This is a genomic window from Pseudomonas sp. 478 (assembly GCF_003254125.1).
Lineage (GTDB): Bacteria > Pseudomonadota > Gammaproteobacteria > Pseudomonadales > Pseudomonadaceae > Aquipseudomonas.
Map to the genome: position 1 here is coordinate 1 of NZ_QKZG01000017.1, position 55996 is coordinate 55996.

The 55996-nt window shown below is 59.8% G+C and carries 55 protein-coding genes and 1 pseudogene; 27 read left to right on the top strand and 29 right to left on the bottom strand.

From position 1 onward, the window contains the following. Window positions 1-257: 257 nt before the first annotated feature. Entirely contained in the window at window positions 258-1163 is a 906-nt protein-coding gene (locus tag DFS28_RS26895; protein ID WP_111452190.1) for a LysR family transcriptional regulator, read from the top strand. Here the strand turns inward: DFS28_RS26895 and DFS28_RS26900 are convergent. The 4 genes from DFS28_RS26900 to DFS28_RS26915 form a co-directional block, all read right to left on the bottom strand. Then, window positions 1153-1929, bottom strand: a complete 777-nt coding sequence (locus tag DFS28_RS26900) for a substrate-binding domain-containing protein (protein ID WP_111452191.1) — start codon at window positions 1927-1929, stop codon at window positions 1153-1155. The two genes, DFS28_RS26895 and DFS28_RS26900, sit on opposite strands and share 11 nt — an antisense overlap. A 21-nt stretch (window positions 1930-1950) precedes the next feature. After that, a complete protein-coding gene (locus tag DFS28_RS26905) occupies window positions 1951-3255 on the bottom strand; it encodes an MFS transporter (protein WP_111452192.1) in 1305 nt (434 codons plus the stop codon). A gap of 186 nt (window positions 3256-3441) precedes the next feature. Further along, the gene (locus DFS28_RS26910; RefSeq protein ID WP_111452193.1) at window positions 3442-4515 is read right to left on the bottom strand and encodes a sensor domain-containing diguanylate cyclase; all 1074 of its coding nucleotides are present in this window, start codon (window positions 4513-4515) and stop codon (window positions 3442-3444) included. Between the two features lie 103 nt (window positions 4516-4618). Continuing rightward, window positions 4619-4942: a protealysin inhibitor emfourin gene (locus DFS28_RS26915; protein ID WP_111452194.1), complete on the bottom strand. Its 324-nt coding sequence runs from the start codon at window positions 4940-4942 to the stop codon at window positions 4619-4621. A gap of 247 nt (window positions 4943-5189) precedes the next feature. Between DFS28_RS26915 and DFS28_RS26920 the strand changes: the two genes are divergently transcribed. Then, window positions 5190-5528: an FKBP-type peptidyl-prolyl cis-trans isomerase gene (locus tag DFS28_RS26920; protein WP_074875989.1), complete on the top strand. Its 339-nt coding sequence runs from the start codon at window positions 5190-5192 to the stop codon at window positions 5526-5528. 77 nt (window positions 5529-5605) lie between these two features. On the opposite strand, the gene DFS28_RS26925 is transcribed toward DFS28_RS26920, so the two are convergent. Further along, window positions 5606-5941 (bottom strand): hypothetical protein, encoded by a 336-nt coding sequence (locus DFS28_RS26925; RefSeq protein ID WP_111452195.1) that lies wholly within the window; start codon window positions 5939-5941, stop codon window positions 5606-5608. Next, window positions 5938-7185 (bottom strand): S-type pyocin domain-containing protein, encoded by a 1248-nt coding sequence (locus tag DFS28_RS26930; protein WP_111452196.1) that lies wholly within the window; start codon window positions 7183-7185, stop codon window positions 5938-5940. The genes DFS28_RS26925 and DFS28_RS26930 overlap by 4 nt, the downstream gene beginning before the upstream one ends. 134 nt (window positions 7186-7319) lie before the next feature. Between DFS28_RS26930 and DFS28_RS26935 the strand changes: the two are divergent. After that, a pseudogene (locus tag DFS28_RS26935) lies at window positions 7320-7472 on the top strand (FKBP-type peptidyl-prolyl cis-trans isomerase); the annotation flags it as partial. Window positions 7473-7671: 199 nt separating this feature from the next. Here the strand turns inward: DFS28_RS26935 and DFS28_RS26940 are convergent. Beyond that, complete coding sequence (locus DFS28_RS26940; RefSeq protein WP_111452197.1) at window positions 7672-8286, bottom strand: FMN-dependent NADH-azoreductase; 615 nt, start codon at window positions 8284-8286, stop codon at window positions 7672-7674. 139 nt (window positions 8287-8425) lie between these two features. Here DFS28_RS26940 and DFS28_RS26945 point away from each other — a divergent pair, with 139 nt between their 5' ends. Further along, entirely contained in the window at window positions 8426-9325 is a 900-nt protein-coding gene (locus DFS28_RS26945; protein WP_111452198.1) for a LysR family transcriptional regulator, read from the top strand. Between the two features lie 19 nt (window positions 9326-9344). On the opposite strand, the gene DFS28_RS26950 is transcribed toward DFS28_RS26945, so the two are convergent. Continuing rightward, window positions 9345-10376, bottom strand: coding sequence for a D-cysteine desulfhydrase family protein (locus DFS28_RS26950; RefSeq protein WP_111452199.1), 1032 nt, complete (start codon window positions 10374-10376; stop codon window positions 9345-9347). 141 nt (window positions 10377-10517) lie between these two features. Here DFS28_RS26950 and DFS28_RS26955 point away from each other — a divergent pair, with 141 nt between their 5' ends. Further along, window positions 10518-11399, top strand: a complete 882-nt coding sequence (locus DFS28_RS26955; protein WP_111452200.1) for a LysR substrate-binding domain-containing protein — start codon at window positions 10518-10520, stop codon at window positions 11397-11399. 113 nt (window positions 11400-11512) lie between these two features. On the opposite strand, the gene DFS28_RS26960 is transcribed toward DFS28_RS26955, so the two are convergent. Then, on the bottom strand, window positions 11513-12634 hold the full coding sequence (locus DFS28_RS26960; protein WP_111452201.1) for a cytochrome P450: 1122 nt from the start codon (window positions 12632-12634) through the stop codon (window positions 11513-11515). Between the two features lie 82 nt (window positions 12635-12716). On the opposite strand from DFS28_RS26960, the gene DFS28_RS26965 reads away from it, so the two are divergent. Then, a complete protein-coding gene (locus DFS28_RS26965) occupies window positions 12717-13481 on the top strand; it encodes a helix-turn-helix transcriptional regulator (RefSeq protein ID WP_111452202.1) in 765 nt (254 codons plus the stop codon). On the opposite strand, the gene DFS28_RS26970 is transcribed toward DFS28_RS26965, so the two are convergent. Continuing rightward, a complete protein-coding gene (locus DFS28_RS26970; RefSeq protein ID WP_111452203.1) occupies window positions 13478-14086 on the bottom strand; it encodes a LysE family translocator in 609 nt (202 codons plus the stop codon). The genes DFS28_RS26965 and DFS28_RS26970 overlap by 4 nt on opposite strands. 105 nt (window positions 14087-14191) lie before the next feature. Between DFS28_RS26970 and DFS28_RS26975 the strand changes: the two genes are divergently transcribed. Next, window positions 14192-15109, top strand: coding sequence for a LysR substrate-binding domain-containing protein (locus DFS28_RS26975; protein ID WP_111452204.1), 918 nt, complete (start codon window positions 14192-14194; stop codon window positions 15107-15109). Here DFS28_RS26975 and DFS28_RS26980 read toward each other — a convergent pair. The 6 genes from DFS28_RS26980 to DFS28_RS27005 all read right to left on the bottom strand — a co-directional run bounded on the left by DFS28_RS26980 (window position 15094) and on the right by DFS28_RS27005 (window position 22045). After that, complete coding sequence (locus DFS28_RS26980) at window positions 15094-15621, bottom strand: serine acetyltransferase (protein ID WP_111452313.1); 528 nt, start codon at window positions 15619-15621, stop codon at window positions 15094-15096. The two genes, DFS28_RS26975 and DFS28_RS26980, sit on opposite strands and share 16 nt — an antisense overlap. Window positions 15622-15783: 162 nt before the next feature. Then, window positions 15784-16803, bottom strand: a complete 1020-nt coding sequence (locus DFS28_RS26985; RefSeq protein ID WP_111452205.1) for a branched-chain amino acid aminotransferase — start codon at window positions 16801-16803, stop codon at window positions 15784-15786. 288 nt (window positions 16804-17091) lie between these two features. Continuing rightward, window positions 17092-18474, bottom strand: coding sequence for a dihydrolipoyl dehydrogenase (gene lpdA, locus DFS28_RS26990; RefSeq protein WP_111452206.1), 1383 nt, complete (start codon window positions 18472-18474; stop codon window positions 17092-17094). Between the two features lie 3 nt (window positions 18475-18477). Further along, complete coding sequence (locus tag DFS28_RS26995; protein ID WP_111452207.1) at window positions 18478-19749, bottom strand: dihydrolipoamide acetyltransferase family protein; 1272 nt, start codon at window positions 19747-19749, stop codon at window positions 18478-18480. After that, on the bottom strand, window positions 19750-20808 hold the full coding sequence (locus DFS28_RS27000; protein WP_008149725.1) for an alpha-ketoacid dehydrogenase subunit beta: 1059 nt from the start codon (window positions 20806-20808) through the stop codon (window positions 19750-19752). Between the two features lies 1 nt (window position 20809). Beyond that, entirely contained in the window at window positions 20810-22045 is a 1236-nt protein-coding gene (locus DFS28_RS27005; protein WP_008149726.1) for a 3-methyl-2-oxobutanoate dehydrogenase (2-methylpropanoyl-transferring) subunit alpha, read from the bottom strand. Between the two features lie 185 nt (window positions 22046-22230). Between DFS28_RS27005 and bkdR the strand changes: the two genes are divergently transcribed. Beyond that, the gene (gene bkdR, locus DFS28_RS27010) at window positions 22231-22719 is read left to right on the top strand and encodes a Bkd operon transcriptional regulator BkdR (RefSeq protein ID WP_008005367.1); all 489 of its coding nucleotides are present in this window, start codon (window positions 22231-22233) and stop codon (window positions 22717-22719) included. 55 nt (window positions 22720-22774) lie between these two features. Here bkdR and DFS28_RS27015 read toward each other — a convergent pair whose 3' ends face one another. Further along, window positions 22775-23638 carry an MBL fold metallo-hydrolase gene (locus DFS28_RS27015; RefSeq protein WP_111452208.1) on the bottom strand — a complete coding sequence of 288 codons (864 nt, stop codon included), beginning with the start codon at window positions 23636-23638 and terminating at the stop codon, window positions 22775-22777. 160 nt (window positions 23639-23798) lie between these two features. Between DFS28_RS27015 and DFS28_RS27020 the strand changes: the two genes are divergently transcribed. From DFS28_RS27020 to nahK, 4 genes are all read left to right on the top strand, one after another. After that, on the top strand, window positions 23799-24605 hold the full coding sequence (locus DFS28_RS27020) for a sulfite exporter TauE/SafE family protein (protein ID WP_111452209.1): 807 nt from the start codon (window positions 23799-23801) through the stop codon (window positions 24603-24605). Window positions 24606-24814: 209 nt separating this feature from the next. Continuing rightward, window positions 24815-25999 carry a porin gene (locus DFS28_RS27025; protein WP_111452210.1) on the top strand — a complete coding sequence of 395 codons (1185 nt, stop codon included), beginning with the start codon at window positions 24815-24817 and terminating at the stop codon, window positions 25997-25999. Between the two features lie 270 nt (window positions 26000-26269). Beyond that, window positions 26270-27433: a nitric oxide-sensing protein NosP gene (gene nosP / locus DFS28_RS27035; protein ID WP_111452212.1), complete on the top strand. Its 1164-nt coding sequence runs from the start codon at window positions 26270-26272 to the stop codon at window positions 27431-27433. After that, window positions 27402-29996: a hybrid sensor histidine kinase/response regulator NahK/ErcS' gene (gene nahK, locus DFS28_RS27040; RefSeq protein ID WP_111452213.1), complete on the top strand. Its 2595-nt coding sequence runs from the start codon at window positions 27402-27404 to the stop codon at window positions 29994-29996. Before nosP ends, nahK begins: the two co-directional genes overlap by 32 nt. A 113-nt stretch (window positions 29997-30109) precedes the next feature. Here nahK and DFS28_RS27045 read toward each other — a convergent pair whose 3' ends face one another. The 6 genes from DFS28_RS27045 to DFS28_RS27075 form a co-directional block, all read right to left on the bottom strand. Then, window positions 30110-30772: a response regulator transcription factor gene (locus tag DFS28_RS27045; RefSeq protein WP_008149733.1), complete on the bottom strand. Its 663-nt coding sequence runs from the start codon at window positions 30770-30772 to the stop codon at window positions 30110-30112. 56 nt (window positions 30773-30828) lie between these two features. Further along, a complete protein-coding gene (locus DFS28_RS27050; protein ID WP_095128176.1) occupies window positions 30829-31386 on the bottom strand; it encodes a PQQ-dependent catabolism-associated CXXCW motif protein in 558 nt (185 codons plus the stop codon). Window positions 31387-31684: 298 nt separating this feature from the next. Then, window positions 31685-32476, bottom strand: a complete 792-nt coding sequence (locus DFS28_RS27060) for an ABC transporter permease (protein ID WP_111452215.1) — start codon at window positions 32474-32476, stop codon at window positions 31685-31687. Then, window positions 32473-33204 carry an ABC transporter ATP-binding protein gene (locus tag DFS28_RS27065; RefSeq protein ID WP_111452216.1) on the bottom strand — a complete coding sequence of 244 codons (732 nt, stop codon included), beginning with the start codon at window positions 33202-33204 and terminating at the stop codon, window positions 32473-32475. Before DFS28_RS27065 ends, DFS28_RS27060 begins: the two co-directional genes overlap by 4 nt. After that, the gene (locus DFS28_RS27070; protein WP_111452217.1) at window positions 33201-34175 is read right to left on the bottom strand and encodes a YVTN family beta-propeller repeat protein; all 975 of its coding nucleotides are present in this window, start codon (window positions 34173-34175) and stop codon (window positions 33201-33203) included. The genes DFS28_RS27065 and DFS28_RS27070 overlap by 4 nt, the downstream gene beginning before the upstream one ends. Before the next feature lie 30 nt (window positions 34176-34205). Next, window positions 34206-35390 (bottom strand): ABC transporter substrate-binding protein, encoded by a 1185-nt coding sequence (locus DFS28_RS27075; protein WP_111452218.1) that lies wholly within the window; start codon window positions 35388-35390, stop codon window positions 34206-34208. Window positions 35391-35548: 158 nt separating this feature from the next. Here DFS28_RS27075 and DFS28_RS30980 point away from each other — a divergent pair, with 158 nt between their 5' ends. The 14 genes from DFS28_RS30980 (at window position 35549) to DFS28_RS27160 (ending at window position 49554) form a co-directional block, all read left to right on the top strand. Continuing rightward, complete coding sequence (locus DFS28_RS30980; protein ID WP_256365221.1) at window positions 35549-35671, top strand: hypothetical protein; 123 nt, start codon at window positions 35549-35551, stop codon at window positions 35669-35671. A gap of 347 nt (window positions 35672-36018) precedes the next feature. Beyond that, window positions 36019-36480, top strand: coding sequence for a cytochrome c-550 PedF (gene pedF, locus DFS28_RS27085; protein ID WP_111452220.1), 462 nt, complete (start codon window positions 36019-36021; stop codon window positions 36478-36480). A gap of 3 nt (window positions 36481-36483) precedes the next feature. Beyond that, window positions 36484-37362, top strand: a complete 879-nt coding sequence (locus DFS28_RS27090) for an ABC transporter substrate-binding protein (RefSeq protein WP_111452221.1) — start codon at window positions 36484-36486, stop codon at window positions 37360-37362. Beyond that, the gene (locus DFS28_RS27095) at window positions 37359-38120 is read left to right on the top strand and encodes a quinoprotein dehydrogenase-associated SoxYZ-like carrier (RefSeq protein WP_111452222.1); all 762 of its coding nucleotides are present in this window, start codon (window positions 37359-37361) and stop codon (window positions 38118-38120) included. Before DFS28_RS27090 ends, DFS28_RS27095 begins: the two co-directional genes overlap by 4 nt. A 16-nt stretch (window positions 38121-38136) precedes the next feature. Then, the gene (locus tag DFS28_RS27100; RefSeq protein WP_111452223.1) at window positions 38137-39075 is read left to right on the top strand and encodes a quinoprotein relay system zinc metallohydrolase 1; all 939 of its coding nucleotides are present in this window, start codon (window positions 38137-38139) and stop codon (window positions 39073-39075) included. A 272-nt stretch (window positions 39076-39347) separates the two neighbouring features. Further along, window positions 39348-41123, top strand: coding sequence for a PQQ-dependent methanol/ethanol family dehydrogenase (locus DFS28_RS27110; protein ID WP_111452224.1), 1776 nt, complete (start codon window positions 39348-39350; stop codon window positions 41121-41123). 247 nt (window positions 41124-41370) lie between these two features. Then, window positions 41371-42891 (top strand): aldehyde dehydrogenase family protein, encoded by a 1521-nt coding sequence (locus DFS28_RS27120; RefSeq protein ID WP_008149755.1) that lies wholly within the window; start codon window positions 41371-41373, stop codon window positions 42889-42891. A 253-nt stretch (window positions 42892-43144) separates the two neighbouring features. Further along, on the top strand, window positions 43145-43216 hold the full coding sequence (pqqA, locus tag DFS28_RS27125; RefSeq protein WP_003253598.1) for a pyrroloquinoline quinone precursor peptide PqqA: 72 nt from the start codon (window positions 43145-43147) through the stop codon (window positions 43214-43216). A 55-nt stretch (window positions 43217-43271) separates the two neighbouring features. After that, complete coding sequence (gene pqqB / locus DFS28_RS27130; RefSeq protein WP_111452226.1) at window positions 43272-44186, top strand: pyrroloquinoline quinone biosynthesis protein PqqB; 915 nt, start codon at window positions 43272-43274, stop codon at window positions 44184-44186. A 127-nt stretch (window positions 44187-44313) separates the two neighbouring features. Further along, the gene (gene pqqC, locus DFS28_RS27135) at window positions 44314-45066 is read left to right on the top strand and encodes a pyrroloquinoline-quinone synthase PqqC (RefSeq protein WP_111452227.1); all 753 of its coding nucleotides are present in this window, start codon (window positions 44314-44316) and stop codon (window positions 45064-45066) included. Next, on the top strand, window positions 45063-45335 hold the full coding sequence (gene pqqD, locus DFS28_RS27140; RefSeq protein ID WP_111452228.1) for a pyrroloquinoline quinone biosynthesis peptide chaperone PqqD: 273 nt from the start codon (window positions 45063-45065) through the stop codon (window positions 45333-45335). Before pqqC ends, pqqD begins: the two co-directional genes overlap by 4 nt. Then, a complete protein-coding gene (gene pqqE, locus DFS28_RS27145) occupies window positions 45313-46455 on the top strand; it encodes a pyrroloquinoline quinone biosynthesis protein PqqE (protein ID WP_111452229.1) in 1143 nt (380 codons plus the stop codon). The genes pqqD and pqqE overlap by 23 nt, the downstream gene beginning before the upstream one ends. A gap of 224 nt (window positions 46456-46679) precedes the next feature. Next, window positions 46680-47843 carry an alcohol dehydrogenase-like regulatory protein ErcA gene (ercA, locus tag DFS28_RS27155; RefSeq protein WP_074876193.1) on the top strand — a complete coding sequence of 388 codons (1164 nt, stop codon included), beginning with the start codon at window positions 46680-46682 and terminating at the stop codon, window positions 47841-47843. Beyond that, on the top strand, window positions 47827-49554 hold the full coding sequence (locus tag DFS28_RS27160) for a NahK/ErcS family hybrid sensor histidine kinase/response regulator (RefSeq protein WP_111452231.1): 1728 nt from the start codon (window positions 47827-47829) through the stop codon (window positions 49552-49554). Before ercA ends, DFS28_RS27160 begins: the two co-directional genes overlap by 17 nt. Here the strand turns inward: DFS28_RS27160 and DFS28_RS27165 are convergent. The 6 genes from DFS28_RS27165 to copC form a co-directional block, all read right to left on the bottom strand. Next, complete coding sequence (locus DFS28_RS27165) at window positions 49539-50414, bottom strand: aldose 1-epimerase (protein WP_111452232.1); 876 nt, start codon at window positions 50412-50414, stop codon at window positions 49539-49541. The genes DFS28_RS27160 and DFS28_RS27165 overlap by 16 nt on opposite strands. Before the next feature lie 94 nt (window positions 50415-50508). After that, window positions 50509-51396 (bottom strand): SMP-30/gluconolactonase/LRE family protein, encoded by an 888-nt coding sequence (locus DFS28_RS27170; protein ID WP_111452233.1) that lies wholly within the window; start codon window positions 51394-51396, stop codon window positions 50509-50511. A 53-nt stretch (window positions 51397-51449) separates the two neighbouring features. Further along, window positions 51450-52274 (bottom strand): NAD(P)-dependent oxidoreductase, encoded by an 825-nt coding sequence (locus DFS28_RS27175; protein ID WP_111452234.1) that lies wholly within the window; start codon window positions 52272-52274, stop codon window positions 51450-51452. A gap of 180 nt (window positions 52275-52454) precedes the next feature. Beyond that, window positions 52455-53753, bottom strand: coding sequence for an OprD family porin (locus DFS28_RS27180; RefSeq protein WP_111452235.1), 1299 nt, complete (start codon window positions 53751-53753; stop codon window positions 52455-52457). Between the two features lie 248 nt (window positions 53754-54001). Continuing rightward, window positions 54002-54862 carry a copper homeostasis membrane protein CopD gene (gene copD, locus DFS28_RS27190; protein ID WP_111452236.1) on the bottom strand — a complete coding sequence of 287 codons (861 nt, stop codon included), beginning with the start codon at window positions 54860-54862 and terminating at the stop codon, window positions 54002-54004. A 3-nt stretch (window positions 54863-54865) separates the two neighbouring features. After that, window positions 54866-55231, bottom strand: coding sequence for a copper homeostasis periplasmic binding protein CopC (gene copC, locus DFS28_RS27195; protein WP_111452237.1), 366 nt, complete (start codon window positions 55229-55231; stop codon window positions 54866-54868). A 140-nt stretch (window positions 55232-55371) separates the two neighbouring features. Between copC and DFS28_RS27200 the strand changes: the two genes are divergently transcribed. Further along, window positions 55372-55992, top strand: a complete 621-nt coding sequence (locus DFS28_RS27200; protein WP_111452238.1) for a TetR/AcrR family transcriptional regulator — start codon at window positions 55372-55374, stop codon at window positions 55990-55992. Window positions 55993-55996: the final 4 nt, after the last annotated feature.

Genomic DNA, 55996 nt, shown 5'->3' on the forward strand with positions numbered 1-55996 from the left:
TCGGGTGGTATTCGCCTTGCTGAAAGGTCAAAGCGAATATCAGCCAAAAGCCAGTTGAGGGCTTTCCCTCAACCATAGAATCTCCCACATTTGTTTGTGGCGTGCAGAGATACTGCGTCCACCGCAGATCCATTGTGGGAGCGGGCTTGCTCGCGAAGGCGGCCTGAAGGGCGACGAAAATATAGTTACATGTTGCATTAATTAGTTACATTTATGCGATAGGCTGATCAATCTGTCCCGCTTCCCGAGTGCGCATCATGGCCATCAACTTCGACCTTAACGACTTGCAAGCCTTTCGCGCCGTGGTGGAGCAGGGCAGCTTTCGCAAGGCCGCCGACGCGGTGCGCATCTCCCAACCGGCGCTGAGCCGGCGCATTGAAAAGCTCGAAGACGCCCTCGGTGTGAGGTTGTTCGAGCGCACCACGCGCAAGGTCAGCCTGACCCAGGCCGGACGCGGTTTTATGCCGAGCGTCGAGCGTCTGTTGGACGACCTGGACGTGGCGCTACTGGGCATCAGCGAAGTCGCCTCGACCCGCCTCGGTCACGTCACCGTCGCCTGCGTGCCTTCAGCGGCTTACTACTTCATGCCGCGAGTGATCGCGCACTACCACCGGCAATTTCCACGGATCAAGGTCAAGGTCCTCGATTCCAGCGCCCACGAAGTGCTGAGTGCGGTGGTCAACGGCGAGGCGGATTTCGGCCTGAGTTTCATGGGCACCCTGGAGGCGGAAGTGGAGTTCGAGCCGCTGATACAGGAAGGTTATGTGGTGGCGTGCCGGCGCGATCATCCGTTGGCCGCACGCGCCAGCGTGACGTGGGATGAGTTTTATCAGCAGGACTACATCTCGCTGGACAAGACGTCCGGCAATCGCTTTCTGCTGGATCAGGCGCTCACGGGCATCGTGCCGCAGCGGTCGAGCATCTGCGAAACCCGGCATGTGACGACGATGATCGGTTTGGTCGAAGCGGGGTTGGGCGTGGCAGCGGTGCCGTTGATGGCGATGCCGGCGGCGGATCACCCGATCCTGACACGGGTGCCGCTGACCGATCCGCAGGTGATGCGCAGTGTCGGTTTGATCAAGCGCCGGGGTCGCACCTTGACCCCGGCGGCACTGGAACTGGAACGGCTGGTGGTGGAAATGAAAGTCCAGGTCAGCGGCTGACTGAGTCCAACCCGGTGGCTTTCACATCCGGTTGCGCGGCGGTGGAGGACAGGTAATCCAGCAATGCCTTGGCTTGCGCCGGGTGTTGCGCCCCCACCGGAATGCCGGCGGCGAAACGCGTGACCGATTGCACCGACTCTGGAATCTTCGCCACAAAACTCACCCCCGGCACCGGCAGCAACTCGCTGACCTGCTGAAAGCCCAGTTGATAGTCACCGGTGGCAACCACCGAACCCACCGGGATTTTCGGGACCATCGTCGACTTGGGTTTGAGTTGGTCTTCAATGCCCAGCCGTTTGAACAATTGCTCCTCGATGTATACGCCACTGGCGCTGTCGGAATAGGCCACGGACTTCGCGTCGAGCAAGGTCTTTTTCAGGCCGTCGACAGAGCTGATGTCCGGTTTCGGCGCGCCTTCACGTACCACCAGGCCGATCCGCGAGTCCGCCAGCTCGACCCGTGAGGCGGGATCGACTTTGCCTTGCTTGATCAGGTCATCGAGGGCGTAGCCGACCATGATCACTACGTCGGCCTTTTCACCGCGAGCCAGACGATTGGGGATCGCTTCCGGCGCCTTGCCCATCGAAGGGCCAAGGGCGGTGTCCAGTGTGTTACCCGTGGAGGCGGCGAATTTCGGGCCGAGGATTTTGTAGGCCGCGGTGAAACCGCCAGAGGTCATCACGCGGATCTCTTCGGCCTGGGCGACGGTGCTCAGCCCCAGGCTGACCAGCAACGTCAGGGCAGCAAAATTGAATAGCTTCTTCATGGTCATGTGCTCTGGAAGGATTCAGGACATCGCCGATTGCAGGCGACCGGTCGAACGGCGATAGAGATACAGCGTCGCGCACAGGGCACAGAGCGCGGCAAAACTCATCCAGTAACCGGGAGCAGCCTTGTCGCCGGTGTACTGGATGAGGAAGGTCGATATCGCCGGGGTGAAACCACCGAATACCGCCGTGGCCAGGCTATAAGCCAGGGAGAAACCGGCAACCCGAACCTCAACCGGCATGATTTCTGTCAGCGCGGCAATCATCGCGCCGTTGTACAAACCGTAAATGAACGACAACCACAGCAGCACCAACAGCATGTTGATGAAGCTCGGCGCCTGCACCAGATACGTCAGTGCCGGATACGCCGTGGCCAAGGTCAGCAGGGCCATGGCAATCAGCACCGGACGACGACCGATGCGGTCGGACAGTGCGCCACCCACCGGCAGCCAGAAGAAGTTCGAAACGCCCACCAGCAAGGTCACCAGCAACGCATCAGCCGTGCTCAGGTGCAGCACGGTCTTGCCGAAGGTCGGTGCGTACACGGTGATCAGGTAAAACGCGGTGGTGGTCAGGGCGACCATCATCATCCCGGCGAACACGATCACCCAGTTCTGCGCCAACGTGCGGAACACATCGCCCATGCTCGGGCGGTGTTTACGGGCGGCGAACGCTTCGGTTTCCTCAAGGTTGCGGCGCAGGAAAAAAATGAACGGCACGATCATGCAACCGACGAAAAACGGAATTCGCCAGCCCCAGTCGGCAATCATCGCTGGCGCCATCCATTGGTTCAGGCCATAGCCCAACGCCGCCGCGACAATGATCGCCACTTGCTGGCTGGCCGACTGCCAACTGGTGAAGAAGCCTTTGTTGCCGGGCGTGGCGATCTCCGAGAGGTACACCGAGACGCCACCCATTTCTGCGCCAGCCGAGAAGCCTTGCAGCAAGCGACCGATCAACACGATGGCCGGGGCGAACAATCCGATGGTTTCATAGCCCGGCACCAGCACAATCAAAATCGTGCCGCTGGCCATGATCGACAAAGTGACGATCAACCCTTTGCGCCGACCCACATCATCGATGTAGGCGCCCAGTACCACGGCGCCCAACGGTCGCATCAGAAAGCCTGCGCCGAACACCGCGAAGGTCATCATCAGCGAGGCGAACTCGCTGCTGGCCGGGAAGAACACGGCAGCGATCTGCGTGGCGTAAAAGCCGAACAGGAAGAAGTCGAATTGTTCGAGGAAGTTGCCCGAGGTGACCCGGAAAATCGCACTGGCCCGGGAGCGACCGGAAGTCGCGGGCCGTTGGGTTGATGCTGTCATAGACGTGTACTCCACCGCTTTTATGACGTGCACCGCCTGGACGCAGCGCACGGTTCTTATTGAGGCGGATAGTGGAGCAGGGTGATCGATATGTTAATTGCATTGTTGGCATGCATTGATGTGTGAAACGGATCAATGCACTCCATAAGGAATGATTCGCCGGTGGAGCGTTAAACCGTCGAAGGGCTATTCGCTGTGAGCGCGTGCGGGGGTTTCAGTGCCCAACCGATACTGATTATTCCCACTGCGCTTCGCTTCATACATCGCCAGGTCCGCAATATGAATCAACCGGTCCATGCTCGGCGCATGGTCCGGGAACACCGCGACCCCAAGGCTAGTGCCGATGTGTCGTTGATCATTACCGATGGTCACCGGTGGTGACAGTTCGACGAAGATTTTCTGGCAGATGCTGCGAGCTTCGTCTTGCAGGCTGTTGCCCTGGGGCAGGCCTTGAAGGATGACTACAAACTCGTCGCCACCGATCCGGGCGACGGTATCGGTTGAACGCAGGATTTTCTTCAGTCGGGTGGCGGTGGTGATCAGTACCCGGTCGCCGGCGGCATGGCCGTAATGGTCGTTGATGGCCTTGAAACCATTGAGGTCGACAAACACCAGCGCAACCCTTGTAGCGCTGATGCGCGCCTGTTCCAGTGCTTCGGACAGACGCTCCTCGAGCACCAGACGATTGGGCAGACCGGTCAGCGGGTCGAAGTGGGCCAGGTGTTGCAGGTAGCTGGCGGAGGCTTTTTCCTCGGTGATATCGCGTACCACGCCCATCATCTTGATCGTTGCATCGTGGTCGTTCTTGACCACATTCCCGGTTTCCCGAAGCCAGCGGATCGTGCCGTCGGGCCAGACCACCCGATATTCCTCGTCATGGTTGTCGCCGGTTGCCAGGCAACGCAATTCCCCGGCCCGGACCCTGGCCCGGTCGTCCGGGTGAACACATGAGCAAAACAGCGCGTAGGAAGGCGTTACTTCGTCGATCTTGAAGCCGAACATGCCGTAGATCGCGTCCGACCAGTAGAGCTTGTCGGTGTCAACGTCCCAGTCCCACGTGCCGATACGGGCGAAGTACTGGCTGCGCTTGAAGCGTTCGGCGTCACCGTCCTGATGGATATTTTGTCCATCAGTCAGGCTGGTGATCAGCACGCGATACTCGGCCAGCTGCTTTTGCAGCGAGCGCTCGCGACCGATCAACGCGACGATCAGGGCTAGCATCACTGAGCCGAGGGCGGCGCTGGTCCAGACCAGATTCATTCAGGTTTCGCCATCGTGGCGTATCAGCCGTATCGGGAGAGGTGTGCCTATGTTAGTTCACACGGCCCTCGATCATCAGCCTCTATTGCGAGGGGCGCCCAACTTATAGCAGTTCACCTTTGTCCCACAGATGCACCAATTCCCCAGGCGCCTGATCTTCAGGCACCTTCATCACCATCCGGTCGTCCTGTTCGCCGCTGCGGTAGCGCACTTCGATTTGATAGAAGCGCTGATCGCCCCGGCTGGCGGATGAACTCGTCATCAGCAGGCAACCCTCGAGCAACGAACAAATGCGGGTACGTTGGTCGGCATCGCATTGGGCGAATTCGATCTCTCGGGGGCGGGTCAAGGTGTGGATTGCCGCTAAGCCGCCCTGGCGGGAGACGCAGACCACCGCGTTATCGTCCAGTGTTGGCAAGGTTTTCATTGTGCCTCCGGCGTCAGGTCGACGCCCACTTCAGACCAGCCGTGTGGCAATTCGGTTGAGGATGTAGGGGTGAAACTATACGGCGGTGATGAGTCGGTCATCAGAGCATCCTTTCCTGAATACGAAGTCGTTATTCATGTGAGCCGGATGACGGTCTTTCGGTTCCGTGGATTGCCTTGCGCGCCGGTTTCTGCGAAAACCTCCGTCCGCGCCCCAATCACTGGGCGACAGTGACCGAGTAGGAATCATGAACGACGAGTTGCAAATCATTGACCTTGAGCCAGGCGACGGCAAAGCCGCCGTCAAAGGCGCGCTGATTACCACCCAATACCGCGGCTGGCTGGAAGACGGGACTGAATTCGATTCTTCTTACAGCCGGGGTAAACCTTTCCAGTGCGTGATTGGCACGGGGCGGGTGATCAAGGGTTGGGATCAAGGGATTATGGGCATGCAGGTCGGCGGCAAGCGCAAGTTGTTGGTGCCGGCGCATCTGGCCTACGGTGAACGGACAATGGGCAAGATCACGCCGAATTCGAACCTGATTTTCGAGATTGAATTGCTGGAAGTGCTGACGCGGGATGATTGATGCGTGAGTTGAAACCAGCTTTATGACGAGGACAGCCCCCTCGTCATAATGTTCGTGCGTTCGAGGTCCCCGGCGGATCAGGTGAATGCGTCAATATCGTCAAGCGTGTCCGCAATAATTCCTTCAAGGGAAGGGAATTTGTTTTTCACCTTTTCGAGTTTCGCCAGCACCCTTTTCTTATCCAGTTCGCCATGACGGCGAGCGAGATGACCAAGAGCCGTGATGGCGGATGCTGCAACTGATTCGGTCTCACTTGCGAGGTATTTAAGGCAAGTGTTCTGAGCCCAGGTGCTGTCAGCTTCATTCAGACCGATGGAAATCAACGCTGCAGTAATATTCGTATCCACGCCGCTTGCAAGAAGCGTCGCTGCTTCATCATGGCTCATTGATGGATCTTGATAGAGAAGGCTCACTTTTTAACTCCCAGAATATTGCCCTTGTTGTCTACTTTCCTGGCTTTGATCAGAGCATTTTTCATATCTTGGTGGAGTTTATCCCATGGCCTGACGTGGCCGTGGTAGACATCCCCTCCCGTACGGTCAAAGACAACAAGCTCATTTGTGTCTGGATCGACGCCGATTCTGCGTGGTGACGTAGGTTTCACCTGCACTGAGTTCTCCAATGCTTCTTGTCCATTGGTGGGGCCCTTACTTTTGACTGGTGTATCCGTTTTACCATGGTAACTGGCTGCATCGAACTCCAGTGCCAAGACAATATAGAGAGGTTTGATACCGGAACCAGCCGGGAAAACAAGGATGAAGTCCTTGTACTCAGGCGGGTAGATCGGGTTGACGATAATGTTATCTGCCTGGTCGGTAGGCGGATAAATCCAGATGTGGGGGGCTTGTGGGGCACCTTCTAGCGGTGGGATTCCCGAAGTGCGGGACGGGGCAACGGCTGGCGTCCATATCAACGTTGTCCCGTTGCCGAAGTCAGCCACTTGCTGAGCGCCTTGAGTTACGAACTGCACTACAGGAATCATTTCCCAATCGCTGCGCTTCTGGGTGTTGTATCCGTATCCCTTCAAGGTGCCATCGGCCTGTTGTTCGACATGCAGTCGGACACGTGTACGGCCTTCCTTGATCGACTTGAGCTGTTCTTCGGTGTACAGGGAACTGTCACCCAGATTCGACGGCCAGAGTAGTGCAACTATTCCCGCCAATGCGCCTGCAGCAACACCTCCCGTTACTACGCCTGCACCACCAACAGCACTTGTGCCGGTGCCAGCAGCATTAACCCCAACCCCACCTAAGAAAAGCGTTCCCAATGCAGCAGGTAACGCGTTACCACTGATTTTTTTGAGAGGGATGTTTCCCGCCGCATCCCTTTCGCGACCACCCAGCAGGGAGAATTTCCCGTAATCGGCCAGTTTCTCGGTAGGGACAAACCCGGCTGAGTTGTCGTGATTGATTACGCCGTCCGGGAGGTTGCAGCTTTTGGCGAACACGCACCCGCTGGAGCCGGGAGGGTCCTGTTGTTGAGGTTGTCTGACGAAACGGTCTTCATACGCCTGTTGTCGAGCCAACATGTCGTCGTAGGATTTTTGTCTGGCGTCCCGCTCTGCCAATTCGGTGGTGGTCATGTAGCGGCTGGTTATGTGGTGTCCGTCCCCTGACGGTGGGTTTTGCACCCGCGGTATGTCTTTATGGCGAGCCATGAGCGTCCTTTCAAGTTCCAGCGGAGGCTGGGGCAACGGACATTACAGAGGGGCTCCAACGCTGGCTGTAGGACATGTCCTAATTGCCATGTTCCAGTTTCCTCTGACTATGTCATTGCCGAAATACCAGGGGGCAGGGAGTTATGGGCATGCAGGTCGGCGGTAAGCGCAAGTTACTGGTGCCGGCGCATCTGGCCTACGGTGAACGGACCATGGGCAAGATCACGCCGAATTCGAACCTGATTTTCGAGATTGAATTGCTGGAAGTGCTGACGCGGGATGATTGATGGCTGCGTGGGCTGAAATGAGTTTTTGTGGCAAGGAGGCTTGCCCTAATACCGATAAATTAAGCTAACTGCGCCGCGCTCTCTGTAGCAGCCTTCGGCAGCTGCTATGAATAGTGTTACGGCTTAATTTACCGGCATTGGCGCTTGTCCCCTCGCCATGATTCATCAGCTAAGGCAGCTGATCGATGTTATCCAGCGCCTAAACCAGCGACTTTTGAATTTGATGATCAAATGTATCCAGAAAATCGTGCATGCCGATTTCTCCGAGATCTACAGCTTTAGCGCCGCCGGCTGCAATAAAGGTGACGTCGGTGATACCCAGGACGTTCAGGATCAGCTTCAAATATTGGGTCGCAATGTCACGGTCTCTAATTGGGGAGTCGTTGGTGTATACACCTCCCGAGGCGAGCAGCACCGTTGCCTTTTTACCGGTCACCAGCCCTTTACCATCAAAGCCCAAGGTCAGGCCTTTACGTACCACGTGATCCACCCACGCCTTGAGCGCCGCAGGGACGTTGTAGTTGTAGACCGGCGTTGAAATCACCACGTGATCGGTTTCCAGCAATTCAGCCACAAGCTCATCGGATAGCTGCAGCACGGCTTTCATTTCAGACGAGTGTTGGGTTTCTGGGGTGAAGTAAGCCTGTAACCAGGGGGCTGTCACGAACGTAAGCGGAGTGTCCGCTAGGTCCCGTACTTTGATGGCGCCCCGAGGGTGTGCAGCTTCCCACGCGGCCAAAAATCGGCGAGTGAGCTGCCGGGAGATTGAAGCATCCCCACGTGGGCTGGTTTCAATGGTGAGAAGCCTGGACATGAAAGTAACTCCTGCGCGGTGACGCGGCGGTAGGTTTTGCGTTGTCGCTTTAGGCGATGTGCGACACACTCTATCGAATGCGATCTATAAGCAGGAGTGATGTAAATATGATTGAGTCAATCTGTTTAAGTGATTGGTCATGATCGGAAATCTCGGCCTGGATCAGTTGCTGATCCTTGTAACCATTGCTGATACGGGCAGTTTCTCGGCGACGGGACGTCACCTGCGGCGTGCTCAATCTGCCATTAGCCAGTCGATTGCCACACTTGAGTCAGTTCAAGGTGTGAGGCTGTTTGATCGGAGCGGCCATCGCCCAACGCTCACTGAGGTAGGTAGAGTGCTCGTGGTTCAAGCGCGCGCCGTGCTGGCAAGCGCTGCCCAGTTTGAAGCAATGGCCGCAAGTACGGCAGCCGGGGTTGAGCCGGAGTTGGCTCTCGCCATAGACCCTCTAGTCCCTAGCGCACCGCTCATCGAAAGCCTGCGCGCTATCCGTGAGGCTTTTCCGCATCTGGCAGTGAGTTTTTCTACGGAAGGCTTAGGCGGCGCAGAGCGCCGATTGCGCAACGGCGATGCGGCACTGGCGCTTTGCACATTGATTCCGACAGTGCCCGACGATATCAACGCACTGCCGCTGTTCAGCGTCGACTTGAGGCCCGTAGTAGCCAGTGGGCATCCCCTGGCTATGTTAGGCCGTCGGGCAACAAGTGCAGACCTCAAGCCTTATGTGCAACTGGTACTTTCCGATCCGGTTTCTCCCGACAGCCCTAGCTATGGGGTGACGGGCAGTTACCAGTGGCGGTTTGTAGATTTGGCACGGCGGCTGGATTTTTTGCTCGCCGGGTTCGGTTGGTGTCGAATGCCAGAGCATCTGATTGCGGATCATCTGGCTTCAGGACGCCTAATACCGCTTGAGCTAACCGCCGAACTTCAGCGCACACCAGACACACTTACGATCTACGCAGCGCACCTGCAAAATCGCTCTTTAGGGAAAGCAGGCCGATGGCTTCTGAATGATCTGACCCGTCGTCTGTGCATGTGATGATACGGAGACGACTAACCTAAGACTGAAAGATGTCCCTGTAGGCATAAAGGCCCGGTGTTCCGCCGGTCATCACAAACAGCACGTTGTCCCCGGAACGGTAACGTCCGTGCCTGAGATCAGCCAACAGTCCAGCGAACGCTTTGCCGGAGTACACCGGGTCGATCAACAGGCCTTCGGCGCGAGCCATCAGGCGCACTGCTTCCTGCATGGCTGGCGTTGGCAGACCGTAACCGTCGCCCAATTGACTGCCGTCAATGTCGATCTCTTCAGCCTGCACAACGGCGCTACTGCCCAACAGCGTCAGTGCGTCCTCGGTCAATTGCCGGGTTCTGGTCGCTGACGTGTCTCGATCGGACAATACCGAATAGGACTTGACGATCGAGGTGCCTCGGCCCAGCAACTGGAAGCCGGCCGCGAGCCCGGCGTGGGTGCCGGCGCTGCCGTTGGGCACCACGACCTGATTGAAGCTGAGGCCGAGTTCCGTCTCTTGTTGTGCGATCTCCGCTGCGCAGCGCGCATACCCGAGACTGCCCAGCGGCGTTGAGCCACCCGTAGGAATCACCAGCACGTTGCGCCCTGAATCCCGAAGTTGCGTGGCCCGTGTTTCGGCCACGGCGAGTGAGTTGCTGCCCCCGGCAAGCACCTGCAACTGAGCGCCGAACAACTGATCGAGCAGAACATTGCCGTTGAGTTCGTAATCCACATCGTTTTTGGGTACCGCGCGGGTCAGGATCAGTTCACAGGCAAGGCCCAGGCGAGCACACACCGCGGCGGTCAGGCGCGCATGGTTGGACTGAATGCCGCCCACGGTGATCACCGTGTCGACTCCGGCCGCCAGCGCTGCGCCGATGTGGAACTCGAGTTTGCGCAGTTTGTTACCGCCACCGCCAATCAGCATATGATCGTCGCGCTTGAGAAACAGGCCGATTCCCTGTTGCTTCAAGCCCAGCAGGTGTTCGAGGCGTTCGGCGCGCTGAATGGGCGTGGGCCCTTGCAGGAGGTCGGCCCGCGCAAAAGAACTCAGTGACGTGTCCAGTAGGGTTTGCATCAATGTGGCCTCGTTGTTCACCTTTAATCATGTGACTCTAGGGAGAACGGCCCTCGTGATAAACGCATTGCCGGTTATTACTCCTTTAACCTGATGTATTTAATCAAGCGTTCCGTTTCCTCCCCTTCACAAGGCATGGTCATGAGCAAACTCAGGCAAATGGAAGTTTTCGTCGCCGTGGTCGAGGCGGGCAGCTTTGCCGATGCGGCCAGTGACATCGGAATGTCGGCAGTCATGGTTGGACGGCATATCCAGAGCCTGGAGAAAACTCTCAACACCCAGCTCATTCAACGCACCACCCGGCGGCAATCCATCACCGGGGAAGGGCGGTTGTTTTATGAAGAAGCCAAACGGGCGCTGGAGCAGGTGAAGTACGCATTCAGCCGGGTGGAGGCGTCGAACCCGGAGCCCAGTGGCTTGTTGCGAATCACCGCACCGATGACCCTCGGCGTGTCTTTGGTCGGTCCTCTGGTGTCGGCGTTCATGCAGTGTTATCCGCAGATCCAGGTCGAGCTGATTCTGAGCAACGAAGTGGTAGACCTGTACGAGACCTCATTCGATCTGGCGTTCAGGATCTCCGAACTGATCGGCGTGAATCTGCTGGCCAAGCCATTGCCACCGTATCAAATGGTGATCTGCGCATCGCCCCGGTACCTGGAGAAATGGCAGGAACCTCAGTCCCCGGAAGACCTGCACCGACACCGAATCCTCACCCACACGTCCTGGAACAATCGATTTGCCTGGCCTTTGCAAAACGGCGCCAACGAGGTTCCCTGGCCCGAAGGAGCGGTGCTGAAAAGCAATGACGGCCAAGTGCTGCTGCAGGCGGCTGTGGCCGGAGAGGGGATTTTGATGCAGCCCGATTTCCTGGTGTCGGCGGCGTTGGCCAAAGGCGAACTCGTGCGGATCCTGGACGCCTATGCGCCGCCACCCAAGCCGGTACAGATGGTGTATCCACGCTCGCGAAAATCACTGCCGAAGTTGAAAGCCTTTATCGATTTTGTTGCGCAGCGACTGGCGTGACCGTTGCGGAGGCGGATTTTTCAGGCGGGTTTCGATAGGTTACGGCGCATCAAAAACCAACGCCTTTGCGTGGGAGGGTGCGCAGAGCGTGGGAACAATCAGTTGACACGGACTTACGGCAAATCGCTAAACAGCGGAATACGCCCGTTTAGCGAAGGCCGGTAATCCCAGGTCAGGTGATCCAAAGCAGGCTTCATCGTCAGAATCTCCTTCAATGTAGCGTTGGCAATACTCAACGCCAACAACTGCCCCGGACATTGATGCCGCCCAGCCCCAAAGGTGAAACTACGCCGGTCAGGACGATCCAGAAGAAAGACGTCGGGATGGTCATTGAGCTGCGGATCACGATTGGCCGAAGCCAGCAGCACCAGAATCACGTCGCCGGGGTTCAGGCTTACCCCTTCGATTTCACAAGGCGCAGCGACAAACCGGCGGGTGTTCTGCACCGAGGGGTCGAAGCGCTGAACTTCAGCGATCAAGTCGTCAACCGGTGTCGATTCGCTGTGCAGCGACGGGTTTCGAATCAACGCCAACAACGCATTGCCGATCAGCCCGGCGGTGGCTTCATAGGTCTGGGAAAACAGCCCGATCAGGTTGGCGATCAACGTTTCAGCGTCGCCAGAGGTTGCCGCGAAGCGCTGGCGGACCCCGGCGAGCAGGGTGCTCTGATTGTTCGGGTCATCCAGCAACTCAACGAAATAGCCGCTCAAGTGTTCCGCCGCAACGTGCGCCGCATCCCGTTGTGCCTGATCGCCTAGGGGCGACAGGCATGCGACGAAGACCCCGGTCAGCTCGCTGATAGCTCGGCCCTGAGCAGGAGAGAACCCCAGCAATGCAGCCACCACGCACACCGGCCCGCGAAACATCGCCTTGTACAACCCATCAGCGCCCGCAGTGATCAGGCGAGCGCCAACCAGCGCATTGACTTCATCGGCATCAATCGACGCCAACCCTGGCTGAATCGCCGACCTCGGGCAGCGCTGCCGTTCGCCCTCATTCATCCGCATCAACTGACCGAAGACCTTGCCGGCCATCCCGCCAACAATCGCCTTGGGCACCGGTTCCTGTGACGGCCGAACATGGCAGTCAGGATGCGCCAGCACGGCAGCAACGGCTCGGGCGCTACTCGCCACCCACACGTTCAGTCCTTGGTGAAAAACCAACCCGCCCTCCGAACGCAGTTGCGCGTAATAGGGATAAGGATCGGCATGAGTCGCAGCGATGATCGGGTCCATGGGTCGCAGCCTTGTTTGTGGTTGGAAAAGTGTTGCTACTATCTCCCGTTCGAAATGGCCTTGATTCGTCCGGGAGCGAAATATGAACGTAGAACAGCACGACATCGGCGTTTCTCACGTGGCCGCGGCCATCGCGGAACCGGCCCGGACGAAAATCCTCTGTTCGCTGATGGACGGCCACGCCCGCACCAGCACCGAGTTGGCGGCGATTGCCGAAGTCAGCGCCTCCACCGCCAGCGCGCACCTGGCCAAACTCAAGGAGTTGGCGCTGGTGCGGCTGCACGTACAGGGCCGACATCGCTATTACAGCCTGACGGACAAGCGCGTCGCCCAGGCGCTGGAAGCGTTGATGGTGATCGGCCAGAACGCTGCGCCGACCTTCAATTCACGCACCCCAGATCGCCTGCAATTCGCCCGCACGTGCTACGACCACATGGCCGGCACGTTGGCGGTGCTGCTGCATGACCGGATGATCGAAGCGGGGTGGCTGCTGGAAACCGATGAACAGGTCTATCAGCTGAGCGACAGCGGTGAGGTGTTGTTTGAAGGGTTGGGTATCGAGGTCAAGGATTTAACCGCGATGCGCCGCCGTTTTGCCTGCCCGTGCCTGGACTGGAGCATGCGCCGCCCGCATCTGGGTGGTTCGTTGGGGGCGGCGGTGTTGAAAACGGCGATCACGCGCAAATGGGTGACTCAAGACCTGGACAGCCGCGCGCTGACGTTGACGGCGACGGGGCGCAAGGAACTCAGCATCCGGTTCGCTGTTGAACTGCCGATTCAGGTATCGACAGCACAACCCGCATTCACCGAGCCCCGGCGTCGCGCGAACGCCAGTTCTGCGCCTTAGCGACTGGCTGAGGCCATCAGCACGCCGAAACCGGCGAAGGTCACACCCGAGACCTTCGCCGCCAACCAGGAACCCTTCGGACTCGACAACCAGCCTTTGGCGGCATTGGCGAGCAAGGCATAGCTGCCATGCACGAGGATCACCAGTACGCCATAGGAAGCGACCAGTTTGAAAAACTGGGTGGAGAAGTGCGCTGAGGTGTCGATGAATTGCGGGAATACCGCCAGAAAGAAAAACACGGCCTTGGGGTTCAAAAACTGGATCGAAGCCGCTTCGAGGAAGCGGTAGCCCGGGCTTGAGGGGCGCGTTTCAAGCAGCGTGTTGATACCCGCCGAGCGCCAGCTCTTGTAACCCAGGTACAACAAATAGGCGGCCCCTGCATATTTCAACGCGGTAAAGGCGTTGGCGGAGGTGCTGAGGATCAGGCCGACACTGGTGGCGCTGATGGCGGCGACGATAAACGCACCCGACGCGATCCCCAGAATGCCCGGCACGGCCCCGGTCCAGCCGTGGCGCACCGCGTTGGACAGAGTCAGAACCACGCCAGGCCCAGGACTCAAAATGGTCAGGGTGGCAAACAATAGAAAGAGTCCGTAGCTGTTCATGTCTTGCTCCGTCAGGTGGCGCTGGCTGCGTGCGAGCAGATTGGCGTGACGACGTGGGCGTGACAAACGCTTTAATTGCGCCGCATATGTGACTAAATTAGACACATGATCAATCCACTACCGCCGCTTAATGCTGTTCGCGCCTTCGCCGTTGCTGCTCGCCATCAAAGTTTCAGCCTGGCGGCCGAGGAGCTGCATGTCAGTCACAGTGCCGTCAGCCGACACATCAAATTGCTTGAGGAGCACCTGGGTGTGCTGCTGTTTGAGCGGCGTGTCCGTCAATCGGTGTTGACGCCGGCCGGGCAGCGCTTTTATGAGCAGGTCAGTGCCGGGTTGACGCAGATCGCCAACGCCGCAGCTGCGCTTAAGCAACATGCGTCGCTGCCGACCGTGAAGATCAATGTCCGCCCATCCTTTGCGATGCTTTGGCTAGCGCCCAGACTGGAAGATTTCATTGCGCAGCACCCGGACATCAAACCGCAAGTGATGACCCAAACCCAGGCACCCGATCATGCGCGCGACGGGTTCGACATCGTCATTCGCCGTGGTCGTGACGATTGGGCGCCGGCGATTGAGGCGCGAGTCCTCTTCGAAGACGAACTGTTGCTGGTCGCAGCACCCTCGCTGATCGAGCGCCTGGCTCTTGAAGACCTCACGTCCCTGAGCCGGCACACGTTACTGACCGCCAAGGCGCGTCGCGAAGATTGGCACAACTGGGCCCTGCATTTTGGTCAAGGTCAGTCAGCCACTCAGGTCACCCGGCAGTTTGACCACATGCACCTCGTGCTTGAGGCTGCCGTGGAAGGTCAGGGCATTGCCTTGTGCCCGACCTCTTTGCTGGGCACCCACCTCTCGAGCGGTCGCCTGATTTGCCCGTTGCCCGAATTGCGAATGCCGTTGCCGCGTTATTACTACGGTGTCGCGCCGGACGTGACGGCGCAGACTCGGGTGTTTGTGGAGTGGTTGTTTGCTCAGATAGACCGGGATGCCCTCCAGCGACCTCACGATTATCGGGCGTTATAAAAAGTAGCGCCTGCGGGAATGCTTTTATTGACGAAGGACATGGCCCCGATAGTAACGTCATCACCAATTGAGAGGGTGTCTGCGATGATGCAACTATTTGCCCCAATACTTACGTTATCGCCGATCTTGAGATCATATTCGGGTAACCCCATGGTTTTTATGCCAATGGTGGTGTTTTGACGGATAAAGAAATTTCGGCCGATCTGAACATGGCCAGTGATGACGATCCCAGGCAAATGGCCGATACGAAAGCCGGGCCCTATTTGGGCATCAATGTTTATGTCAACCCCGTACTTTAGATTGCTCTTTCTTTCCAGTCGTTTCGCATAAACGCGGAACAAACCATTTCGAGCATTCAAATACTGCGCAAGTCTAAATATAAACAAGTACCTAAGCGTGTTGTTCTTTCTAATTCGTTTAAGAATATTGGTGATCAGGCCGATGCGACTTCCTGGTTTTTTCTTGTTTGAAACTTCCGATTTCCAATGCATCGTCAAAGTTTCTAAATTCACGGCGCAGTCCCTAGCCTTCGGCTCTGAAAAATGGGCTAGTTTAACAAGTGAGCTATGGAATGGGTACGGACTCTGAGTTGCCATCCCTTGTGCAATAAAAAACCCACCCATCGCGAAAGCGATGGATGGGTTATGTGCCGCTGGGGAACAGGCCCCGTCAAATCAAACCTTGACGATCCAGCCCGCTGGCGCTTCGATGTCGCCGGTCTGAACGCCCGTCAGCTCTTTGTAGAGCTTCTGGGTAACCGGGCCGACTTCGGTTTCGCTGTGGAACACGTGCAGTTTGTCTTTGTAGCTGATGCCGCCGATCGGGGTGATCACCGCAGCAGTACCGCAAGCACCGGCTTCCTTGAAGTCGGACAGCTTGTCGATGAACACGTCGCCTTCGACCACTTCCAGGCCCAGACGCGTTTTGGCCAGCTCGATCAACGACAGACGGGTGATGCCCGGCAGGACCGACGGCGAGTTCGGGGTGACGAACTTGTTGTCGTGGGTGATCCCGAAGAAGTTGGCCGAGCCGACTTCTTCGATTTTCGTGTGGGTCATCGGGTCCAGATAAATGCAGTCGGCGAAGTGGGCTTTCTTGGCCTGGGAACCTGGCATCAGGCTGGCCGCGTAGTTACCACCGACCTTGGCGGCACCGGTGCCTTGTGGGGCGGCGCGGTCGTAGCTGGAGATCAGGAAGTTGTGCGGGGTCAGGCCGCCCTTGAAGTAGGCACCGACCGGAATGGCGAAGATCGAGAAGATGAACTCGGGCGCGGTACGCACGCCGATGTTGTCACCCACGCCGATCACGAACGGACGCAGGTACAGCGCGCCGCCGGTGCCGTAAGGCGGGATGAAACGCTCGTTGGCGCGGACCACTTCCTTGCAGGCTTCGACGAACTGCTCGGTGGACACGTGTGGCATCAGCAGGCGCGCGCAGCTGCGTTGCATGCGGGCGGCGTTCTGGTCCGGGCGGAACAGGTTGATCGAACCGTCCTTGCAACGATAGGCCTTCAGCCCTTCGAAGCACTGCTGGCCATAGTGAAGGGCAGTGGAACCTTCGCTGATGTGCAGCACATTGTCTTCGGTCAGGGTGCCTTTGTCCCACTCGCCATTACGCCAGTGCGACAGATAGCGCTTGTCTGTCTTGATGTAGTCAAAACCCAACTTGTCCCAATTGATGCTTTCGTTACCCATGACACCCTCTATCGCTTAACAACCGCCGAAACGGTTCAAGGCTTCTGACGTTTTTCTGGATGGGGACAACAATACTTCATTCCGAGACCATTTCGCAGCCCGGACTATCGGCTCGCTCATTAAATTTGCCGCCGATTACTTATCGTTCGAAATCCTGTGGCGAGGGAGCTTGCTCCCGCTCGGCTGCGAAGCAGTCGTAAATCCAGACAACACGGTGTGTCTGGAAGTCAGCAGGGGGCCGCTTCGCAGCCCAGCGGGAGCAAGCTCCCTCGCCACAGTTGACCGCGGTTACAGGTGCAGCGCGTGACCAAGAGCTCGCAACGCCGCTTCCTGTACCGCTTCGCCGAGCGTCGGATGCGCGTGGATGGTGCCGGCAATGTCTTCCAGCCGGGCGCCCATTTCCAGGCTTTGACCGAACGCCGTCGACAATTCCGACACGCCCACACCGACCGCCTGCCAGCCGACAATCACATGATTGTCACGTCGTGCCACGACCCGTACGAAACCGCTTTTCGATTCCAGCGTCATCGCCCGACCATTGGCCGCAAACGGGAAGCTGGAAACGATGCAGTCCAGACCCGCCGCCTTGACGTCGTCCGGGGTCTTGCCGACCACCACCAGTTCCGGGTCGGTAAAGCACACGGCGGCGATGGCGGTCGGGTTGAACTCGCGGGATTTACCGCTGATCAGTTCGGCCACCATCTCGCCCTGAGCCATGGCCCGGTGCGCGAGCATCGGTTCGCCGCTCACGTCGCCAATGGCATACACGTTGCGCATGCTGGTCTGGCAGCGGTTGTCGATCTTGATCGCCGAGCCGTTCATGTCCAGGTTCAAACCTTCGAGGTTCCAGCCCTGGGTGTTCGGTTTGCGGCCGACGGCCACCAGTACCTGATCGGTTTCCAGGTTCAAGGTGTCGCCATTCGGGTCAAGAACTTGAAGTGTATTGCTAACAGAATCAAAGCCTTGGACGCTATGCTTCAAGTAAAGCTTCATGCCTAATTTTTTCAGCTCGTCATGTACGGGCTGCGTCAGTTCGGCGTCGTAGGCCGGCAGGATGCGATCCTGAGCCTCGACCACGCTGACCTCGGCGCCGAGCTTGCGATAGGCAATCCCCAGCTCCAGTCCGATGTAACCGCCCCCGACCACGATCAGCCGTTTCGGCACGGATGTCGGCGCCAGGGCTTCGGTGGAGGAGATGATCGGGCCGCCAATCGGCAGCATCGGCAGGTTCACGCTTTTCGAGCCGGTGGCCAGCACCAGGTGCTCGCATTGAATGCGCGTGTCGCCGACTTCTACGGTTTTACCATCAATGACTTTCGCAAAACCTTGAATAACCTGGATTTTGTTCTTTTTCAGCAACGCCGAAACGCCCGTGGTCAAGCGATCAACGATGCCGTCCTTCCACTCGACACTCTTGCGGATATCGAGGGTCGGCGCCGACACGTTGATGCCCAACGCCGAATGTTGGCTGTGATGCTGGGTCTGGTGAAACTGTTCGGCGACGTGGATCAACGCCTTGGACGGAATGCAGCCGATGTTCAGGCACGTGCCGCCCAGGGATTCGCCTTCCACCAGAATGGTCGAGATGCCCAGTTGACCGGCACGAATCGCCGTCACATAACCGCCAGGGCCGCCGCCGATGATCAGCAGCGTGGTGTTCAAATTCTGCATGTCTTACTCCACAAACAAGGTTGCGGGTTGTTCGAGCAAGCCACGGATGGCCTGGATGAATTGCGCCGCGTCCATGCCATCGACCACGCGGTGATCGAAGGAGCTGGAGAGGTTCATCATCTTGCGAATCACGATCTGGCCTTTGACGACCATCGGGCGTTCGACGATTTTGTTGACGCCCACGATCGCCACTTCCGGCAGGTTCAGCACCGGGGTGCTGACGATACCGCCCAAGGCGCCGAGGCTGGTCAGGGTGATGGTCGAACCGGACAATTCATCGCGGCTGGCCTTGCCATTGCGGGCAGCGGTAGCGAGGCGAGAAATTTCCTGAGCGCTGTCCCACAAGCTGCGGGTTTCGGCGTGACGGACCACCGGCACCATCAAACCGATCTCGGCTTGGGTGGCGATGCCCACGTGCACGGCGCCGAGGCGGGTGATGACCTGGGCTTCGTCGTCGTAACGGGCGTTGATCTGCGGGAAGTCGCGCAGGGCAACAACCAGGGCGCGGACCAGGAACGGCAGCAAGGTCAGCTTGCCGCGGGTCGCGCCGTGTTTTTCGTTCAGATGAGCGCGCAGTTCTTCCACGGCGGTGACGTCGATTTCTTCGACGTAACTGAAGTGAGCGGCGCGCTGAGTGGCGTCCTGCATGCGCTGGGCGATCTTGCGGCGCATGCCGATGACCGGGATTTGCTCTTCGTCGTTACGCTGGGCGTAGGCGGCGACAGCGGTGGATTGCGGCTGCTGACCCTGGGCCAGATAAGACTCGAGGTCTTCGTGCAACACCCGGCCGGCGGGGCCGGTGCCACGCACCAGACGCAACTGGATGCCGAGGTCCAGCGCATGTTTGCGCACAGCCGGGGAGGCCAGCGGACGCTCATCAGCTTCGCGAGCGACCATTGGGCCTTGGCATATGGCGGCTCGCGGCGCTGCAGCGGCGACCGGTTTGCTTTCAACAGTAGCGGCAACTATCGGTGTCGCCACCGGCGCTTCTCTTACAGGTGCAGACTGAGCCGACTCTTTAACGTTGCCCGCGCCTTCGACTTCAATGCTGATCAGGATGCTGCCAACCGCCATGACTTCGCCAGGCTGTCCGCCCAGCGCAATCACCTTGCCGTTCACCGGCGACGGGATGTCGACCATCGCCTTGTCGGTCATGACATCGGCCAGTACCTGATCTTCGACGACCATGTCGCCGACTTTGACGTGCCACTGAGACAGTTCAACTTCTGCAATGCCTTCACCAATGTCCGGCATTTTAATAACGTGCGTGCCCATTCAGACCTCCATAACCCGATGCAAAGCCGCGCCCACTCGGGACGGACCAGGGAAATACGCCCACTCTTGTGCGTGCGGGTAAGGAGTGTCCCAACCGGTGACGCGCTCGATAGGCGCTTCCAGGTAGTGGAAGCAGTGCTCTTGCACCAGGGCGACCAGTTCGGCGCCGAAACCGCAGGTGCGGGTCGCTTCGTGAACGATTACGCAGCGGCCGGTCTTCTTCACCGACTTGACGATGGTCTCCAGGTCCAGCGGCCACAAGCTGCGCAGGTCGATGACTTCAGCGTCGATGCCGGTTTCTTCAGCCGCCACTTGCGACACATAAACCGTGGTGCCGTACGTCAGGATGGTCACGTCCTTGCCCGGACGGGTGATCGCGGCGACGTCCAGTGGCACGGTGTAGTAACCGTCCGGCACTTGCGCGGCCGGGTGTTTCGACCACGGGGTAACCGGGCGTTCGTGGTGACCGTCGAACGGGCCGTTGTACAGGCGTTTTGGCTCGAGGAAGATCACCGGGTCATCGTTTTCGATGGAGGCGATCAACAAACCTTTGGCGTCGTAAGGGTTGGACGGCATGACCGTGCGCAAACCGCAGACCTGGGTGAACATCGCCTCAATACTTTGGCTGTGGGTCTGGCCGCCGTAGATGCCGCCGCCGCAAGGCATGCGCAGGGTCATCGGTGCGGTGAACTCGCCGGCCGAGCGATAGCGCAGGCGGGCGGCTTCGGAAATGATCTGGTCCGACGCCGGGTAAACGTAATCAGCGAACTGAATCTCGGCCACCGGCCGCAGACCGTAAGCACCCATGCCGACGGCGACGCCGACGATGCCGCTTTCGGAGATCGGCGCATCGAACACCCGGGAGGTGCCGTACTTGTTCTGCAGGCCTTCGGTGCAACGGAACACGCCGCCGAAGTAGCCCACGTCCTGACCGAACACCACGACATTGTCGTCACGCTCAAGCATCACATCCATGGCCGAGCGCAGGGCCTGGATCATGGTCATGGTGGTCGTGGTCATGGCGGTTTCCAACTCGATTTTGTTGTTGTGATCGTTCATGTCAGATCCCCAACTCTTGACGCTGGCGCTTCAAGTGCTCCGGCATCTCTTTGTAGACGTCTTCGAACATGGTTGCGGCGCTCGGAATCTGGCCGCCGGCGAGGGTGCCGTACTGCTCGGCTTCTTTCTGCGCGGCGATCACTTCGGCTTCCAGTTCGGCGCTGACGGCGACGTGTTCCTCTTCGGACCACTGACCGATTTTCACCAGGTGCTGCTTCAGACGCGCAATCGGGTCGCCCAACGGGAAGTAGCTCCAGTCGTCGGCAGGACGGTATTTGGACGGATCATCAGAAGTCGAGTGCGGACCGGCGCGGTAGGTGACCCATTCGATCATGGTCGGGCCGAGGTTGCGGCGGGCGCGTTCGGCGGCCCAGGCAGAGGCGGCGTAGACCGCGACGAAATCGTTGCCATCGACCCGCAGGGAGGCAATGCCGCAACCGACGCCACGGCCGGCAAACGTAGTGGCTTCACCGCCGGCAATCGCCTGGAACGTGGAGATTGCCCACTGGTTGTTGACTACGTTGAGGATCACTGGCGCACGGTAAACGTGGGCGAAGGTGAGGGCGGTGTGGAAGTCGGATTCAGCGGTGGCGCCGTCGCCGATCCAGGCCGAGGCAATTTTGGTGTCGCCCTTGATTGCCGAGGCCATGCCCCAGCCCACACCTTGCACGAACTGGGTGGCGAGGTTGCCGGAAATCGTGAAGAAGCCGAAGTCTTTGACTGAATACATGATCGGCAGCTGACGTCCCTTGAGCGGGTCACGCTCGTTGGACAGCAGTTGGCAGATCAGGTCCACCAGCGGCACTTCGCGCGCCATCAGGATGCTTTGCTGGCGGTACGTCGGGAAGCACATGTCATCGACGTTCAACGCTAGGGCCTGGCCGCTGCCGATGGCTTCTTCGCCAAGGCTCTGCATGTAGAACGACATTTTTTTCTGACGCTGGGCGACCACCATGCGGTTGTCATAAATCCGCGTCTTGAGCATGGCGCGCATGCCTTTACGCAGGATCTCGGACGGTACGCCTTCAGCCCATGGACCGAGGGCATTGCCCTCGTCATCGAGCACGCGAATCAGGCCCTTGGCCAGATCAGCGGTGTCGGCCGGTTCAACGTCGATTGGGGGTTTGCGCACCGTGCCGGCGTCGGTCAGACGCAGGTAGGAGAAGTCGGTTTTGCAGCCAGGACGGCCCGATGGTTCGGGAACGTGCAGATGCAGCGGTTCGTACGCTTGGTTCATGGCTTCTACGCTCGATCTTGTGAATTTTTTGTAGTGAGCTGACCGTCATTCTTCGGTGAAAGAATTTTTGTCCTACAACAATCATAGGCCGGGCCAAGAAGAATATTTCTCTGTGTTTCGTTGCGTTGGCGATCATTTGAGGATAAAAAATCTGCATAAACATAAAAAACAGGTGGTTTTGTCTCATGCGCAAACTGGACCGTACCGATATCGGCATTTTGAACAGCCTTCAGGAGAACGCGCGCATCACCAACGCCGACCTCGCACGCTCGGTCAACCTGTCGCCAACCCCGTGTTTCAACCGGGTCAAGGCGATGGAAGAATTGGGCTTGATTCGCGAGCAGGTGACGCTGCTGGATGCCGATTTGCTGGGGCTGCACGTGAATGTGTTCATTCATGTGAGCCTGGAAAAACAGGTGGAGGAGGCGTTGCAGCATTTCGAGGAGGCGATCTCGGATCGCCCGGAAGTCATGGAGTGCTATTTGATGGCCGGCGACCCGGACTATTTGATCCGGGTGCTGGTGCCAACCATTCAGTCGCTGGAGCGTTTCATGATGGACTTCCTCACCAAAGTCCCCGGCGTCGCCAACATCCGCTCGAGCTTTGCGCTCAAGCAGGTGCGCTATAAAACCGCGCTGCCGTTGCCGGCCAACGGATTGACCCTCAACAACTAAACGCAAATCCCCTCGCCACAACGACAGCTGCTACGGAGCGGGGGAACGATCGAACTCAGAGTTTATTCAGGGGGATCTTCAAGTAAGTAACGCCATTGCCCTCGGCCGGCGGCAAATTCCCCGCTCGCACATTCACCTGGATCGCCGGCAGCAACAGCGTCGGCATGCCCAACCCCGCATCTCGCCGGGTGCGCATGGCGACGAACGCGGTTTCGTCGATGCCGTCATGAATGTGAATGTTGCTTTTGCGCTGCTCGCCCACCGTGCTCATGCACTGCGGTTTACGACCCTCGGGCGGGTAGTCGTGGCAGACATACAGTCGAACGCCGGCAGGGAAGGCCAGCAGTTTGCGAATCGAAGCAAACATCTGGTTGGCGTTGCCGCCGGGAAAGTCGCAGCGCGCGGTGCCCACGTCTGGCATGAACAGCGTATCGCCCACCAGAATCACATCGATGTCGATCAGATAAGCCATGTCCGCTGGCGTGTGGCCGGGAACATGCAGGGCCGTGGCCTTGAGATTGCCGATCCTGAACGATTCATCCGGCGCGAACAGGTGATCGAACTGCGAACCATCGATACAGAACTCCGGCTCAAGATTGAACAGGGTCTTGAACACGCCCTGAACCTTGCTGATCGACTGACCAATCGCAATCTTTCCGCCCAGTTCCCGCCGCAGATAAGGCGCAGCGGACAGGTGATCGGCATGGGCGTGGGTTTCCAGCAGCCATTGCACCTGCAGCTGATGTTGGCGAACGAAGGCGATGATCTTGTCGGCCTGGGTGGTGGCGGTTCGCCCGGCGGCGGGGTCGTAGTCGAGCACCGGGTCGACGATGGCGCAGTGCCCGCCATCGTGCTCGTAGATGACGTAGCTGTAGGTCGACGAGGCAGGGTCTAAAAAAGCTTCAATCAAGGCGGGCATGGTGGCCGTTTTCTTTTAGGACAAGCCATGAGGGTAGTTTCATTTTCCCTGCGCTGACCAGCCCGCATCCATTCAATTAATGAAAAAAACTGCGCGGGCTCTATCCTGTCAGTCATCGATACCGGGCGTTCCCGGCTTTTTCGCAGATCACGAGTGTTTTATGTTGCTGGCGAGTTTTTTTGGCGTGGTGATGGGGTTGGTACTCGGTTTGACCGGGGCCGGTGGCGGCATTCTTGCGGTGCCGGCGCTGGTATTGGGGTTGGGCTGGACCATGACGCAAGCCGCGCCGGTCGCATTGTTCGCGGTGGGCAGTGCGGCGGCTGTCGGCGCCATTGACGGGTTACGCCATGGCCTGGTGCGCTACCGCGCCGCGCTGCTGATCGCCCTGCTGGGGGCGATTTTTTCGCCGATCGGCATCTACTTCGCCCATCAGTTGCCGGAAAAAATCCTGATGATCCTGTTCAGCCTGCTGATGGTCATGGTGGCCTGGCGGATGCTGCGTCGTGAGCGCCAGGATGAAGGTCCAAGCGACCACGGCCATGCCAACTGGGGCCAGAAGAACTGCATGCTCGACCAGCAGACCGGGCGCTTTTCCTGGACCGCCAAGTGCACCGCGACCCTCGCGGCATTGGGCGCGGTGACCGGTGTGGTCTCCGGGCTGCTCGGGGTCGGTGGCGGCTTCCTGATCGTCCCGGCGTTCAAGCAGCTGACCGATGTGCAGATGCGTGGAATCGTCGCCACTTCGTTGATGGTGATCAGCCTGATTTCCGCCATCGGCGTGATCGGTGCGTTTCAGGCCGGGGTGCGAATCGACGGTTTGGGCGTGGCGTTTATCGTCTCGAGCATCGTCGGCATGATCATTGGCCGCAGACTTTGCGCGCGAGTACCGGCCCGGGGATTGCAGATCGGCTTCGCCAGTATCTGTGTCGTGGTCGCCGCTTACATGCTGTTTAGAGCGGGCGTCTAGCCAGTACCGGTTCCTGTGGACGCCAGTCCGTTCCACAGGCGTACGCCTTAAGTTCCGGGCCTCGTCGACGGACGGTCTTACACCGAACTTGTCGCGCATCACCGGCCACTCCAAAGCATTTCAAAACCGCCTCCAAGGCAGCGTATGACGCCGCCGGTCAGCTTTCGATAATCGCCTCCGACATCCAGTCCCCCGCTGCGGAGCGCGTCATGCACAACAATAAGAACATCAAGCATCGTTTCTTGCCTGCCTTCATCGCCAGCCTTTCGACCCTCGGTTTGAGCTCGATGGCCCAAGCCGAGATCGTGCTGTACGACAAGGACCAGACCACGTTTTCCACCGACGGCTACATCAACGCCTTCTATGTGAACAGCAAAGTGGACCGTGCCGGCGACCAGTTCGACCGGCGACAGGCGCGGGTGAAGATGGGGTTTCTGCCCAACTATCTGGGCTTCAACATGAGCAAGCAGGTCGACGACCTCAAGCTCGGCGCCCGGTCCTCCTTCTGGGTGACCATCAACGACAGCGAAACCAACGGCACTGATACCGCCATCGATGTGCGGCAGTTCTACGGCACCGTGGCCAACCCGGAGTGGGGCGAAGTGCTGATCGGCAAGGACTTTGGCCTGTTCGCCCGTTCCAACATTCTGCTGGATGAAATGCTCGCCGGTTATGGCCAGGTCAGCGATACCCTGGGGCTGGTGGACGGTGGCGGGGTGTCGTTCGGCAACATCGGCACGGGTTATCCGTACCCGTTCCCGACGTCACAGATCACCTACCGCACGCCGGTGATGGAGGGTTTGCGGGTGGCCGTGGGAATCATGGACCCGGTGGACACCAACGACAGCAGCCCGACAGGCAAGGCTTACCAGGAGAACCCGCGGACCGAGAGCGAGATCACCTATCAGTTCGACCTCGCCGGGGCGAAGATTTACAGCTGGGTCAACGGCAGCTACCAGACGTCGGACAATACCGATTCCACCGTCCAGTCCGTCACCTCCAAAGGCGTCGGCTATGGCGTGCAGGCGAAAATGGGCGGCTTGTCCCTCACCGGCTCCGGCTTCCAGGCCAAGGGCATCAACCCGTTCTTTACCAACAACGCCGGCGAGCCGGTTCTGCGCAACGTCGACAGTGACGGTTACCTGCTGCAGGGCTCCTACAAACTGGGCAAGAACCGCTTGGCCTTGTCTTATGGCAAGACCAACGATGACGGCAATGGCGTGGTCGGCAGCGGCGCGGACTACGAGACCCGCGGCATTGCGCTGTTCCATGACGTCAACGACAACCTCAAGCTGGTGGCCGAGTACAACCAGTTCGCAATCAACGGCCACGACACCAATGCCCAGGACGAAGACACCGACACCTTTGCGGTGGGGGCGGTGCTGACCTGGTAACCCTGTAGCGACGCCGCTCACCTGTGGCGAGGGGACTTGTCCCCGTTGGGTCGCGAAGCGGCCCCGATGTTGGTCGCGCATCGACCGATGGGGCCTGCTGCGCAGTCCAACGGGGACAAGTCCCCTCGCCACAAAGCGTCAGCCATCAGGCAGTCAATCTGCCGACTCTCATCCCATCGAAGCGCCTGACCGCTACCCAAGTAGCATACGTCGCAGCTCACAGGCTTCGTACACTCGAACCTCATACATGCGCACCTGCGGGAGGCGAAGATGCAGCAGGTCCAGAGTGAAGGTGTGGTCAGTGCAATGTCCCAGGCTACCGATGCCCAGCAAGTGGCGCAGGAGCTGGCGCGACAACTGTTGCATCCGCACCTGGGTTTCGTGCTGTTCTTCTGTTCCGCCGAGTACGACTTGCAGGCGCTGGGCCAGGCCTTGCAACAAAGCTTCGGCGGCATTCGCCTGGTGGGTTGCACCAGCGCCGGGGAAATCACGCCTTTGGGCTACGGCCGCAACTGCGTGACCGCGGTCGGTTTCGACCACCGGCATTTTTCCATCGACGCTGAACTGATCTGCGAGATGGAGCGCTTCAGCCTGATCGACGCCCAGCAAATGGTCGAGCGCCTGGTCAGTGGCTGTCGCAGTAACACCCTGGCGCCGATCAAGGGCAACAGCTTTGCGCTGACCCTGCTTGATGGCTTGTCCAGCCGTGAAGAAATGGTCCTCGCGGCCCTGAGTGCAGCGTTGGGCGACATCCCGCATTTCGGCGGTTCGGCCGGCGACGATAATTACCTGACCCACACCCACGTCTATTTCAATGGCGAGTTCCACAGCGGCGCGGCCGTGGTGGTGCTGGTCAACACCTGGCTCGACTTTGAAGTCTTCACCACCCACCACATCCTGCCTCGAGCAGAAAAACTGGTGGTCACCGGGGCCGACAGTGCCTCACGCAGGGTCTTTGAACTGAATGCCGAGCCGGCCGCCGAGGAGTACGCCCGGCACATCGGTGTGCCGGTGGCGGAGCTCGATCACCGGATCTTCGCTGCGCACCCCTTGGCCGTACGGATCAACGATCAGTATTACGTGCGGGCGATCCAGCAGGTTCACCCGGACCTGAGCCTGAGTTTCTACTGCGCGGTGGAAAACGGCATCGTCCTCACCGTCATGACGCCCGGCCCAATGCTGCCGAATCTGCAAACCCTGTTCGAAGGCTTGCAGGAGCGCCTCGGCGATCTGTTGCTGACCATCGGCTGCGACTGCTTTCTCAGGCGTCTGGAACTGGAAGACGGCGGCCGTCTGGAGCAGATCGGAACGTTTTTGCGTGACCAACGGGTGATGGGTTTCAACACCTACGGAGAACAGTTCAATGGCATGCACATCAACCAGACCTTCACCGGGGTTGCCATTGCCCGAGGCCGGTCCCCTGGACACCGTTGAGCTTCAGGCGCAGATCGCCAGCCTGCAGCGCGACAACCACAAACTGCAGCGCATCAATGGCGCGCTGATCGAGCGGATCGAGTCCGGTATCACCCGCGGCAATGACCCGTACGCGGCGTTCCAGCATTCGGTGGTGCTGGCCGAGCAGGTGCGTGAGCGCACCGACGCCTTGAACCAGGCCATGGCTGAACTCAAGTCGGGCAATCACTTGCTCAGCGAAGCACGCCTGCGGGCGGAAACCGCGCATCAGCATTTGATCGATGCGATCGAGAGCATTTCCGATGCGTTTGTGCTGTTCGATGCGGACCAGCGGATCGTGCTGTTCAACAGCCGTTTCAAGGCGTTTTGGGGCAACAGCCGGGTGCGGATCAACGCCGGCATGCGCCTGGCCGAGGTCAAACGGTTGATGTCCGCCACCGGGCTGTTCACTGAAGAGCCGCGCGGGCATGCCGACGAAAACCTGCTCTATCGCCTGCAGGACGGTCGCTGGTTGCAAGTCAGCGAACGCCCCACCCAGGAAGGCGGGCGGGTGATCCTGTTCACCGACATTACCGACGTCAAACTCCGCGAAACCGTGCGCCGCGAGCAGGCGGTGGCGCAGAAATCCCATTTGTTGCAACGGGCGGTCGACAACCTGTCCCAAGGCGTGGCCATGGTCAACGCCGAGGGCATTCTGGAGTTGTGGAACCGGCGTTTCCTCGAACTCAGCGGCCTGGCCCCGGTGGCGGCCCATCGTCTGTTTGCCGAAGTCATCGGCGACAGCGAGTTGAACCTGCTGACCCCGGCCAGTCGGGATCTGAACGGGCGCCACGTGCAGGAATGCGAGCAGCGCCTCTACGATGGCCGGGTGCTGGAAATCCGCACCCATCCGTTGCCCACTGGCGGTTTCGTCAACACTTTCACCGACATCACCGAACGCTACCAACACGCCGAAGCGCTGAGCGAAAGCGAGCGCTGGATTCGCCTGATTACCGACCATGTGCCGGCGCTGATTGCCTACCTCAATGCCGATCTGGTCTACGAGTTCACCAACAAGGTGTATGAAGAATGGTACTGCTGGCCTCGGGGCGTGATGCTTGGGCAGAGCCTGCGCGAAGTCCACAGCGAACAGCATTACCAGCGCCTGGAAGCCTACGTGGCCCGGGCCCTGGCCGGTGAGAGCGTGACGTTCGAGGTCGCTGAAACCAACATCAACAACCAGGAGCGCTACATGCTGCGCTCCTACGTGCCCAATCGCCTGGCCACCGGGGAAGTGGTGGGGATTTTCGTGTTGATCCGCGACATCACCGAACGCCGCCGCACCGCCGAAGCGCTGCACCAGGCCTATCAGAATCTAGAGTTGCGGGTGCGCGAACGGACGGCGGAACTGACCACGCTCAATGACCAGTTGCTGCGCGAGATCGACGAGCGTCGGCGGGCGGAATCTCGCCTGCGTGAAGCCAAGCTCGAGGCCGAACAGGCCAACCTGTCGAAGACCAAGTTTCTCGCTGCCGTCAGTCATGACCTGCTGCAACCGCTCAATGCTGCGCGGCTGTTTACCAGCGCGTTGCTCGAACGGCGGGAGCCGGTGGCCAATGCCATTTTGGTGCGCAATGTCAGCAACTCCCTGGAGGACGTGGAGAACCTGCTGGGTACGCTGGTCGACATCTCCAAGCTGGATGCCGGGGTGATCAAGGCTGACATTGCGCCGTTTGCCCTGAGCGAATTGCTGGAAAACCTTGCGGCCGAGTACACCCAGGTGGCGCGCAGCGAAGGCCTGGAACTGCATTTCATCCCTTGTTCGGCATTGGTGCGCAGCGACATTCAGTTGCTGGCGCGGATTCTTCGAAATCTGTTGAGCAACGCCATTCGCTACACCTACAGCGGTCGTGTGGTGCTCGGTTGCCGGCGTCAACACCAGCGCCTGTCGATCGAGGTCTGGGACAGCGGCATGGGCATTGACGAAAACCGCCTCGAGGAGATTTTTCAGGAATTCAAACGCGGTGATGTGCAGCGTCCCGATCAGGATCGCGGTTTGGGCCTGGGTCTGGCGATCGTGGAAAAGATTGCCGGGATTCTCGGTCATCGCATTCATGTGCGTTCATGGCCGGGCAAAGGCTCGATGTTCTCGGTTGAAGTGCCGCTCAGCGCCACGGCACCCAAGGCGCTGCCGAGCCTGCTGATGAGTGAGCCGATGCTCGAGCGTCTGCGTGGGGCGCGGGTGTGGGTGCTGGACAATGACGCAGCCATTTGCGCCGGCATGCGCACGTTGCTCGAAGGGTGGGGGTGTCTGGTGGTCACGGCGCTGTCCGAGGAGGACCTGGCGCGGCAAGTGGACAACTATCACGAAGAAGCGGACTTGCTGATCGCCGACTATCACCTGAATGACGATCAGAACGGCGTCGATGCCGTGGCCCGGATCAACGCCCGCCGCGGCTCGGCGATTCCGGCGATGATGATCACCGCCAACTACAGCAACGAACTCAAACAACAGATCCGCGAACTGGGCCACACCCTGATGCACAAACCGGTGCGGCCGATGAAGCTCAAGACCGCGATGAGCCATTTGCTCGGCAGGCCTTGAGGCTTCTGGTGTCTGTGCTGGCCTCTTCGCGAGCAAGCCCGCTCCCACATTGGATCTGAGCCGCCTCGGTCAATTGTGGGAGCGGGCTTGCTCGCGAAGGGCGCGACTCGGTCTCAACGCCGTAAGTAAGACCCGAAATCAATATCCCCGGCACTCAAAATCGCCTGCACCCGGTTGTGCACATTGAGTTTGCGCAGGATCGCCGAGACGTGGGCCTTGACGGTGGTTTCGGCGATTTCCAGGGTGTAGGCGATCTGTTTGTTCGACTCGCCCTTGGTCATGCGTTCGAGCACCAGCAACTGCTTGCGGGTCAAGGCCTGGAGCAGTTCAGGTGGGAAGCTAGGGGCATCGTTCATGCGCCTTGTACCGCATTTTTGCGTGCGGATGATGTCCGGCGGCAAGTAGACATTGCCGTTGAGGATCTGCTGGATCGCTTCGGTCATCTGCACCCGTGGCGAGGATTTGGTGATGAAACCCACCGCGCCATAAGTGATGGCTTGCAGCACGACTTGTTTGTCCTGTTCGGCCGAGACGATCACCACCGGAATGGTCGGCGCCTCGTTGCGCAGGTTGATCAGGCCATTGAGGCCGTGCATGCCGGGCATGTTCAGGTCGAGCAGGATCAGGTCCAGGTCATCGTGTTCCTGCGTCAGCACCAGGGCGCTGTCCAGGTCGGCGGTTTCCATCACCTCGCTGCCCGGAAAACCATCGCTGATGACGTTATGAATGGCTTCGCGAAACAGCGGGTGATCGTCGGCAATCAGAATTTTGTACATAGCCTTTCACCTCATTATTGTGATTAGGGTGTGGCAACAACTCGCACGCGTAAAGGTCAGGGGAAGGGCTCTGGCTGGGCGGGCGTTACGGGCAGGTTGGCGGCCTGCCAGGCGTCCAGGCCGTCGCGATACCAATACAGAGTCTTATAGCCCATGGCGGCGGCGCGCTTCACGGCGTTCCAGCTCAGCCAGCAATCGGAGCGGCAGTAGAAGACCAGCGGTTGCGCGAGATCACCTGCGGTCAATGTGTTCAGCTTACGCGCAAAATAGTCCTGCCAGTCAGGCGTCAGGTCACCGTCGCCGGTATTGGCCAGCCAATGGCTGCCGGGGAGGTTTTCGTGGGGCTGGTCCTCGATGAAGCGTCCTTGCAGCCATTGCCGGCGGTAGACGTCGATCAGTACCGGACGTGGTGTCTGGGTCAGCAGGGTTTGCAGGGCGGCGGTATCGATGATGCCGGCGCCCTGTACTTGATTCGGGGTCGGGCTGCGGTACAGGCCGATGCGATAGCCGTCGGCGGAAAACAGCGGTGTTTCGGCCTGCGCGACGCCCAGCAACAGGCTCAGCGATAGCGCAGCGAGAGAAGGGCGCAGCAGACGACGTCGGGCACGCGGCATGGGGTTCAATCCTTATAGTTATGAACCTATTACATGCCAGTCTCGGTGCGATTGGAATGCGACGATAGACAGGAAAACCAGTACTAAAGTAGTAATTTTCACCCAATTGAACAGAGATCTCCTGTGGGAGCGAGCCTGTGTGGCGAGGGGATTTATCCCCGTTCGGCTGCGAAGCAGTCGCAATCCCGGTGAATACGGTTTTTCTGAAACACCGTAATCACAGGTTCAGGGCCGCTTCGCGACCCAACGGGGATAAATCCCCTCGCCACAGCCCGCTCCCACAGGGGGATTTGTGGCGTTAGTTGGATTTTCGCAAGGCAGCGTGTTGCGGGTTGAAGGTGAGTACGGCGAGCAGCGCGAATACCAGGGTCAGCCCGATGCACACCGCCAGCGCCAACGGATTGAAGCGTTCATACAAGGCAAACCGCACCAGTTCCACCGCATGGGTGAACGGGTTCAACGCGCACAGCCAGTACAACCACTCGCTGGACTCGCGCATCTTCCACAGCGGATACAGCGCCGAGGACAGGAAAAACAGCGGGAAGATCACGAAATTCATCACCCCGGCAAAGTTCTCCAGTTGACGGATCGCGTTGGACAGCAACAAACCCAGCGCGCTGAGCATCAACGCCACCAGCAGCAATGCCGGCAAGGCGATCAACAGCCCCATGGCCGGTGGCTGCACACCGTACACCCAGGCAATCGCCAGAAAGGCATACACCTGCAACAGCGAGATCAGCGAGGTGGCCAACAGTTTGCTGCACAGCAGGAAGGTCCGGGGCAGGGGGCTGGTCAGCAGCACGCGCATGCTGCCCATTTCCCGGTCGTAGACCATCGACAGCGAACCTTGCATGCCGTTGAACAGCAGGATCATGCAGGCCAGCCCAGGGATGATGTAGACCTCGTAGGGAATGTAAGTGTCGTAGGGCTCGATGATCGCGATCCCGAGTGCCGCGCGAAAACCGGCGGCAAACACCAGCAGCCACAGCAGCGGCCGCACCAGCGCACTGAGAAACCGCGTGCGCTGCAAGACAAAGCGCAGCCATTCGCGCAGCACGATGCCGCTGAAACATTGCCAGTAGGCATTCATTGGACGGCTCCTGAAGTGGTCAGTCGAGCGAAGGCTGAACCGAGGTCGCCGCCGTGTTTCAGACTCAGCGCGTCGGCCTGTCCGCTGGCCACCAACTGGCCCTGATGGAGAATCAGCAGGTCATCACTGGGCTGCACTTCATCGAGCAAATGCGTGGTCCAGAGCACACTGATGTTCTGTTCGCGGCACAGGCTGCGAATGTGTTGATTGAGCGCCAGCCGACTGGCCGGGTCGAGGCCGACGCTGGCCTCGTCGAGCAGCAGCAGGCGTGGTTCATGCAACAAGGCACGGGCGATTTCCACTCGGCGACGGTGGCCGCCGTTGAGTTCGCGAACCCGCTCGCGACGGCGTTCGGTCAAGGCCTGACGGGCCAGTTCAGCGTCGACCCGAAGGCCGGTCTGGCGCCGGGACATGCCATGCAGCGCGGCGTGATAACGCAGGTTTTGCTCGACGCTGAGGTCCAGGTCCAATGTGCTTTGCTGAAACACCACACCCAGTTGCTTGAGCGCCGGACGCGCTGCGTTGCGCAACGAACAGCCGCCGACGCGGATGTCACCGCGCTGCAAATCGTAGAGTCGAGTGAGCAGGGCGATCAGCGTCGATTTGCCCGCGCCATTCGGCCCGAGCAGCGCAGCGAAACGGCCAGGTGTCAGGCTGAAACTCACCTGACGCAACGCCTCTTTTGCACCATAAGCGAAACTCAGTTCGCTGACTTCGAGTGCGTTCATGGGGTCACCACCACGCCCCACGGATAACGCCCGACCTTGATCGACTTGGTCACCTTGAGGCTGTCGACATCGATCACCGACACGTCGCCGCTGACGCCATTGGTAGCGAGCAATTGCTTTTGATCCGGGGTAAACGACATCTGCCAGACACGCCGGCCGACCAGCAGATACTCAAGGATTTCGAAGGTCTTGGCGTCGATCACCGCCACATGATTGGCCGGGCCGAGGGCGACGAAACCGTACTTGCCGTCAGCGCTGAGCTTGATCCCCACCGGCTGGACTTTGTCCGGGTGCACGCCCTTGATCTGGAAGGTCAGGGTCTTGAGGACCTTGCGGGTGGCGACGTCGAGAATCGTCACGGTGCCGCCGATTTCCGCCGAAGCCCAGAGCTTCGAGCCATCGGGTGTGAACTCGACGAAGCGCGGCCGCTGATCCACCAGGGTGCTGTCGGCCAGGGTCTGGGTGCTGGTGTCGATCCAGTGCAGCATGTTGGTGGTTTCACTGGTGTTCACCGCCCACTTGCCGTCGGGGCTGACGGCCATGCCTTCGGGTTCGACGCCGACGTTGATCTGGCTCAGCACCTTGGAGGTTTCGGTGTCGATCACCGTCACCAGCGCATCGTCTTCGTTGGAAACGTACAGCCAGCGATTATTCGGGTGCAGGGCGAATTGTTCAGGATCTTTGCCCGAGGGCAGTTCCTTGATGATCTTGCGCGTGGCCACGTCCATCACCTGGACCCGGTCCGAGTCGCTGGCGCAGATGTACAGCAGCTTGTTGTCGTGGGACAGCAGCAGACCGCGCGGGCGCTGGCCGACGGGCAGGGTGTCGGTGACTTGCAGGGTCTGAAGGTCGATCAGGCTCAGGCTGTCGTCCTTTTCGTTGGAGACCCAGGCGGTGCTGGCCGCGGCGTGCCCGGCGGCAAGCAGCAGGGCCCAGAAAAGCAGGGAGCGGCAGAGCAGGGTGCGGCGCATGGCGGATTCCTTGTTGTTTTAATTATCGGGTCAGGGGAAACGGCAGGTGACTTCGGCCTTGTCGTAGCCGAGGCTGTCCATTTCGTTGAAGGGATGCAGGAAGCCATCTTGCGGCGACGTGCTGACCAGCGCCCGGGGCTGCACGATGGGAATAGGTTGGCGCAACTGGCCGTTCCACGGCCGATAACTGAGCTTGCGACCCTTGAAACCGTCCAGTGGCAATTGATCGCTGATCTCAAGCGTACGGATTGCCACCGGATCGACCTGACGCAGTTTGCTCACGGCACTGGCGATGCTGCGCACGGCGATCCAGGCCGCAAAATCGCGGTCATTCATCCAGCGCCCGGTCAGGGCTTCGAAGCGTTTCTGCAACTGGGCGGCGCCGTAGGTTTCCACGGTTTTGTGCCAGCCCACCGGGGTCAGCCCCTGAGTGCCGGCGACCGGCCGTGGGTACCAGGTCTGGTAGGGCACGTATTCGCCGAAATCGCCCCGTTCATCCGCCACCAGCACCACGTCGTACTCGGCGGTCTGGGTGAACAGCGGCATGTCGGCCTGGGCGCTGCGGCGCTGATCGTTGTCGAAACTCCAGGCTTTTTCTGCGACCAGTTTCAGGCCAAAGCGTTTGGCGGCGCGGCGCAGGGCGGCCGCATAGGCTTGATCGTCCGGGGTCGGGCCGACGATCAGCAGCGCCCGTTGCCATTTGCGCAGCACCAGAAATTGCGCCAGCGCATCGGCGAGCATCGCCCGGCTCGGCAGGCTGTGCAGCACATTCGGCAGGCAGTCGGTGGTGCGCAGGCTGTCGTCGGGGCTGCCGGCGTTGAACAGCAAGCTGTCGGGCAGCACAGCGGCGAGCCGGCGCAGGCTGGCGGCCGGTGCGTTGACGACAAACAGGCGCAGACCTTGTTCATGTTGAGCCTTGGCCGCTTCGACCAGGGCATCCGGATTGTCGACGTTGGCGCTGACCAGGGTGTAGCTCTGGTTGAGGAAACGCCCGGTGCTGTTGCTGTCAGTGATTGCCAGTTCGGCGCCACGTAACCCGGCATCGACCGGCTCGGGAATCACGTTCGACAGCAACGGGCCCGGATCAGGGCGATAGCCCAGGTAGCCGATCTGCACCTGCAACGGCGCGTCCGCAGCCTGGCTCTGGGTCGCCAACCCGGCGGCGCAGGCAATCGCCAACAGATAGATCAGGGCGTAAGGGGCAAGCTGGCGCATAGGGCACTCCATTACAGGTAGCGCCAGCATAGGAACGCTGTGAGGCAGAAGGAAATATGCAGAAAGTACCAGTGAGCCAGTACCAAGGTAGTAACTCGCCCGGGGTGGCGCGGTTTTAGCATGGGCAATAACGGCCATCACACGGGAGGCGATTGATCATGCGTATTCTCAAAGCGCTGCTCTTGCCGTTGCTACTGATCCTGACCCTGATCGGCGTCGACAAGCTCCACGGCCCGCGTCCCGCGCCATTGCTGGTCTTGCCCGCGCCTGCGGGTCGATGATCGTTCCCACGCTCTGCGTGGGAATGCAGCCCGGGACGCTCTGCGTCCCTTCCAGAGCCGAACGCGAAGCGTCCGTTGAGGCATTCCCACGCAGAGCGTGGGAACGATCAGTGGTGGGGCACCAAGCACACTTGTCCCAAGTCGTCGGGTAACCGCTGCAACCCTCCATGTTCGCATCCTGAACAATCGCTTGTTGCCGGGAATACTTTCCGTACGGCCACAAGCCCTACTACCAAGGAACTAGACCGCGACCACCAAAGCAGCATGGGGCTTGTGCGAAGCCCTTCCTAAGATGGGTGCCATAGCCTCTTCAAAGAGGTTTTGCGTGCAATCAAGAGGGCATAACAATGACAACAAAACGCAACGCCTTACTCGTTGCCGGTCTGCTGGCCGGCTTTATCAGCGCAGGTTCGGTCTGGGCCCACGGCAACGTGGTCCCCCAGGCTGTCGCCACCCCGGGCCTGACCCCGATCAAGGACGCCGGCGTGCCGGTCGATGCCGATGGTTGGGCATCGGTGAACCCTTACCGCACCTCGCCGGAACATGATAAGGCCCTGGAAATCGGCTCTTCGGCTTACAACCAGAACTGTGCGGCCTGTCATGGCCTGGAAGCCAAGTCCGGTGGCATCGCCCCTGATTTGCGCATGCTGGATGTTGCCGAGGCGGGTGATGAATGGTTCGTCGAACGCGTGCGCCATGGCGCCGTGCGTGACGGCCGGGTCTACATGCCGAAGATGGCCGACTACCTGAGCCAGGAAGCCTTGTGGGCGGTACGTACTTATCTGGACAGCGTTCACGTCGAGGAGTAACCCATGCGCCTGCTCGCTGTGTTGATCAGCGCTGTGTTGCTGTACTGCCAGGCAGTGCAGGCGCAGGTCCGTACCTATGACGAAATGATCGCCGCCAGGGAACTCAAAGTGGCGGTCTACAAGGACTTCGCCCCCTACAGTTTTGAAGATGCCGGCCAGGCCCGGGGCGTTGATGTCGAACTCGCCGAGGCATTGGCCAAGGCACTCGGCGTGCACCTGACGTTGATTTGGGCGCCCGCCGGCGAGAAGCTCGATGACGACCTGCGCGATTACATCTGGCGCGCCAGTCAATTGCACGACCTGCAACTGGCCGATCTGATGATGCGCGTGCCGTACGACCGCGATTACGCGCAGAAGCGCAATGAACTGGGTGAGCTGGAAAACGGCCATGTGGTGATGTTCGGGCCGTACCAGAACGAACAATGGCAGGTTGCCTATGACCGTCGCCGGCTGGACAAAGTCGGTAGCGTCGCCGTGTTCGAGCACCACCCGATCGGCGTCGAAGTCGACAGCGTACCGTCGTTCTACCTGACCTCGGTGTTCAACGGCATGCTTGCCGGCAAAACCCACCACTATCCCGGCGTGCCCCAGGCTTTCGCGGCCATGAAAGCCGGTGAAGTCGACGCCGTCATGGCCATGCGCGGCGAGATCGACTGGCAGGTTCATGAAGCCAACGACCCGCAAGTGGCGCTGGCGGAGAACGCCTACCCGAACATGGGCAAGCAGCTTTGGGAGATCGGCATGGCGGTGCACGAAAGCAACCGTCAACTGGCCTATGCCGTGGAAGAGGCGTTGGAAACCTTGATTCGCGAAGGCGCAGTCAAGACCATTTATGGCCATTACGGCCTGCGCTATGACGTGCCCGAGATGTATCAACAGTGAACTGGCGAGCGGCTTGTCTGTTGGCCTGTTGGTTACCCATCGCCGCGCACGCGGTGGACATCGACCCGGGCAAAGACCCGGTGCCCTCGGTGATGTGGGCCTTCTATCACAAGCAAATGCTCGGCGATGCGCCGTTCGTGTTCGACGAGCGGGTCAAGCTGCTGGCACCACCGTTCGCCGAAGACGCCCGGCAAGTGCCGCTGGAAATCGATGCGCGATCGTTCAAGGGCGAAGTGGTGAAAATCCTCGCCTGGGCCGAACTCAACCCTTTGCCGAAAATTGTCGATTTCCAACCGCTGGATCGCGTGCTGCCCTGGCTGTCGATCCGCATCCGTATCGAACAGGCAACGCCATTGCGCGCAGCAGTGCTGACCCGCGATGGGTTGTGGCATGTCGGCTCGACGCTGATCGATGCGGCGGGCGGTGGTTGCACCGCGCCGAGCGTGGTGCGCACTCAACCGGGCTGGGAAGAGCACATCGGCGAAGTGCTGGGCGGTCGTTATCCCCGTGGTGAATTCAGCCGTGTGCGCATGCAGGTGGCGCATCCGATGGACAACGGCATGGTCAGCGGCATCCCGGAATTCTTCATCAACCATGCCGAACTGCGGGATCAGAACGATCAGCTGCTGGCCCGTCTGGAGTTGTTTCCCGCCGTCAGTGAAAACCCCAACCTGGCCTTCGATATCGAAGGGGCAGGGCAGACGCGCCTGATGCTGCGCGACAACAGCGGCAATCAATTCGATGCGGCCATACCCTGACCCAAAGGAGCGCGTGATGCGCTGGATGCTGCTGTTGTTCATGAGCCTGAGCCTGCCGGTTCTGGCCGATCTCGACTACTCACTCAAGCCCCGACAGATCGCCGAAGACACCTGGCTGCTGGAAGGCAGCACCGATAATTTCGCCAAGGCCAACGGCGGCAACATCGTCAACACCGCATTCATCGTCACCGAGCAGGGTGTGGTGGTGATCGATACCGGGCCGTCGAAACGCTACGGCGAAGCGATGCGCAAAGCCATTGCCGCGATCACCGATAAACCTGTGATCGAGGTGCTGCTGACCCATCATCATCCTGATCATGTACTCGGCAACCAGGCCTTCACTGACGTGCCGATCGGCGCGTTGGCCGGCACCACCGAACTGTTGCATCAGCAGGGCGATGCCATGGCCGAAAACATGTATCGCCTGGTGGGCGACTGGATGCGCGGCACCGAAGTGGTGTTGCCGACCCGGACGCTGACGCCCGGCGTGCAAAGTTTTGGGAATCACGATCTGCGTTTGCTGGGCCTGGGTGGGCACACGGGCGCGGATCTGGCTATTCTCGACCAGAAAACCGGTGTGCTGTTTGCCGGGGACCTGGTGTTTTACCAACGGGCGCTGACCACGCCCAACAGTCCGGGGCTGTCGGTTTGGCTGGCGGACATCGCCACGCTTCAAGGCTTGCCATGGACGCTGATCGTCCCCGGCCATGGACCGGTGGCCAGCGATCAACAACCGTTCGAGCAAATGCGCGACTACCTGAGCTGGCTCGACCAGCTCATGCGCGATGGCGCCGCCAATGGCAGTGATATGGCCGAGATGATCCGCAGCCCCATTCCCGAACGGTTTGCCGGGATCAGCCTGAGTCGTTACGAGCTGATCCGCAGCGTCAGCCATTTGTACCCGCGCTACGAGCGCGCACAAATGCCCCGAGTCGATTCCACCGCGAACAAATGATCAACAAAAATCCCCTGTGGGAGCGGGCTTGCTCGCGAAGAGGCCCTCACTTTCACCATTGATGTCGCCTGACACACCGTCTTCGCGAGCAAGCCCGCTCCCACAGGGGCCAGTATCGATCTATATACGGTATTCATCTCATCCGACCCGGTACTAAGGAACTAGCAATCTCAGCACTGCGGGCAATTGTTCCAAGGGCGGCGGCGCCCAAGAATCTGCACCAGACCGGGAAAATTTACCGGGTATAACAAAAAACTGCAGAGGTAGCCGTCATGACCCAACCCGCACGTCGCCAACCCTTCGTCTTGAGTGTGCTGCTCAGTGCCATGCTGTTGTCTGGCTCGGCATTGGCCGGCGTCACTGATAAAGACATCCTCCAGGACCCCAAGAACCCGGAGCAGATCGTCACCAACGGTCTGGGCGTCCAGGGTCAACGCTACAGCCCGCTGGACACGCTCAACGTCAACAACGTGAAGGATTTGCGGCCGGTCTGGGCATTCTCCTTCGGCGGTGAAAAACAACGCGGTCAGCAAGCACAGCCGATGATCAAGGACGGTGTGATGTACATGACCGGTTCCTACTCGCGGGTGTTTGCGGTGGATGCGCGCACCGGCAAGAAGCTCTGGCAATACGATGCGCGCCTGCCCGATGACATCCGCCCTTGCTGCGACGTGATCAACCGGGGTGTCGCGCTGTACGGCGACCTGGTGATCTTCGGCACCCTCGACGCCAAGCTTGTGGCCTTGAACAAGGACACCGGCAAAGTCGTCTGGAGCAAGAAAGTCGCGGACCACAAGGAAGGCTATTCCATCAGCGCCGCGCCGTTGGTGATCAACGGCAAACTGATCACCGGTGTCGCCGGTGGCGAGTTCGGGGTGGTGGGCAAGATCGAAGCCTACGACCCGAAAAACGGCGACCTGCTGTGGACCCGTCCAACCGTCGAAGGCCACATGGGCTACACCTACAAGGACGGCAAAGCGGTAGAGAACGGCATCTCCGGCGGTGAAGCCGGCAAGACCTGGCCCGGCGACCTTTGGAAAACCGGCGGCGCGGCGCCTTGGCTGGGCGGTTACTACGACCCGGAAACCAATCTGCTGCTGTTCGGCACCGGCAACCCGGCGCCATGGAACTCGCACCTGCGTCCTGGCGACAACCTCTACTCCTCGTCGCGTCTGGCGCTGAACCCGGACGACGGCACCATCAAGTGGCACTTCCAGAGCACGCCTCACGACGGCTGGGACTATGACGGCGTAAACGAGCTGATCTCGTTCAACTACACCGAAGGCGGCAAAGAGATCAAAGCCGCCGCGACCGCTGATCGTAACGGCTTTTTCTACGTGCTGGATCGCACCAACGGCAAATTCATCCGCGGCTTCCCGTTCGTGGACAAGATCACCTGGGCCACCGGCCTGGATAAAGACGGCCGGCCGATCTACAACGAAGCCAGCCGCCCAGGCGCACCGGGCACTGAAGCCAAAGGCAGTTCGGTATTCGTAGCACCAGCATTCCTCGGTGCGAAAAACTGGATGCCGATGGCCTACAACAAGGACACCGGACTGTTCTATGTGCCGTCCAACGAATGGGGCATGGACATCTGGAACGAAGGCATCGCCTACAAGAAAGGCGCGGCGTTCCTCGGTGCCGGTTTCACCATCAAACCGTTGAATGAAGACTACATCGGCGTGCTTCGCGCCATCGACCCGAAAACCGGCAAGGAAGTCTGGCGCCACAAGAACTACGCGCCGCTGTGGGGCGGGGTACTGACCACCAAGGGCAACCTGGTGTTCACCGGCACGCCGGAAGGTTTCCTGCAGGCGTTCAATGCCAAGACCGGCGAGAAAGTCTGGGAATTCCAGACCGGCTCCGGCGTACTCGGCTCCCCTGTAACCTGGGAAATGGACGGCGAACAGTACGTCTCGGTGCTGTCCGGTTGGGGCGGCGCCGTACCGCTGTGGGGCGGCGAAGTGGCCAAGCGCATCAAGGACTTCAACCAGGGCGGCATGCTCTGGACGTTCAAGCTGCCGAAAGACCTGGTGGCCAAGCATTAACTCTGAGTCCACCGCATACCCCTTGTGGGAGCGGGCTTGCTCGCGAAAGCGGTGTGTCAGTCACATCAATGTTGGATGTGCCGCCGCCTTCGCGAGCAAGCCCGCTCCCACATTGGATTTGCGCAAACCTACTACCAAATAACGAGAGTCCTCCTGCCAACGGCGCATTCGTCTGGCGCGCAGGGCTCTCTACTATCGGTTCATCGCCTGTTTGCCCGACAGGCATCGACCCAGACAGAGGCCCACCATGATCTACGCACAACCTGGTACACCTGGCGCCATCGTTACGTTTAAACCGCGCTACGGCAATTTTATCGGCGGCGAGTTCGTCGCCCCGGTCAATGGTGAGTACTTCACCAACTCCTCGCCGGTCACCGGTGAAGTCATCGCCGAATTCCCTCGCTCCAACGCCGCGGACATCGAAAAAGCCCTCGACGCCGCGCATGCCGCCGCTGACGCCTGGGGCAAGACCTCGGCGCAAGACCGCTCACTGGTGCTGCTGAAAATCGCCGACCGCATCGAGCAGAACCTGGAAATCCTCGCCGTCACCGAGTCCTGGGACAACGGCAAAGCCGTGCGCGAAACCCTCAATGCCGACGTGCCGCTGGCCGCCGACCATTTCCGTTATTTTGCCGGTTGCATCCGCGCTCAAGAGGGCGGTGCCGCCGAGATCAACGAGCTGACCACCGCCTATCACTTCCACGAGCCGCTGGGCGTGGTCGGACAGATCATCCCATGGAACTTCCCGCTGCTAATGGCCGCCTGGAAACTCGCCCCGGCCCTGGCCGCCGGTAACTGCGTGGTACTCAAACCCGCCGAGCAGACGCCGCTGTCGATCATGGTCTTCGCCGAACTGATCGCCGATTTGCTGCCACCTGGCGTGCTGAACATCGTTCAGGGCTTCGGTCGTGAAGCCGGTGAGGCGCTGGCCACCAGCAAGCGCATCGCCAAGATTGCCTTCACCGGTTCCACCCCGATTGGCGCGCACATCATGAAATGTGCGGCCGAGAACATCATTCCGAGCACGGTCGAACTGGGCGGCAAGTCGCCGAACATCTTCTTCGAAGACATCATGCAAGCCGAGCCGCAATTCATCGAGAAGGCCGCTGAAGGTTTGGTGCTGGCGTTCTTCAACCAGGGCGAAGTCTGCACCTGTCCATCGCGAGCGCTGGTGCAGGAGTCGATCTACGACGACTTCATGAAAGTGGTGATGCAGAAGATCGTCAAGATCAAGCGCGGCAACCCGCTGGACACCGAAACCATGGTCGGCGCCCAGGCGTCCGAGCAGCAATACGACAAGATCCTCTCGTACCTGAAAATTGCCCAGGAAGAGGGTGCCGAGCTGCTCACCGGCGGCGCGGCCGAGCGTCTTGAGGGCGATTTGTCGACGGGTTATTACATCCAGCCGACCCTGCTCAAGGGCCACAACAAAATGCGTGTGTTCCAGGAAGAAATCTTCGGCCCGGTGGTGGGTATCACCACCTTCAAGGACGAAGCCGAAGCCCTGGCGATTGCCAACGACAGCGAGTTCGGCCTCGGCGCCGGTCTGTGGACCCGCGACATCAACCGTGCCTACCGCATGGGCCGGGCGATCAAGGCCGGGCGTGTCTGGACCAACTGCTACCACCTGTACCCGGCCCATGCCGCGTTTGGTGGCTACAAGAAGTCCGGTGTCGGCCGTGAAAACCACAAGATGATGCTCGACCACTATCAGCAGACCAAAAACCTGCTGGTGAGCTACGACATCAATCCGATGGGGTTCTTCTAACCTGACAGGCACCCCCCCCCTGTGGGAGCGGGCTTGCTCGCGAAGGCGGCGGCACATCCAATATTGATGTGACTGACAGACCGCTTTCGCGAGCAAGCCCGCTCCCACATTGGTTTTATGTGTACTGAAAAACCGCGCAACACCCCCTACCAATGCACGCCGCCACCTCGTTCGAAAGTAGCATTCGGGTGCCTGGCGCCCCGTGCATTAATGGCTTTACCGGAATCGTCCGGCACAAGAAGAGGATTGACCCATGTGGACTAAACCCGCGTTTACCGATCTGCGCATTGGCTTCGAAGTGACGATGTATTTCGCCAACCGCTGATTGTTCACCCGGCCAGCTGTTGCGTTGGCCGGGCCTGCCTTCTGGAGCATTGCCCATGCACATTCGCGTTCTCGGATCCGCCGCTGGCGGTGGTTTTCCGCAATGGAATTGCAACTGCCGCCAGTGCGCCGCGATGCGCAATGGCAGCCTGCGGGCCCAACGTCGGACCCAGTCCTCGATTGCCCTGAGCGACAACGGTGTGGATTGGGTGCTGTGCAATGCTTCACCGGACATTCGCGCGCAACTCGAGAGTTTCGCGCCGCTGCAACCGGCGCGCCGGGTGCGTGATACCGCGATCGCCGGCATCATCCTGCTGGACAGCCAGATCGACCATTGCACCGGCCTGTTGAGCCTGCGCGAAGGCTGCCCGCATCAGGTCTGGTGCACCGAACGGGTCCATGAAGACCTGAGCAGCGGCTTTCCGTTGTTCACCATGCTCAAGCACTGGAATGGCGGGTTGCAGTGGCAACCGGTCGGACTGGACCGCGAGCCCTTCAGCATTCCGGCGTGTGCGCACCTGAGATTTCGCGCGATCCCCTTGGTCAGCAACGCACCGCCGTACTCGCCCAATCGCGGCAATCCGCAGCCGGGCGACACCATTGGTTTGTTTATCGAAGACCGGCGCAGCGGTGCTTCGCTGTTCTACGCTCCGGGCCTGGGACAGGTCGACGACGAGGTTCTGAGCTGGATGCAACGCGCCGATTGCCTGTTGCTGGACGGCACCTTGTGGCGCGACGACGAGATGCGAGTCTGCGACGTCGGCCAGAACCTGGGCAGTGAAATGGGTCACCTGTCGCAAAGCGGCCCCGGCGGCATGCTCGACATCCTTGAAGGCTTCACCCGCCAGCGCAAGGTGCTGATCCACATCAACAACACCAACCCGATCCTCGATGAAGACTCCGCCGAGCGGGCGCTGCTGGAGCGGCGCGGGATCGAAGTGGCCTTTGACGGCATGAGTATTGAGCTGTAGCGGAGGGCCCCTTCGCGAGCAAGCCCGCTCCCACAGGGTTTTGTGTACACCGAAGACCCCTTGTGGGAGCGGGCTTGCTCGCGAAGGCGCCAGCGCAGACACCGCAGAGCTACCCCGGAGAACCGCAATGACTGACACCCCAATGTCCCCCCCCGAATTCGAAGCAGCCCTGCGCGCCAAAGGCGCCTACTACCACATCCATCATCCATTCCACCAAGCCATGTACGCCGGCCGATCAACCCGCGAGCAGATTCAAGGCTGGGTCGCCAATCGCTTCTACTATCAGGTCAACATCCCCCTGAAGGACGCCGCGATTCTCGCCAACTGCCCGGACCGCGACGTGCGCCGGGAATGGCTGCAACGAATTCTCGACCACGACGGTGCCCCCGGCAGCGAGGGCGGCATCGAAGCCTGGCTGCGGCTGGGCGAAGCGGTGGGACTGGATCGCGAGCAGATCCTCTCCCAGGAACTGGTGCTGCCCGGTGTACGTTTCGCCGTCGACGCCTACGTCAATTTCGCCCGTCGGGCCTGTTGGCAGGAAGCCGCCAGCAGTTCGCTGACCGAGCTGTTTGCACCACAAATCCACCAATCGCGACTCGACGCCTGGCCGACCCATTACCCGTGGATCGACGTCGGCGGTTACGACTATTTCCGTACTCGCCTGAGTCAGGCGCGACGGGATGTCGAGCATGGCTTGCGCATCACGCTCGCGCACTACGTCACGGTCGAAGGCCAGCAACGCATGCTGGAAATCCTGCAATTCAAGCTCGACGTGCTGTGGAGCATGCTCGACGCCATGAGCATGGCCTACGAGCTGGAGCGCCCGCCGTATCACAGCGTCACCACGGAGCGGGTCTGGCACCGGGGGATTGCCCTGTGAGCCTGATCAACCGCGAACAATCACCATCGCTGCGTCAGGGTTTTCGCCTGCAATGGGAACCGCGTCAGGACTGTCACGTGCTGCTGTACCCCGAAGGCATGATCAAACTCAATGTCAGTGCTGGGCAGATCCTTGAACTGGTGGACGGCCAGCGCAGCGTTGCAACGATCATTGATCGACTGTCTGAGAGTTTCCCCGGCGTACCGGGGATCGACGAAGATGTGCTGGCGTTTCTGGAGGTGGCCCATGCTCAATTCTGGATCGAGTGACTCGCCTCCGGGCCCGCCGCTGTGGCTGTTGGCGGAGCTGACCTACCGTTGCCCGCTGCAATGCCCGTATTGCTCCAACCCGCTGGACTTTGCCCAGTCAGGCGAAGAGTTGAGCACCGAAGAGTGGATCCGGGTGTTCCGCGAAGCCCGGGAGATGGGCGCCGCGCAACTGGGTTTTTCCGGTGGCGAGCCGTTGGTTCGCCCGGACCTGGCCGAACTGATCAAGGCCGCCCGGGACATGGGTTACTACACCAACCTGATCACCTCGGGCATTGGCCTGACCGAGCAGAAAGTGCGCGATTTCAAGGTCGCGGGGCTGGACCATATCCAGATCAGTTTCCAGGCCGCTGACGAGGCGGTGAACAACATGCTCGCCGGTTCGCGCAAGGCCTTTGCCCAGAAACTCGCCATGGCCCGTGCGGTGAAGGCCCAGGGCTACCCGATGGTGCTGAACTTCGTCACCCATCGGCACAACATCGACCAGATCGCGCAGATCATCGACTTGTGCCTGGAACTGGAAGCGGATTTCGTCGAGTTGGCGACGTGCCAGTTCTACGGCTGGGCCGAGCTCAACCGGGTTGGTCTGTTGCCCACGCGCGAACAATTGCAGCGTGCCGAGCGCATCACTAACGAATACCGCGAGCGTCTTGAAGCGCAGGGGCATCCGTGCAAGCTGATCTTCGTCACCCCGGACTACTACGAAGAACGCCCCAAAACCTGCATGAACGGCTGGGCCAACCTGTTTCTCGACATTACCCCCGACGGTACGGCATTGCCTTGCCACAGCGCCCGACAGTTGCCGGTGCAGTTTCCCAATGTGCGCGAGCACAGCATCGAGCACATCTGGACTGATTCTTTCGGTTTCAATCGCTTTCGTGGCGATGACTGGATGAAGGAACCGTGCCGCTCCTGCGATGAAAAGCACAAGGACCTGGGCGGCTGCCGCTGCCAGGCATTCATGCTGACCGGCGACGCCGCCAACGCGGACCCGGTGTGCAGCAAATCCCCGCACCACGGTGTGATTCTCAAGGCCCGCGAGGAAGCCGACGCACCGGGGCTGGGCATGGAACACCTGACGTTGCGTAACGAGAAGGCTTCGCGATTGATCTACCGCGGATGAATCGAGAGCTGACACAGATCCCCCTGTGGGAGCGAACTTGCTCGCGAAAGCGGTGGGTCAGTCGACATCAATGTTGAATGTAATGCCGCCTTCGCGAGCAAGCCCGCTCCCACAGGGGATCTGCAGTGGATACAGGATCTTGCTACCCATTGGTCTGATTGCATTCACCGCCGGATGCTTTAGTGTGGACATTACCTTCCAAAACAATAAAAACAGGCTTTCCAATGAGCCAGAGTCTCAGTCAACTGCGTAAATTCGTTTCGCCTGAAATCATCTTTGGTGCCGGCTGCCGGCACAACGTCGGCAATTGCGCCAAAACCTTTGGTGCCCGCAAGGTGCTGCTGGTCAGCGATCCCGGTGTGATTGCCGCCGGTTGGGTCGCCGATGTCGAGGCCAGCCTGCAAGCCCAGGGCATCGAGTACGTCCTGTACAGCGCGGTCTCGCCCAACCCTCGGGTCGAAGAAGTGATGCTCGGTGCCGATCTGTACCGGGAAAACCATTGCGATGTGATCGTGGCCGTCGGTGGTGGCAGCCCGATGGATTGCGGTAAAGGCATCGGCATTGTTGTCGCCCATGGGCGCAGCATTCTCGAATTCGAAGGCGTGGACACCATCCGCGTCCCCAGTCCGCCGCTGATCCTGATTCCGACCACCGCCGGGACCTCGGCCGATGTCTCGCAGTTCGTGATCATCTCCAACCAGCAAGAACGCATGAAGTTCTCCATCGTCAGTAAGGCGGTGGTCCCGGACGTGTCGCTGATCGACCCGGAAACCACCCTGAGCATGGACCCGTTCCTGTCGGCCTGTACCGGCATCGATGCGTTGGTGCATGCCATCGAAGCGTTTGTGTCCACCGGTCACGGGCCGTTGACCGACCCCCATGCACTGGAGGCGATGCGCCTGATCAACGGCAACCTGGTGCAGATGATCGCCAACCCGCACGACATCGCCTTGCGCGAGAAAATCATGCTGGGCAGCATGCAGGCCGGGCTGGCGTTCTCCAACGCGATCCTCGGCGCGGTGCACGCGATGTCCCACAGCCTCGGTGGCTTCCTCGATTTGCCCCATGGCTTGTGCAACGCGGTGCTGGTGGAGCACGTGGTGGCGTTCAACTACAGCTCCGCACCTGAGCGCTTCAAGGTGATCGCCGAGACCTTTGGCATCGATTGCCGTGGCTTGAATCACCGGCAGATTTGCGGGCGTCTGGTGGAACACCTGATCGCGCTGAAACACGCCATCGGCTTCCACGAAACGTTGGGACTGCACGGGGTCAGCACGGCGGACATTCCGTTCCTGTCGCAACACGCCATGCACGACCCGTGCATCCTGACCAACCCGCGCGAGTCCAGTCAGCGTGATGTCGAGGTCGTCTATGGCGAAGCCCTCTGACGAACAGCAACGGGCGCTGGCGGGGTTACTGGGATTAGGCAGCCATTCGGCGCGCAAGAGTCATTACCCGGAACTGGCTGCGCGCCTCGACGAGCTGGAAGCTGAGCGCAATCGCTACAAATGGCTGTTCGAAAACGCGGTCCACGGGATCTTCCAGGCCAGCCTCCTGGAAGGCATGCGTGCCGCCAACCCGGCACTGGCGCGGATGCTCGGCTACGACAATCCCCAGGAGGTGCTGTTTTCCCTGGCCGATCTGGCGAGCAACCTGTTTGTCAACGGCGCGCAAGAGCTGGAAAACATCGGTGAAATGCTCAAGCGCGAGCGCAGTCTGCTTGGCTACGAAACCCAATTGCGGCGCAAGGATGGCAGCAGCGTCGACGTGTTGATGAACCTGTTGCTCAAACCTGATCAGGAAGGGCTGGTGGAAGGTTTTGTCGCCGACATCACCGAACGCAAACTCGCCCAGCAGCGTCTGCAACAACTCAATGATGAACTGGAGCAGCGGGTCACCGCGCGCACCGACGAGTTGCTGGAAGCCAACCGTAACCTGCAACAGCAGATCACCCAGCGTAAACAGATTGCCCAAGCCTTGCGCGATGCCCGGGATGCCGCCGAAGCCGCCAATCGCAGCAAGGACAAATACCTCGCCGCCGCCAGCCACGACCTGCTGCAACCGCTCAATGCCGCGCGTTTGCTGATCTCGACTCTGCGCGAACGCAAGCTTCCCGACGTCGAACAGGTGCTGGTGGAGCGGACGCACCAGGCGCTGGAAGGGGCGGAGGATCTGCTCACCGATTTGCTGGATATTTCCCGGCTCGATCAGGCAGCGGTCAAACCGGACATTGCGCTGTACCGCCTCGACGAATTGCTCGCGCCGTTGGTCTCGGAGTTCCAGTCAGTGGCCCAGGCCGCAGGGTTGAACCTGCGGGTGCATATGGGCGATTACGCCATCAGCACCGACCTGCGCCTGATGACGCGGATCCTGCGCAACTTCCTCAGCAACGCCTGCCGCTACACCGACGAGGGCAGCATCCTGCTGGGGGCCAGACGCCGGGGTGAAATGCTGCGCCTGGAAGTCTGGGACACCGGGCGCGGGATCGCGGCGGACCGACTGGATTCGATCTTCCTCGAGTTCAACCAACTGGACGTCGGCCGCGCCGCCGACCGCAAGGGTGTGGGCCTGGGGCTGGCCATCGTTGAACGCATCGCCAAGATCCTCGGCTATAAAGTCGGGGTTCATTCGCTGCCAGGACGCGGTTCGATGTTCAGCATCGACGTGCCGATTTCCCATGAGGTTCCGCTGCCGATCAGCCTGGCGGCACCACAACCCGGCACCGGCAATCCATTGCCTGGCCGGCGTTTGCTGGTGCTGGACAACGAAGTGAGCATCCTCGAAAGCATGAGCGCGCTGCTCGGGCAATGGGGCTGCGAAGTGGTGACGGCCACCGATGAATTCTCTGCACTGGCTGCCTTGCAGGGACGACCGCCGGAACTGATTCTGGCGGACTACCACCTCGATCACGGGGTGGTGGGCTGTGACGTGGTCAGGCATTTGCGCGAGCATTACCACCAAGCGATTCCGGCGGTCATCATCACCGCCGACCGCACGGATCAGTGTCGGCGCTCATTGCAGCGACTCGACGCACCGCTGCTGAACAAACCGGTGAAACCCGGCAAGTTGCGTGCGGTGCTGAGTCAGTTGCTGGGGTAGCGATAGTGCAGGCTGAAACCGAGCTCGACTGACTCGCCTTGCTCCAGCAGTCGCAACCCCGGTCGACCGGGCAGGTGATGCGCGTTGACCGGATGGCTCACCGGTTCGATACAGAAAAAATCCAGGCCCACCGGGCAGTAGAGCAGGAAGTAATCGCTGCCGGTGGCCCGGCATTCCAGCTCATAACCCAACGCTGGCTGGCGGATCAGGCAATGGCCGTCCCATTCGCAGAAGCCGTTGTCGACCAATGTGCCGGGCAACGTCTTGAGTGACTGGAAATCCCATTCGGCCGGCACCGCACTGAGGTGTGTCGGCAGTTTGGTCCCGTCACACAACCATACTTGCCGGGCTTGTGCCTGCAACTGGGTGCCTGTGGTACGCGGAAAGTAAGGGTGTAAACCGAGCCCATGCCAGGCAGGACTTTCGGCCAGATGAGTGACCTTAAGATCAATGCTCAGTTTGCCGCCGCTCAGATGGAATCGTTGCCGGGCGCGATAGGCGAAGGGCGTGGTGCTGTCGAGTTGCAGCACGACTTCATCACGCGTCTGCGAAACCACCTGCCACGGCTGTTGCCAGGCACTGCCGTGAATCGGCAGGGGATCGGTGAGGCTGTTGGGTGTCAGTGCCAGCCAGCCCTCGGGGCATTCAAAACCGCCTTCTGAAATTCGGTTCGACCACGGTGCCAAGGGAAAGCAGCCGAGTTTGCCGGGCAGACCGGTGTTCAGTGCATAGGCATCGCTGTGGCGTAAGAGTGGCAGACCCGTGCCGCGCACACTCCAGTTGACGATGCTGCCACCAAGTTCGGGGGCTAGGGTTAGGTGGGTGAATTCGTCTTCGAGGTTCAGCAACATTGGCGTCATTCAATTGAACTCTAATGTGAGAACACCGCTGGGCCCTGCTGCCCTGTGGTGAGGGGATAAATCCCCTCACCACAGGGCAGCAGCTACACGGGGTTTATGCCTTGAACAACGGCTCCGGCAAACCTTTCACCCCGGGATTGAGGGCGAACACACCGCCGGCCAGTGACTGCTCGTCATGGTCGTCGCCGGGGCGGATCGAGGTCACGAACAGGGTGTCCAGGCGACTGCCGCCGAAGGCGCACATGCTCGGTTTTTTTACCGGTACGGCAAGGGAACGGTCCAGTCGGCCGTCGGGGGTAAAACGGTGAATCAGCCCGGCGTCATTGGCGCAAATCCAGTAGCCGCCTTCGGCATCGACCGCGGCGCCATCGGGACGACCAGGGAACTGATGCATGTCGACAAACAGCCGCCGGTTGGACGGCGTGCCGCTGTCAGTGTCGTAATCAAAGGCCCAGATTTGCTGGATCAGAGGATGAGAGTCAGACAGGTACATCGTCCGCCCATCCGGGCTGAAACCCAGGCCGTTGGGCACGATAAACCCGCTGAGCTGCGCCTCGAGTGGCCCGCGTTGCCCGGCGCTGTAGCGGTAAAGCATGCCGTCGGCAGCGTTGGCGCCCATGTTCAGCACCATACTGCCAGCCCAGAAACGCCCCTGACGATCACAGCGACCGTCGTTCAGACGCATGTCTGTGCGGGCGTGTTCGACCGGTGCCAGAAGATTGCTGTCGAGGCTGCCATCGTTATGCGGGTGCAGATGAAAGAACCCGCTTTCCATCCCGGCAACCCAGCCGCCGTCGCGGTGACGTGCAATGCAGGCGAGCATCTGCGGTGCTCTCCAGGCATGGACATGGCCGGTTTCGGCGTTCCAGCGCTGAAGTCCACCGGCAGGAATATCGACCCAATACAGGGCGTTTTCCTCAGGCACCCAGACCGGGCATTCACCGACTGCGTTGCGGGCATCGACAATCAATTCGGCTTGCATGACAGCTCATCCCCTCGGGTTTTTGTTGTCGGGATCAAGTGAGGTACGCGGGTTCAGTCGCCGAACGGGCCGGACGCGACAAACGCACCCCCCTGGTAGACCCGTGCCGGGTCATCAGCGGCTGGCATCGGTTGGGCTTCGACTTTTTCGCGGAACACTTCGGAGCTGTCCTGAGGTTCATAACCCAGGCAGGTGGCGAAACGGTTGTCCCACCAGACGTTCTTGTTGTCGGACATGCCGTAGACCACGGTGTGACCGACATCAGGGGCATACAGCGCACATTCGAGCAATTGAGTCAGATCGCCGAAGCTCAACCAGGTGCTCATCATTCGGCGGTTCAGCGGTTCCGCGAACGAGGAGCCGATGCGCACGCTGACGGTTTCGATGCCGTAGCGATCGAAGTAGAAACTGGCCATGTCTTCGCCATAGGACTTGGACAAGCCGTAGTAGCTGTCCGGGCGGCGAGGGGAGTGGGCGTCGATGACTTCATCCTGCTTATAGAAGCCGATCACGTGGTTGGAACTGGCGAAAATCACCCGCTTCACACCATGGCGGCGAGCGGCTTCATAAATGTGGAACACACCGCAGATATTGGCGCCGAGGATCTCTTCGAACGAGTGCTCAGTTGAGACGCCACCGAAGTGCAGGATCGCGTCCACGCCTTCAACCAGCTGATGGACTGCTTGCTTGTCTGCCAGGTCGCAGGGTACGACTTCTTCACGGTCATCGATGGCCGGGGCGATGTCGGCGATGTCCGACAGGCGAATCACATTGGCGTAGGGCCGCAGGCGTTCGCGCAGCACTTTGCCGAGGCCACCGGCGGCACCGGTCAGGAGGAGACGATTGAAAGGAGCGCGGGCATTAGTTGTGATGGTCATGGAAGTCCCTGAACAAGCAGTCATTGTTATTGAATTTGTTGTAGGTTGTCGTACGACTTGGCTGAAGTATCGTTAGGGTCTAAGGCCGTTGTCAACGCGGCATCGGTTGAAATTGACGGAGGGTCATCCCTTACCCCCTAGCCACAGTGGTTGAGTCAGCCTTGCAAAAGATGTTCGCCTTTACAGCAACGAGATCGGGTAGTTGATGATAATGCGGTTTTCGTCGAATTCGTTGGTGCTGAAGTCCTTGCGGATCGACGCGTTACGCCATTTGACGTTGAGGTTCTTCAGCGCGCCGCTCTGCACGGTGTAAGCCAGTTCTGACTCGCGGCCCCATTCCTTACCGTCGGTGATGGTGCCTGTGTGCACGTTATCGCCGCTGATGTAGCGGTTCATCATTGTCAGGCCGGGAATGCCCAGCGCCACAAAATTGTAGTCGTGGCGCAGTTGCCAGGATCGTTCCTTGGCGTTGTCGTAGCTGGAGTTGTAGCTGTCGTTGGCCAGGATGCCGCCGCTGGTGCCGTTGACCCGCATCCAGACATCGTCGCCGGTGAGTTTTTGCAGGCCGACAAAGAAGGTGTTGCCGCCATATTTGGCCGAGAGCATGGCGAACGCGGTTTTGTTGTCGAGGTCGCCGGCCAGGGCGCTGCCGTCTTCCTTGCCGATGAAGTAACCAAGGTTGGCGCCGAGGGTCCAGTCGCCGATGGGCTGGCTGTGGCTCAGGTTGAAATACTGCTGCTGATAAATGTCGCTCAGTTGCGCGTACCAGACGCCGACCTGGGTGCGCTTGTCGTTGAACGCATATTCACCGCCGCCAAAGTTGAAACGGTCCGAGGTGAAGGCAGCGGATTTTCCGTTCATGAACATGTCTTCCATGCTTGCATCGTTGCGCGGGCTGTTGGCGCGGAACTGGCCGCCGTAGAGCGTCAGGCCACTGATCTCGGTGGACGTCACCTGACCACCGCGAAAGGTTTGCGGCAGGGAGCGGCCGTCGTCGGAGCGCAGGATCGGCAATACCGGCATCCATTCGCCGACCTTCAATTCGGTTTTCGAAACTTTACCTTTCAGCGCCACACCCAGGCGCCCGAAGTTGTCGGCAGGGCGGCCATCGTCATGAATCGGCAGCAACGAGGTGCCGCGCGTGCCTTTGCCACCGTCGAGTTTTTCCGAGTACAGGCCCAGCACATCCATACCGAAACCGACGGGACCCTGGGTGAATCCGGATTTGGCATCGAGGATGAAGCTTTGGGTCCACTCTTCAGCCTTGCCCTGCGGGTAGGCCGGGTTCGTGAAGTTGCGGTTGATGTAGAAGTTGCGCAGGTTCAGCGTGGCTTTGGCGTCATCGACGAAACCTTCGGCATGGCTGGTCATGGGCAGGGCGAGGGCCAGGCTGCTGCAACCGATCAGGCTCAGGGTGTGACGGCGTGCGAAAGTTGGGCGAGGGGTGCAGGCGGAGGAATTGCGGACGAGCTTGCTCACAGTGACGCTCCCGTGTTTCTTGTTGTTTTTATTTTTCGTTATACGTCGTCGTACAACATCGGGGCGGATTATTTGCAAGTGTTACGGGGAATGTCAATCAGAAGTTGTACGATGACCTGGCTCGGTCAGGCGTATATCGAACAACCCTGTGGGAGCGGGCTTGCTCGCGAAAGCGGTATGTCAGTCAGCCAATGTGTTGAATGTGACGCCGCCTTCGCGAGCAAGCCCGCTCCCACATTGGATTGTGTTTAGCTCACGATCATCGGGGGCATGGTGCCCAGAAGTGAAACCGCTGCCACCGCTCCCATCCCAAGCAACCATTCGAAGATGACGCTGCTTTTCAGAGCAGTCGGACGCTGCTCGCAATCGTTGATCCGCAGCCGATTGAACAACGCCAATCCCAGCATCGCAGCGACCAGCACAACCTTGATCAACAGTATCAGCGCAAACCCGGACAGCAACGGCGTTGGCCAGAACTGCCCGGTGAGTACCCGCACGTTGATCAACCCGGTCATCACCAACCCCGCCACCAAGACGTAACCAATGCCGCTGAAGCGTTGCAAGGTCGCCTTGATGGAATGCACTGTCGGCTGCCGCAGGATCATCACCAACAACATCAAGCCGCCGAGCCAGGCGCCGACGCAGGTCAGGTGAATGATTTGATTGAGGATCAACAATTGGCCGTTGAGGCCATCGAGCATGGCCCCGTGGCCGACCGGGGCGAGGGTGGCCAGCAGCAGGCTGGCGAGGCCGATTCGCAGGGGCAGGTTTGCACGCAAGGGTGTCATCAGCAGCGCGACCAACAACGCATTGAGCAGCAAATGCCAGCGCCAGACCTGGCCGAAAAATGTATTGCCCAGCACCAGTCGCAGGGTCGTCGGATCGAATGCCGCTTCCCACGAACCGGCCATGCTGGCGGTGATCAGCAGCAACCAGCTAACGCCAGTGACCAACGCCACCGCCGCCAGCCAGCGGGTTGTTTTCGTCAGTCGCTGATCCAGATGTCCAGCGTCGCCATTGACCAGCAGAGGCCTGAACACCCACGCCCCGAACAACATCAGCACGACGGTGAAATGCAGAAAACGGCACAGCACCAGCGCGCTCGTCATGAATTACTGGCCAACCTTGAAGCTATAGGCGCCTTCGCTTTTGTGGGTATCGACCGACACCGCGTGCCATTCGACTTTGTAGGCACCCGCTGCCAATGGTGCGGCCGGGGTGACGACCAGGGTTTTCTTGTCGCTGCCTTCGGTGGCGAGGCTCTTCACCGGCACGTTACTGCCGTCCTTGCTGATCGTAACTTTGGAAAAGGTTGCTTCAACGCCTTCGGAAAACACCAGGCGCAGTTCCGACGGTGCGCCCACCGTGCTGTCGGCGGCCGGGGTCTGGGCTTTCAGATGGGCGTGAGCAAATACCGATGAAGCGACGAACAGCGAGCCGAGCAGGGCGACGGTGGTCAGGGTTTTCTTGAGCAGCATCGTGGAACACCTCTGAGGCGGGTTCGAAAAGGCGCTCAGTCTACCTGCGAGAAGCCGGCTGTACGAAGTTTCGTTTTCCCTTGTCGCCGCGAGGTAGAGCGGATGCTAGTCTTGAGCAACGCTGTTGTCAGGGAGCCCTCATGGGCAATCACAAGATCGAGATTCGTCGCAGTAACGTCGAGAAAATTCTGTTGGGAGCCGAAAAGGTTTTCGCCGAAAAAGGTTTCGGCGGCACCGCCATGGCCGACATCGCCGCCGAAGTGCAACTGCCGCGCTCCAACCTCCATTACTACTTCAGTACCAAGAGTGAGCTGTACAGCGCCGTGCTGTTGGGTTTGCTGGAAGTGTGGAAACAGGACGCGCTGTGCTTCGAGATGTTCGACGACCCGCGCGTGGTGCTCAGCAGCTACATCCGCGCCAAGATGAACCACTCCCGCAGCCGGCCTTACGGCTCCAAAGTCTGGGCCAACGAAATCATCCATGGTGCGCCGACCCTGGGTGAGAAACTGGACGTCAGTCTGTACGACTGGGCCAAGATGAAAGAAGCGAAAATTCGCCAGTGGGTGGATGACAAACGCATCCTGGCGGTGGAACCTTCGAGCTTGCTGTACATGATCTGGGCGTCGACCCAGCACTATGCCGACTTTGATCATCAGGTGAATATTCTGAATGACCATCAGCCATTGTCGGACATGCAGTTCGAGCGGGCGGTGCAGACGGTGACGAGTGTGATCTTGCGAGGGATTGGATTAGAACCTTGAAGCT

Excerpts from the sequence above, each read along its gene's own strand:
- DFS28_RS26965 (WP_111452202.1), top strand. The coding sequence starts at position 12,717 with ATGAACGTAGAACAGCACGACATCGGCGTTTCTCACGTGGCCGCGGCC.
- DFS28_RS27020 (WP_111452209.1), top strand. The coding sequence starts at position 23,799 with ATGTTGCTGGCGAGTTTTTTTGGCGTGGTGATGGGGTTGGTACTCGGT.
- DFS28_RS27075 (WP_111452218.1), bottom strand. The coding sequence starts at position 35,390 with ATGCGCCAGCTTGCCCCTTACGCCCTGATCTATCTGTTGGCGATTGCC.
- DFS28_RS26975 (WP_111452204.1), top strand. The coding sequence starts at position 14,192 with ATGATCAATCCACTACCGCCGCTTAATGCTGTTCGCGCCTTCGCCGTT.
- DFS28_RS26950 (WP_111452199.1), bottom strand. The coding sequence starts at position 10,376 with ATGCAAACCCTACTGGACACGTCACTGAGTTCTTTTGCGCGGGCCGAC.
- DFS28_RS27090 (WP_111452221.1), top strand. The coding sequence starts at position 36,484 with ATGCGCCTGCTCGCTGTGTTGATCAGCGCTGTGTTGCTGTACTGCCAG.
- DFS28_RS26955 (WP_111452200.1), top strand. The coding sequence starts at position 10,518 with ATGAGCAAACTCAGGCAAATGGAAGTTTTCGTCGCCGTGGTCGAGGCG.
- DFS28_RS26920 (WP_074875989.1), top strand. The coding sequence starts at position 5,190 with ATGAACGACGAGTTGCAAATCATTGACCTTGAGCCAGGCGACGGCAAA.
- DFS28_RS27200 (WP_111452238.1), top strand. The coding sequence starts at position 55,372 with ATGGGCAATCACAAGATCGAGATTCGTCGCAGTAACGTCGAGAAAATT.
- DFS28_RS27025 (WP_111452210.1), top strand. The coding sequence starts at position 24,815 with ATGCACAACAATAAGAACATCAAGCATCGTTTCTTGCCTGCCTTCATC.
- DFS28_RS27160 (WP_111452231.1), top strand. The coding sequence starts at position 47,827 with ATGGCGAAGCCCTCTGACGAACAGCAACGGGCGCTGGCGGGGTTACTG.
- DFS28_RS27170 (WP_111452233.1), bottom strand. The coding sequence starts at position 51,396 with ATGCAAGCCGAATTGATTGTCGATGCCCGCAACGCAGTCGGTGAATGC.
- DFS28_RS26895 (WP_111452190.1), top strand. The coding sequence starts at position 258 with ATGGCCATCAACTTCGACCTTAACGACTTGCAAGCCTTTCGCGCCGTG.
- pqqC (WP_111452227.1), top strand. The coding sequence starts at position 44,314 with ATGACTGACACCCCAATGTCCCCCCCCGAATTCGAAGCAGCCCTGCGC.
- DFS28_RS27060 (WP_111452215.1), bottom strand. The coding sequence starts at position 32,476 with ATGAATGCCTACTGGCAATGTTTCAGCGGCATCGTGCTGCGCGAATGG.
- DFS28_RS27065 (WP_111452216.1), bottom strand. The coding sequence starts at position 33,204 with ATGAACGCACTCGAAGTCAGCGAACTGAGTTTCGCTTATGGTGCAAAA.
- DFS28_RS27165 (WP_111452232.1), bottom strand. The coding sequence starts at position 50,414 with ATGACGCCAATGTTGCTGAACCTCGAAGACGAATTCACCCACCTAACC.
- DFS28_RS26995 (WP_111452207.1), bottom strand. The coding sequence starts at position 19,749 with ATGGGCACGCACGTTATTAAAATGCCGGACATTGGTGAAGGCATTGCA.
- DFS28_RS27120 (WP_008149755.1), top strand. The coding sequence starts at position 41,371 with ATGATCTACGCACAACCTGGTACACCTGGCGCCATCGTTACGTTTAAA.
- bkdR (WP_008005367.1), top strand. The coding sequence starts at position 22,231 with ATGCGCAAACTGGACCGTACCGATATCGGCATTTTGAACAGCCTTCAG.
- DFS28_RS27175 (WP_111452234.1), bottom strand. The coding sequence starts at position 52,274 with ATGACCATCACAACTAATGCCCGCGCTCCTTTCAATCGTCTCCTCCTG.
- pqqE (WP_111452229.1), top strand. The coding sequence starts at position 45,313 with ATGCTCAATTCTGGATCGAGTGACTCGCCTCCGGGCCCGCCGCTGTGG.
- DFS28_RS26930 (WP_111452196.1), bottom strand. The coding sequence starts at position 7,185 with ATGGCTCGCCATAAAGACATACCGCGGGTGCAAAACCCACCGTCAGGG.
- DFS28_RS26915 (WP_111452194.1), bottom strand. The coding sequence starts at position 4,942 with ATGAAAACCTTGCCAACACTGGACGATAACGCGGTGGTCTGCGTCTCC.
- DFS28_RS27100 (WP_111452223.1), top strand. The coding sequence starts at position 38,137 with ATGCGCTGGATGCTGCTGTTGTTCATGAGCCTGAGCCTGCCGGTTCTG.
- DFS28_RS26905 (WP_111452192.1), bottom strand. The coding sequence starts at position 3,255 with ATGACAGCATCAACCCAACGGCCCGCGACTTCCGGTCGCTCCCGGGCC.
- pedF (WP_111452220.1), top strand. The coding sequence starts at position 36,019 with ATGACAACAAAACGCAACGCCTTACTCGTTGCCGGTCTGCTGGCCGGC.
- copC (WP_111452237.1), bottom strand. The coding sequence starts at position 55,231 with ATGCTGCTCAAGAAAACCCTGACCACCGTCGCCCTGCTCGGCTCGCTG.
- DFS28_RS27015 (WP_111452208.1), bottom strand. The coding sequence starts at position 23,638 with ATGCCCGCCTTGATTGAAGCTTTTTTAGACCCTGCCTCGTCGACCTAC.
- DFS28_RS26970 (WP_111452203.1), bottom strand. The coding sequence starts at position 14,086 with ATGAACAGCTACGGACTCTTTCTATTGTTTGCCACCCTGACCATTTTG.
- DFS28_RS27110 (WP_111452224.1), top strand. The coding sequence starts at position 39,348 with ATGACCCAACCCGCACGTCGCCAACCCTTCGTCTTGAGTGTGCTGCTC.
- ercA (WP_074876193.1), top strand. The coding sequence starts at position 46,680 with ATGAGCCAGAGTCTCAGTCAACTGCGTAAATTCGTTTCGCCTGAAATC.
- DFS28_RS27050 (WP_095128176.1), bottom strand. The coding sequence starts at position 31,386 with ATGCCGCGTGCCCGACGTCGTCTGCTGCGCCCTTCTCTCGCTGCGCTA.
- nosP (WP_111452212.1), top strand. The coding sequence starts at position 26,270 with ATGCAGCAGGTCCAGAGTGAAGGTGTGGTCAGTGCAATGTCCCAGGCT.
- DFS28_RS26945 (WP_111452198.1), top strand. The coding sequence starts at position 8,426 with ATGATCGGAAATCTCGGCCTGGATCAGTTGCTGATCCTTGTAACCATT.
- DFS28_RS26940 (WP_111452197.1), bottom strand. The coding sequence starts at position 8,286 with ATGTCCAGGCTTCTCACCATTGAAACCAGCCCACGTGGGGATGCTTCA.
- DFS28_RS27000 (WP_008149725.1), bottom strand. The coding sequence starts at position 20,808 with ATGAACGATCACAACAACAAAATCGAGTTGGAAACCGCCATGACCACG.
- lpdA (WP_111452206.1), bottom strand. The coding sequence starts at position 18,474 with ATGCAGAATTTGAACACCACGCTGCTGATCATCGGCGGCGGCCCTGGC.
- DFS28_RS26900 (WP_111452191.1), bottom strand. The coding sequence starts at position 1,929 with ATGAAGAAGCTATTCAATTTTGCTGCCCTGACGTTGCTGGTCAGCCTG.
- DFS28_RS27045 (WP_008149733.1), bottom strand. The coding sequence starts at position 30,772 with ATGTACAAAATTCTGATTGCCGACGATCACCCGCTGTTTCGCGAAGCC.
- DFS28_RS27070 (WP_111452217.1), bottom strand. The coding sequence starts at position 34,175 with ATGCGCCGCACCCTGCTCTGCCGCTCCCTGCTTTTCTGGGCCCTGCTG.
- DFS28_RS30980 (WP_256365221.1), top strand. The coding sequence starts at position 35,549 with ATGCGTATTCTCAAAGCGCTGCTCTTGCCGTTGCTACTGATCCTGACC.
- DFS28_RS26910 (WP_111452193.1), bottom strand. The coding sequence starts at position 4,515 with ATGAATCTGGTCTGGACCAGCGCCGCCCTCGGCTCAGTGATGCTAGCC.
- pqqB (WP_111452226.1), top strand. The coding sequence starts at position 43,272 with ATGCACATTCGCGTTCTCGGATCCGCCGCTGGCGGTGGTTTTCCGCAA.
- DFS28_RS26960 (WP_111452201.1), bottom strand. The coding sequence starts at position 12,634 with ATGGACCCGATCATCGCTGCGACTCATGCCGATCCTTATCCCTATTAC.
- DFS28_RS27005 (WP_008149726.1), bottom strand. The coding sequence starts at position 22,045 with ATGAACCAAGCGTACGAACCGCTGCATCTGCACGTTCCCGAACCATCG.
- copD (WP_111452236.1), bottom strand. The coding sequence starts at position 54,862 with ATGACGAGCGCGCTGGTGCTGTGCCGTTTTCTGCATTTCACCGTCGTG.
- DFS28_RS26985 (WP_111452205.1), bottom strand. The coding sequence starts at position 16,803 with ATGGGTAACGAAAGCATCAATTGGGACAAGTTGGGTTTTGACTACATC.